The sequence below is a fragment of the Sporocytophaga sp. genome (assembly GCF_017745095.1).
GTDB lineage: Bacteria > Bacteroidota > Bacteroidia > Cytophagales > Cytophagaceae > Sporocytophaga.
In genome coordinates, this window is the sequence record NZ_JAGHZZ010000027.1 from 1 (window position 1) to 57,671 (window position 57,671).

Here is a 57,671-nt window from a genome sequence, read left to right on the forward strand (position 1 = left end):
GCTATGAATTTGATACTAAAAATAAAAGTGCCATCTGGTCTGATCAATTATTCAGGATCTATGGTTATGAACCCAATGAATTTGAACCTAAGGAGGACAATCTTTTTATGGTAGTTCATCCTGAGGATAAAGAGTATATTAAAAAATTATTTACCGAGGCTGCTTTTCATGGAGACGAAATTGAATATCAGTTTAAATTCATTAGGAAAGATTCTTCGCCAGGAATAAGTTATGGAAAAGCAAAGATAATTAGGAATGAAAATAATCAAATAATAAAAATCACAGGATTTGTTCAGGACATTACAGAAAGAGTTAAGATTCTTGAGCAATTAAGAACTCTTAATGCAGAACTTGAAAGTCGTGTGAAGGAGAGAACGAAAGCATTATCAATTAGCATTGATAATTTGAAACAGTTGAATGACTCTCTGGATAAATATGCATATATTATTTCTCATGATCTTAAAGCTCCTCTTACAGTGATAGAAGGATTAGTGCCTTTTATTAAGGAAGATTGCCAAGCCAAACCTATGGATGAGGAAGGAATAAAAATGCTGGACATGGTCGTCGATAAGGTTGAAGATATGAAAAATATCATTGAAGATGTGTTGAAGGCGGCAAAAAATCAAAAGCAGTTCAAAGAACCTATCAACCTGTTACATCTCTGTCAAGATGTTTTAACTACATTAAATCCTCCTTCTCACTTTCATATTCATATTTCATATTCTTTGCCTATCGTTAATTATAACAGAACATCACTTAAACAAATTCTCCAGAATCTTATTGGCAATTCCATCAAATATATGGACAATGAAAATCCGGATATTAAGATAGGATCAATTGAATGGGATAAATACTATCAGATATGTGTCCGTGACAATGGTTCGGGTATTGCGGAAGGTGATTTGACAAAAATATTTGAAGCGTTTGAGGTAGCACATAGTAAGGATGATATAGATAGTCATGGTATTGGACTTTCTATTGTAAAGCAAATAGTAGAATCTAACGGTGGAAGGGTATGGGTTGAAAGCGAATTAGGTAAGGGAAGTAATTTTTATTTTACGATACCAAAATAGGTATTAGATTTTATTAAGCTATTTGTTTCAAGTCATATAGATATTTGGCAAATGTTAGTAAGAACAATTAATCTGTACGCAGAATATTTGTGTTGCAATCTATAATAATCTTATTCTCATTTCAGTCCTCTGACAAGACACTTTGTCAATTAAATGAAGCACGAAATTCCAAAGGAGTTTTACTAGTTTTGCTTTTGAATAGCTTGTTAAAACTTTGAGAATGCTCAAAACCTAATTCATAAGCAATTTGACTGACAGATAGACTTGTAGTTGAAAGTTTTTCTTTTGCTAATTCTATAATTTTGTTGTGGATGTGTTGCTGTGTATTTTGTCCGGTAATTGATTTCAATAAGCTACTTAAATAACTGGGCGATACATTTAAAGATTGCGCAACATATTGAACAGTTGGAATTCCTTTTTCAGGTAAACTTTTTTTAAAATAATCATTCAATAATTTTTCTAATCTCTCTAAAACCTGATGATTGCTTATCCTGCGAGTGATAAACTGTCTTTGATAAAAACGTTCAGAATAATTCAATAAAGTTTCAAGCTGAGAAATGATAATGCTTTGACTGAATTTGTCCAGGTTGGAGTAATACTCCTGTTTTATATTCTGTATAATATTATTTAATATCGTTTCTTCTTTATCCGAAAGAAAAAGCGCCTCGTTAATTGCATAATCAAAGTACTCGTACTTCCCAATAGAACTTGCCAAAGAAGTATTCCAGAGAAAGTCCGGATGAATCAGTAAAAGCCATCCTGTATGCAGGATCTCCGACTGGTTGTTGGGTATAATGCTTAAAACCTGATTGGGTGCCAGAAAAAACAACACACCAGAATCAAAATCATATTGTTGTTGGCCGTATTTTATTTTCGCATTTGTAGTGCGCTTTAGTGAGATAGAATAAAAATCCTGAATGAAATTATTCATGTCAGGATTATATTTAATAAGGCTGTAATCTATAACACTAATAAGAGGATGTTCTGGTTTGGGCAGTCCTCTAAATTCGTGAAATTCGCTGATAGATTTAATGCGTAACGGAGCGTTGTTCTTCATTTTCTAAATTTAATTATTTGCTATTATATATCCGGGCAAATTCCACAGCATAATCTTCCAATTTCACATTCCCCAATGCATGTGTATGCAAATCATAATCTTCCCTAAGTTTTCCTGTATGGATAGCTTTTCCCAATTCTATTAATTTATTAGCCGATTCTTCTGTCATTCCATGGCTTTTCAGTGCACTTAAAACATCTTCCTCAGGTAATATTAACCATTTCAAATCAGGAATGCCGATTGCTTTTCCTATAACAGATGCGACTTCACTGCAAGTTCTCTCATCACTGGATACATAACGTATCTTTTCAATATTTTTAGTTTTTACTAATTCCTCTGCCAATGCCATAGCAATATCTTGCGGGGAAACCATTGTCAATCTGGCTTCTCCACCATAAACCGAACCGATGAATCCAGCTGATTTGATCATGTCCACAAAGGCAAGTAAGTTGTAGTAAAAAAATGTGGGGCGAAGATGTGTCAAAATAATATTCGGAACGGCATTCAAAATTTGTTCCACATGATATGCACCTTCAATAAATCCAGTACCTGAAGGAAGATGAGCTCCATAACTACTGAGCACTACAACTCTTTTAACGCCAGACTTAAGGATTGCCTGTTGGTATGCTTTACCAATGCTTTTATAATATCCAATTTGATTTGGATGGGTATAATTAGGCGGAATCATGCAATATACAGCATCTACACCTGTAAATGAATGAATTAAAAAGTTAATATCGGTTAATGAACCTATTGCCGCTTTTGCTCCAATATCCTGAATAAGCTTTTGCTTCAGCGGATCACTGCTAATAACTGTTACAGAGTGGCCCTTATTAATTAATTCCTCGGTCAAAGGTTTGCTTATATTTCCTAAAGAGCCTGTGATTACTATATTCATATTTATGTCTTTTGTTTATGCAAATAACATAAACATCACCAAAAGATGTGTAGCCAAATCAGTGTTTGTTGTAGCCAAAATACTAAAAGTGGAAGGTTAGCCTATTTCCGTGTGTTCCTTCCGTGGTCTCGATGAATCGTAAGCTTTGTTTTCTGACAGAAGTCAAAAGTCTTCAGCCAAGGATATTGGAGGGGAACGGATAAATGCATTATATCCGATGTTAAAAAAAGACCAGTTGGAGTATATCAAAAAGAAAAAGATTATTTTTTTTACGGAAAACTAAACAATTTTTATCCTAATTAGTTATGCTTGCCGGTCGGAATAATTAGTGGTTATGACACTTATTTTCAATGGTTGAGGTGGCAAATCTTTTTAAGTGTCCAATCTTTTAATCTGCTTAAGATTAAAATTCTGGCAGTGAATTTTTTCTGAAAAGGGACTAATTAATCAATATTTCAAACTTTTAACCTATAACACTATGAAAAAAAGAAGATGGTGGTGTCAATTGTTATTGACTGGCCTTATTTCATTTGTCTCCGTTTCAACTAAAGCCGATTCAAACGTACCGTGTGGAAGTGGAACCTCTCAGACAACAATCTCCGGAACAAATTGCCAAAATTGTTCAGTATTACAACCGTTACTTGCGGTGGATGATGATACCAACTCATTCTCGACCATTAAGCTGGCTCCGGAAATACATTATGGCTATGTTGCCCAAAGAATCAAGTTCTCGTCGGAAGGGACTAAAAATGATCAGATAAAAATCAAATTGTCATTTTCAGATCCGGTTTACGATCGTAAAATAATTTCAAATATATTCATCTCAACAGTGTTTGGCAATAATATCAACACGGAGAGGGTAAATTTCAGTGACAATGATGTGAAGCTGTTGTGGTCTTCTCTCAAAGATGTCATAGTTATATTTAATCCTGATGAAAATTTTCAAGGTGTTGAAATTTACCTTAAAGCGGAGAATAACAATAAGGTCAGAACAGTAAACCTACATTATGCAACAGTACTCCTTGCTCCACCTGTAGTGCAGAAAGAGCAAGTGACTACATGCAAAGGTCAGCCAGCAGTATTACATGCTATAAAGCCTTTGGGAGCTATTTTTAAATGGTATAGTCAACAAAGCGGAGGTGTGCCTGTCTATATAGGAGCAGACTTTACAACTCCTGCGATCACTTCAGAAACCACTTATTATGTTGAAGCTATACTGAATGGTTGCACAACTGCCCAAAGGACTCCTGTTATTATTAAAATAGCTCCTTTACCTGAAAAACCGATCGTTAGTAATAGTTTAATTTGTAGTGGACAATCTGCAACGCTCGTTGCTTCTGTTTATCAATCTGGTGTTACCCTTAACTGGTTTGATCAGGCTACAGGCGGAAATGTAATTGCAACCGGTTCCTCATTTTCAACTCCTCCTCTTGACACCTCTACAACTTATTATGTAGAAGCTTCATTAAAAAATTGTAATTCCGAAAGAGTACCTGTACAAGTGAACATTCAAAAACGAGTATCGACTGTCTGGTTCAGGGGCGCTCCTCAGACCATCCTTAATATTGCACGTACTCAGGATAACAAATATGCTCTTGCCGAATATTTCTATAGTAGTGATGATGGAAACTCTTATTTCATAAAAAGATTAACAGACCTTGACGGATATGCTTTATCTGATGACCAAACTTTACTTAAAAATGGAATAATTACAAACTATATAGCCCAGAACATTTCGGATAATGGCTACATTTTTGCCGGAACTGGTTATGGTTCACTCAATCTCCTTGTATATAAAATAGATGCATCAGGTAATATATCCTGGTCACTGGATATACCTGCTGATGGCAATCAGAACGGTATTTCCTCTATAATAGAAAACAATGATGGTACATTTCTGCTGGCAGGGTATACATCCAACACTAATGGAATGCAGTTTGATTTCTGGATTCTGAAAGTAGACAACAACGGAAATATTCTTTGGACTAAAACATATGGTGAAGCCAATGAAGAGATATTATTGTCTGCAATTGCTGTTCCGGATGGTGGTTATGCATTGGGTGGTTATGCTTATGGTGACACTTCTCAGCGCGCATGGCTGGTAAGAATAAATGATTCAGGAGATATACTATGGGATAAAAAATTTGGTGTATCATACACTGGCGAGATCCAAAGCCTCACCTTAACACCGGAAGGAGGATTCCTTCTTAGTGCACTCCTGGATGAAGATAATGACAATCGGATTATCAAAACGGATGCTTTGGGAAATGTATTATGGGATAAAAACTATGGGGGAAGTGATTATGATTACTCGCCTTTTATCATTCCTGCATATGGTGGCGGCTATATAGCCGGAGGAGCAACGAGATCTAACGACAGGGATATTACAGATGGCAATAATGGAGATTTTGATCTATGGATTTATAAAATAGACGAAGCTGGTAATAAAATTTGGGATATTACTCTTGGAGGAAGCAACTATGAACGTTTAAATTCATTATTTAATAATAATGATGGAAGCTATCTTCTGGGGGCATACACATATTCTTCTACCTCTGGAGATATATTGGGTGGGTATGGTTCATACCTTATAAAAATAGATGAATCCAATAGTAATTGTTCAGCAAGAGAAGCAATGGAAGCCGTAGCAGAAGGAAATACAATAGCATATAAAACAACTGCATTTCCAAATCCATTTAACTCTTATATTAATCTGGATATTAGTGCTAATGAAGCTGGAAATTTACACGTGCAACTCTATTCTATTGAAGGAACACTGTTAAAGGATATTCAACAATATGTAAGTTCGGGACAAGAAACTGTTTCTTTAAAAACAGATGGAATACCTGCCGGAACATACATAGTAAAGATGATGCTCAATAACCAGGTTGTTACTGAAAAACTAATCAAAAATAATTAACCTGATAGCTTACTACCAGTCTGTATATATTAGACTGGTAGTTTTTTTTATTCCAAGGGATTTCCCAGCCGATAACAGCATCGGACGGAATTTTTCAATCACTACTTAACCAAAATATTCTCTGTAATCTGTGATAAAAGAATATCTTTTATCACCTTCCAAATAAAATAAATGAAATTAAAGAAAATGACTCGGTATTATTTAATGCAGCGCTTTGGGAAAGATTCCGTCCGGTACCGACACCATAGCCGTCAACTTAGTGATGAGACAAGTAAAAAAATAGTTTTCCCTGCTATATAAAAGAGAAGTAATAATGGAAAAATAGAGCAACAGTTTGAGCAACAGCAACAAAATATTTCAGAAATAGTCTTGCTGTTGCTCAAACTGTTGCTAATTTACTTTAATTAAGAATTATGTAATTCTAAACTTGCTTAAGTTGACGGCTATCCCTAAACTTAACAACAGGCTGTTCTTTATGCAAGAACAGCCTGTATGTAGTAAAGCTAATCTGAAGTAAAAGTATTATCTCACTATAAATACTTTTCTTGTGACTGATGCTTCTCCTATATTCATTTTCACCAGATAGCCTCCGGCAGGAAAACCAGAAAGGTTAAGCATGATTTCATTTTGTCCTGAAGACAGAGAATAAGTATTTTTTTCTATCGAATAGGCTTTACCTGCAAAATCAACTACTTCAAGAGCAATAGATGCGGCATTCGAAACATTGTCAATAGATAGGTTAAAGAGTCCATCTGCTGAATGAGATGGGATTGTTTTGATAACTTCTGATGAATAGATGTCTTCAATGTCACCGCTTCTTACTTCAAGAGCTTCCTCTTCTTCCACAGCGGCAACTCTTTCGGTTACACCGATTCCAATTACATCATTACATACATCGTTAGGATTACCAGATATGGAAACCTCATCTAATCTCCATCCGGAAGCATATCCTGAACTGTTGTAATAAGGAGTATTTATAAAGTCACTATATGCATAATTGGCAACAATAACTTCAGTCGCAGCTCCTGGTCTGAATATGACAGAATACTTTAATTGACCATTAATAAAATAGGTGTCAAATGAATGAACATGCCATCCATTATTATGCATCTGATTAAATTTGGTTACAAAATCAGCTTGGGTATAGTTGACAATAAAAGACTCAGCAGAAGTACTTTGTTCAAAAACAGCTGTGTATCTTAATTGATTGTTTACTAAAAAGGAATTAAGCGTTTTTAATCTCCATCCGCTTCCTTTTACTTCATTGTATTTATTGATAAGATCTGTCTGAGACCATCCATAAATAGCAAACTCCTGTGCATATGTTTGTCTGAATGAAACAGTATAACGGAGTGTGTTATTGTTATCAGCATAAGAAGCGATAGTATTAATTCTCCATCCTTGAGCAAATTTAGGGTTATAATAATTGATGAAAGTATTCCAGTCAGCACCGTAAATCTGATACTCACCTACATTAGCTTTGCGCCATACAGCTGAATATACAGTGGATCTGGCAATCTGACTTACATTCAGATCGTGCAAGCGCCATCCATCAGCCCACAGCGCATCATATTTTGCGCGATAGGTCGAATAGGAGACATTTAAAAGTCTTACCTCTGCAACGTTTGGTTTAGTAAAAAGTCCTGACGTCTGATAAGGGAAAATACATTGTGCATACATGTTTTGTACTGCTAATACTCCCATTAGCAAGCACAAGAAGATGATTTTCTTCATTGGTTTTTTAGTTGGTAAAAATGTTGAAAGATTGTAAAATATATTCATACACTTTGATTTGATACGGTTGAAAATTAAAAAGATGTATGAATGACTTAAAAGTAATAAATGGTTTATATATATTAAATAATCTGCTTTTTGTTGCGGGTTAAAATAAGGGGTAAAGGGGCTGTATTAGCTTGAAATTCAAGGGATGTTTAAACATTCAATTTCATTAAGTAACAACTATCAGTTCTTGGCTACCTTGAGGAAGATGAGATTTGATTGTGCTTTCAATATGCAAGGTCCTTTGAAGAGCTTATGAATATTGGGTGTTTCATGTGTTAGTCATTTAGAGAACATGTGAGCTGTGTTTTTCAGAATATGCAAATATTAATGTCATGAACTTCAAAAAGAGGGTTTACAATTCATCCTGTTTTTTTAACACTTCAGTCAGATTGTGCTAATTATAAAATGTCTGCACTAGGATTTAGGGGATTATAGGTAGGTCAGGATAAATTGTTTGAACTGTGATGTATGAGATTATAGGATAGACAGGATTATCTTCGATGTTAAAAAAGCTAACTCTATTGAAATTTCTTTAGGTTAAACATTTTTACTTAACTTTACGTCCATTTATATGTAGCAGATCCACTATCATTATGATAAAATTTTTAATTATTCAGGCCGTTGTATTTTCTTTAATTAGCTGCAGTACTGATTATTCCGCAAAGCTCCCTGAAACTAACATCAATATTATAAATCTACAAAGTACTCAAAAGACTAGCATCATTCAGGATACTGTGTATATAAAAAAATGGCTTACAAAAGTTATTACTGATTATGTTAACAGTGATGACTTAAATATTGCTTATGAGAATATGCGGACAGCATTGACTGAGGATTACTATAATTATAAGCATGACGCAATTATTTTAGAATATAGTGAAATGACTGAAAAAGAATTTCATCAGAAATGGAAAGCAAAGTACGATACCAGGTATGTTGGCAATGGCGGTTTTTTTACATCAGTTCAGGACAATGGAACTGTAGAAATCCCCATTTGTACACATTTAAAGTCTTTGGGAGATTCTGCTCAAGTTTTCCAAACAGTGATTCGAGACCTTCGTTGGAAAACTGATTATGTGATGGATATTACGGTGGTCATTAAGAACAATACCCTTCTTATTGATGATGTAAAAGAGTATAAATAAATACGGCACCTGCTCGGTGGCCGGTCCCCTGACTGGCCACAATTTTTCCTCAACTAAAACCTTTCTTTCTGATTTCTTATTAATGAAAAGATGATGAAAAGCTGAAAGGTTATGATGCATGTTTCTATTATGCTGGAGTAAGCGCTGTAGTGATGAAAAAAAAAGATTACAAACGGATTACTTAAGACACTATACTACACTTTGCTAAGCCTTGCAACCAAATCCAATAATGTCTTTTATTTATATTAGTGGTGGGGTACTGACAGTACTGAAAAAGATAGTATGATGTGGGCAATAGTAAAAGGTAAAACTGAAAATGATTTAGCTAAACATCCTTTTAAACAAACATTCGGATTTCGCATTAGCTTTGTAAAATCAGAACCAGGACAATAACACGTACTTCCTTATTATAAATATGTCTCATGGATATTTCCTATTGTAAGAGTTTTACTTCCAAATATCTACAATACAATGAAGCAGGTTGCACAAGCAATGATTTACTATTCAAAGAATGGATATATGCGAAATGTGATTTATGTAAAGGATATTGGTGAGGTTAGTGGGCAATTGTCTTAACTGTAATTTTTGTGATTAAAATGATAGAATGGGATTAAGTAGGTTGTCTGAAAAATTGTCAGTACGGATTCAAAATGGATTTTATGATGTCTGAACTGTGGTTTTTGTGATATAAATTTAGGACTGCATAGGTTCCGAGCGGATTTGAACCGCTGTAGTTTTTTGCTGATTAATGACTGTGACTAAAAAAATGCCTTTTGGGACAAGTATTTATTAATTGCAAAACTTAAAACTAATAAAATATTTGATACAGTAAAAAGCAAAACAACTTCATAAGGTCTGCATTGAAAATGCAGAAAGATCCATGTATCGAAAACTAAGACTAATATGATTAAAAGTATAAAGGTTGTTTTTCGAATGCCTGAGAAGGTCAGCAACATGTTCATGACTGCAACCAGGATGCCGTAAAATATGAAAGTGTAATGTAATGTTAAACCCCAACTCAAATCATTATGTGGAGTATATTGATAGATTTTTTTATGTAAAAGAACAGCAAAATTGTAAAGTAATCCAAATAAAAATATCTGAAATACAGATGTTAAAATTACTAAGAGTATAAATCTTTGTAGCATATTTAGTTACTCATAAACTTAATTTATCCTAGTGGTGTAATAGTTGATTTTGATTTGTAAATGGATACTTCATCGCTATGAGGGGTTCTGTGGAAGTATAAAAACCAATCATATCTTTTGTCAACAAGATAAAAATCATTAGTTGAAATTGATAGCAGGTCTAGGATTGGATTTACTTTGCTATCATAAATATAATGTTTGTCTGATGGATTTTCTCCAAGCACTATGACAATCCAATAATTTCTATCCTTATCTAATTTTTCCAACTGAATAAAGATGGTTAATCTGAATGCTCTTTATTAAGGTTTGGGATTTAATATTACCTGTCCAATAATTTAATTGCTGATCTGAAGCACTTTTAACAATAAACATATCTTCGATTTTCTTTAAGATGGAAGATGCTATCGTAAAAGGGACTTTAAAATCATCCTGTTTGTACCTTTTGCTGAGTCTATCTATTTTTTCTTCCCAGAACATGTACAAATATAGGGATAAATAAGGGCAGGAGAGGGGAGTCGGTAAAGTTAAGTTTTCAAGAAGGTTCTGAAATTGGGTAAATAAAAAGTTAGGTAAATTTTTTAAGCTCCTCTCCTCTTAAAAATCATATTTTTCTCTCCAATTAAGCTTGTCAACTTGTCTGAACTGTGATTTTTGTGATTATAATGATGGACTATGATTAATCTGGTTGGTCGTCCGGAGAATTGGCTGTATGGATTCGAAATGGATTTTGTCGGCGTATACGAGGACGGAAATCTTTCCTTGGAGTCCAGGTTGGGAATTTGGAAAATGGTCATATTTTGCTAAAACTAAGTTGTATAATGGGGGCGTTATGTTAATATAGCTTAGGTTTGGGCGGGAGAAATTTAGTTTTTTTGAGGGTGGATATTTTTTATAGGTTGGGGCGGATGCACTCTTTACGTGCCTTTGGATTGCAGGGCATGGAATGTGTGCAGATGCAATGTGGTTTTTGAATTGATTTATAGTGGTTTATGGCTAGATTTTGTTATCATTGTATTAAAAAGTATATATTAATTCAATATACACAGCAATAATATGGTAGTTACAATTAGGAAATCTTCCAAGAAAGAAGAGATAGAAAAAATCCTGAGTACAATAAACGTCGCAAAACAGTTAGACGTGTCCAAATACTGCGGTAAAATAAAGTTATCAGAAGATCCTTTATTCATTCAAAAGAAATTAAGAGATGAATGGGAATAGTATTTCTCTTGATACAAACATTGTTGCTTATAAAAACAGAGCCTTATATTATCTAAAAAAGAAAGATATAGTGAATGCATGTAATGACCTAAAAGTCGCAAAAGAACTTGGAGGATATCATATAACTAAAGATCTAATAGATAAATATTGTAAGGAAGGAGAATAGGTTTCGAGCGGATTAGATCCGTAATAATTTTGCTAATGAAGAGCTTACATTAAGTGCAAAATATTTAGCAAAGGGCGGGAGAGAGGTAGAGAAATTTAAACTCCTATTTAAGATAAAATCTTATTCTTCTAATAGGAGTTTTAGGTTTTAAATTTTTTAAGCTCCTCTCCTGTTAAAAATCATATTTTTCTTCTTAATACAATTAGCCCCTGTCACTTTTGTCTTGAAACAAAAGTAACCAAAAATTCAAGAAGGATTTTAATACGCACACCTACCCGCTTCATCAATCGCTCAAAGCCTCCCTGGGCCGACACGTTCCTTCGACACCCACCAAATCCTTCATGCAAACGCTTCCAATACGGACTTAAAATTGGTTACGATCCTGAAAATTCTGTCCTGAAGTCTGGTTAGGAAATCCTGAAAACTGCATTACGGAGAATCGTCTGTACAGATTCAAAATGGATTTTGCGGGCATATACGAGGACGGAAATTCCGTCCTGGAGTCCAGGTGGGGAATTTTGAAAATTGTTCGTTCTGAGAATCGCCTGTATGATTTTGAAAAGATTTTTTTCGGCTACACGAGGCTCCAAAATCAGAAATCCGTCTGGATGGGTAAATGATGAAATTTTGATCGGACAGAAAATCCTCTGTACAGATTCAAAATGGATTTTGCAGGCGTATTCGAGGACGGAATTTCTGTCCTGGAGTCCAGGTCGGGAATTTGAGAAGTTGATCGGCTCTGCAGAATCGCCTGTATGATTTTGAAAAAATTTTTTTCGGCTGTACGAGGCTCCAAAATCAGAAATCCGTCTGGATGGGTAAATGATGAAATTTTGATCGGACAGAAAATCCTCTGGACGGATTCAAAATGGATTTTGCTGGCGTATTCGAGGACGGAATTTCTGTCCTGGAGTCCAGGTCGGGAATTTGAGAAGTTGATCGGCTCTGCAGAATTGCCTGTACGGTTTTGAAATGAAATTTTCTGGCTGTACGAGATTCCGAAATCCCGCCGACGAAACTCAGCCTGAGAATCGACTGTGCGGTTTCGAAAAGAATTTTATTTGTAGTAAAAAAACTGATTGAATTTCCAGAAATTAGGTACTAAAAATTTATTTCAGTAATAGAAAGTAAAGGATAAGGCTAATTAATTGGTAGTTCAAGTGTTAGTTTTGTGTGAAATGTATTTATTTAATAGTCAAATATTTAAGTGTATTTAAGTTGTATAATTTATATTATGTTAAATAGATTCTAGAGCAAATAATCCTCATGGATGTTCACCATTAACCTTTTTACATAGATGAATTAATAACTCAATTTTCGGTTTATCCATTTTGCTCCCCTAACTTTTAGCATAACAGTATTAAAAGGTAAAGCAAATCGAACCATTATTAAGCAGCTTACTTAACGGGATAAATTATTGTATCAGTATTTTGAAGAAAAAATTATTGATCTGGATGAATGTATTATAAGTGTCAACTATAAAGTATTGAGGATTCACTGTATCACATTATAATGTGGCTTTATTCTGGTTCTTATAATCCTAATCATAAAGATTTTAAAAAGCCCACTTCCAAGCATTTATATGGTCTCTACTTAAGTGTAATAAAAAAAACTGTTCATTGGTCAGCACTACGCTATCGATTTCCTTTACAAAAAAAGATTTGCAAGCGTGATTTGTACCCTGATTTATGCGGCTTTGGGTATGATAATCCCTCCACCATTCTTTGGCAATTGTTCTCACTTCGGGTAATAGTCTTTTCTGCATACATCTTTTTTAGCTTGGCATTCTCCTCCTCAGTAGCATCACTAATGCCGTTTTCTCTAGCTATTTCGGATACTTTCATTCCATTTTCCTGTTTTTTGAGATGAGTTTGTTGAAACCTTATTTTTAATGGCCTCATTTTGGGGAAGCTTACAATAGCTTTATTTGCCCCCATTTATTTCCATCATTATCTCAGCAAACAACCGGACAGATTTTATTCGGTCATTTAGATCGTACATTGTGGATACAGTTATTAATTCATTCACTCCTGTTTGTTCAAGAAAAGCTTTCACCTGTTTTTTTACGGTTTGTTTACTGCCTACAAATGAGTACTTCAGCATTTGATATACTGTGGGATGTTGAAACAACTCTTTTAAATCGTCGGTCAGTTCTGTTGGTGGCTGTAAAGGATCCTTGGAGCCCGTTAATACACCTACAAACATTCTTATTACGCTGGTGAACAGCTTTTCTGCTTCCTCATCGGTATCTGCTACATAAACATTTACCCCCGCCATAGTATAGGGTTGTTGCAGGGCCCCGGAAGGTTGAAATTCCTGGTTGTAAATCTTTAACGCCTGCAACAAGTGGGTAGACGCAAAATGGCTGGCAAAAGCATAAGGCAATCCCTTTTTTGCCGCTAAATGCGCGCTGTCAGTGCTGGAACCTAATATATATAGTGGCACATCAGCACCCTCGGCAATTGCCGCCCGTACATTTGATGTTCTGTTCTCCAACGAAAAGTAACGCTGAATTTTAGCCACCTCTTCTGGAAATGCTCGTGATGCTTGAAAAAAATCTGCCCTTATGGCTTGTGCAGTTTGCTGATCTGTGCCTGGAGCTCTGCCTAAACCTAAATCGATACGATGCGGATATAAATGCGCCAAGGTTCCAAACTGTTCTGCTATGATCAAGGGAGAATGATTGGGAAGCATGATACCACCCGAACCGACTCTTATAGTAGAAGTGTTTTCGGCTACATAACCTATTAACAAAGAGGTTGCGCTGCTGCCAATATTGTCAGAATTATGATGTTCGGCAAACCATATACGTTTGTAGTTATGTGCTTCCGCTTCTTTGGCTAAGGCCATTGAATTATGTAGAGTTTGTTGTATGGTCTCCCCTTGCGATACAATGGCAAGTTCTAAAATGGAATAGGCTATATTTTGTTTATTCACTATTTTTCTGATTTGAATGTTATTTTCTTAACTTAACTAAGATGCTTAATGCACCAAAGTCTTTCTTGATTTTCCAACCCCTCATTCGAGTTCACGTCTTTGTTTAAGTCAATTTTTATTTTAGATAATCTTTTTTGATAATTACTCTGATCTGTTGGCTTCTACAACCTCCTCTCTGGATTCTTTATTTCCATCCACCGCCTAAAGACCTATACAGATCCATTTTTGCACTTAATTGTTCACGTGATATTGCTGCTAGTTCCAGTTCACTTTGTAATGCATTTCTTTGTGCAGTGATGACTTCCAGATAATTTGCCATACCAGAAGAAAATAATATATTCGCATTGGTTATCGCTTTTTGCAGAGTTTGTACCCGATTCAGTGCAATGCTTTGCTCAGCTTTTGATTTCTCTACTCTTACCAGTGCATTAGACACTTCTCCTACTGCAGATATTACAGATTGACGGAACTGGATAACTGTTTTTTCTCTCTCCACTTTCGCCATTTCGTAAGCTGTTTTAAGTTGCTTTTTTTGAAATACTGGTTGTACAATTCCACCTGCTACTACACCGAATAATGAAGCTGGAATGTTAAACCAATTTGATGCTTTAAAGGAGTTAAGACCTCCGGTAGCAGTAATGCTTAATGAAGGGTACATATTAGCTTTTGAAATCCCTACCTTTGCATTAGCTCTTGTTAACTCATATTCGTAGTTTTTAACATCCGGTCTTCTACTTAGCAATTCAGAAGGAACTCCGGAAGATAAACTGTCTGCAGTGATAATCTTGTTCATATCACTACTTCTTTCAATTCTATCAGGGAGTTCTCCTGCTAAAATACTTAAAGCATTTTCCTGTAGAGTAATATCCCTTTCAATTTGAGGTAGCAATAAAGTACTCGCTAATTGTTGTGCTTCTACCTGCTGTACCGCTAAGGCAGTTACTTGTCCCGCCTCAAACTGAAGGCGAATTATATCTAATGTACTGTCATTTAAAGCAATATTCCTTTTCGCAATAGCTAGTTGAGCATCCAGCATTAGTAAATTAATATATGCTTCCGCAACGTTTGCAACGAGGTTGGTCTGCATCCATTTTCTTGCTTCTTCTGATTGAAGGTAGGTAGCTAATGCTCCTGTTTTTTGTTTTTTAATTTTACCCCATATGTCTGCTTCCCAGGAAAGAGCTGCATTGGCTGAAAAATCTTCGATATGAGTTGTGCCTAAAAAGGCGTTAGCAGAGATACCACTAAGGCTATTTGCAGAAGGGCGATTAGAGTTGCCTGTTATTTGCAAGGCAGCATTGGGAAAATAAGCCCATTTTGTTTGGTTCAGTTGTAACCGTGCACCTTCAATATTTTGCAGTGCTATCTGCATATCGTAATTATTGGCAATAGCATCATTTATCAATTTTTGAAGAGTAGTATCTACAAAAAATGTTTTCCAATTTACATCTGCAATAGTTGCCGTATCTGTTGATGTTGTGTTTCTATAGGTTTCTTGTAGAGAAACTTCCGGAGTTTTAAAATCCTTTGATAATTTACAAGCAGCCAGTACTAAAATCATCACGATAAAAAACAAATTGTTTATATTCTTAGTCATTTTAATCTTTTTAATCAATTTTAGAATTGCTTGATGAATAAATGTTAGTTGGTTGCAAACTCAGCATGATGAAGCTCTGCATCAACATTTACTTTTGGTTTACCCGTAATTTTTTCCTGGAAATTTTGAAATATGACAAAGAGAACAGGGATAATAAAAATACCAAATACAACCCCGGTTAACATGCCACCTATTGCACCTATGCTAATAGAATGATTACCTTGAGCTGAGGGCCCTGTGGCAACAGTCATTGGCATCAATCCAAATATAAATGCCAGGGAAGTCATAATTATAGGACGTAATCGTAGTTTGGCAGCCTTTATTGCGGATTGGATAAGACCCATCCCTTCCTTGCGCAGCCGAACAGCAAATTCGACAATCAGGATTGCGTTTTTCGCCAGTAATCCGATAAGCATTATCAAGGCAACTTGCACATAAATGTTGTTCTCTATACCTGACAAGCCTAATGCTGCAAATACACCGAAAATCCCCGTTGGAATAGAGAATATAATTGCAAAAGGCAACAAATAACTTTCATATTGTGCAGCCAGCAGTAAGTATACAAAGACGAGGGAAAGTATAAAGATGATTGTTGCTTGTCCGCCTGAGGAAATTTCTTCACGAGTCTGTCCCGAGAATTGGTAAGCATAACCAGAAGGTAATTCTTTCTTTGCTGTTTCCTGAATAGCCTTGATTGCATCTCCTGTACTAAAGCCCGACTTTGGAATTGCATTTACCTGGATAGAGTTAAACAGATTGTATCGAGAAACTGTTTCTGAACCATATACCCTGTTTAAGGTGACCAGGGTATTAACAGGCACCATCTCTCCGAATTTGTTTTTTACATAGACACGATCAATTGACGCCGGATCATTTCTATCATTAATGTCTGCTTGTACTACTACCCTGTAATATTTACCAAAGCGATTAAAATCCGATGCTTGTGCGCTACCGAAATAGGCCTGCATAGTTTGTAGAATGTCTCTAACGTTTACACCAAGTTGGGTGGCTTTTTCATCATTAATTTCAAGTTGCCATTGTGGATAATCTGCTTTGAATGATGTAAAGACAAAGTCTAGTTCTTCTCTTTCTCTTAACTTATTAATAAAATTGTTTGCAACACCGCTGAATTTATCCAGCTTTCCGCCAGTCTTATCCTGCAATACCAAGTCTAAGGCCTCAACATTGCTAAATCCAGGAACAGTGGGAAAACTGAATACAAAGAATGAACCTCCTTTAATTTCCACCAATTGCTTATTTATAATATTCTGGATCGAATTTATGTCCTTATCCTTGCCTCTTTCTTCATTAGGTTTCAGGAGCACAAAAATGACAGCAGCGGAAGGACTAGTGGAATTGGTCATAATGTTGAGTCCGGAAACTGAATTAACAAAGCTTGTTGATGGAAGCGCACTAACTTTAGCTTCTGCCTGATTCAAAATTTTAGTTGTTTCTGCAAGTGAAGTTCCGGAAGGAGTTGAAACTGCAATAGCAATAAATCCCTGGTCTTCTGTTGGTATAAATCCAGACCTGGTGTTATTTACCAGGATAATGGTAACCAGAGTAATAACAGCCAGTCCGCCCATACTAATCCATTTATTTCGTATGAGAAACTTTAAACTACCTACATACCGGTTTGTTAAAGTATTAAAACTGCTGTTGAAACCGTCGAAGAACTTTTGTTTGAAACTTCTTTTCTGAACAATCTTTCCAGTTGAAGACTCTGCATGATTATCTTTTAACAATAGCGCAGCCAGTGCCGGACTTAATGTTAAAGCATTAACTGCTGATATTAAAATTGCTATTGATAAAGTAAATGCAAATTGTCTGTAAAAAATACCTGTAGAGCCATTCATAAAGCCTACCGGAAGAAAAACTGCAGCCATTATCAGTGTAATAGAAATAATAGCCCCTGTTATTTCACTCATAGCTTTGGTTGTAGCTGATTTCGCACTCATATGATTAGATTGCATTTTGGAGTGTACAGCCTCTACCACCACTATAGCATCATCTACAACTATACCTATAGCCAGTACTAATGCAAACATGGTAAGAAGGTTAATAGAGAAGCCAAATAAGCTCATAAAGAAAAAGGTACCAATAATTGCAACCGGAACAGCTATTGCAGGAATAAGCGTTGACCTGAAATCCTGAAGAAAAATAAACACAACAATAAATACCAGGATAAAGGCTTCTATCAGGGTATTAACGACTTGACTTATAGATTGGTCAAGAGCGGTTTTTGTCCGGTAAAATTGATTGTATTTGATACCTTCTGGAAATTCTTTAGATGCTTTTTCCATCAGTTCGTCAACAGCTATTTGAACCTCGTTTGCGTTAGAACCCGCCAGTTGAATAAGACCTATGGCAATGCCGTCTTTACCGTTATTGTGGGTTACACTTGTATAGGAATAAGCACCAAGTTCCACACGTGCAACATCCTTCAGGCGTAAAACAGAACCATCTGCATTTGCACGAATTGCAATCTTTTCATATTCCTCTGGCTTTGTCAGTTTGCCTTTATATTTTATTACATATTCAAATACTTCCTCGCTCCGCTCGCCTAATTTACCTGGTGCTGCTTCCAGATTTTTATCTTGTATCGCAGCCATCACTTCGGCAGGTGTAATTTTATAGATTGCCATTTGACTTGTGTTGAGCCAAACCCGCATGGAATAATCTTTCACCCCGCCGAAAATGCTTGCAGAACCTACACCAGGTATACGTTTTAACTCAGGTATAATATTGATTTGTGCATAATTGGCAACAAATGTCTGGTCATATTTTTTCGGATCTTCAGTATACAATCCAATGGCACCGATAAAACTATTTTGTTGTTTAACCGCTGTAATGCCCTGTTGCACCACTTCTGCCGGTAGCTGGCTGGTGGCCTGCGTTACCCGGTTTTGCACATTCACTGCAGCTTGATCTGGGTTGGTTCCTTGCTTAAAAAAAACTGTAATTGCAAGTGAACCATCATTGCTGGCCGTTGAACTCATGTAACTCATGTTTTCCACACCATTTATACTTTCTTCAAGTGATGGTGCTACAGATCTCAGGACTGTTTCAGCATTAGCACCAGGGTAAATTGCTGTTACCAATACAGCAGGAGGTGCAATATCCGGAAATTGTTGTAAGGGTAATCTTAACAGACTTATTACCCCCAGTATTACAAGCAAGATTGAAATGACTGTTGCTAAAACAGGTCTTTCGATAAATTTTTTAAACATTGTGATTTAGTTAGGATACTTTGAATCGGAATGAAAGATGTTATGGCATAGGGTGAAACACACCTTTACTGACTCTCTGACAAGAGAGCATTGTTAATTAAATATCATTTAGAACTCTCCCCTCTTCCTTGCCTACTCAGTTGAATGACCGATTGAAATTTGATCAATGTCCTTTACTGCTACCGGTTTTATTATAATACCTTCTGCCAGGTGATCTAAACCTGTGAATACAATTTTATCCCCTGGTTTTACACCGTCTTTAACTATGTAATTAGAGCCACTTTTACCAATTACACTTATAGGTTGTTTGGTTACTTTATTACTGTCTCCAACTGAAAAGACAAATATTTTATCCTGTACATCAAGGGTGGCTGATTGTGGTACCAGGATAGCGTCTTTATGGTGTCGTGGCATTCTTACTTTACCAGTATTTCCGGAACGTAAAAGACCTTGCGAATTGGGAAAGGTAGCACGTACTGTGATCGACCCAGTATTTTTATCAAATTGACCGTCGACCATTGTAATTCTTCCTTGGTAAGTGTAAACTGTATTGTCTGCCAAGACCAAAGAGACTGGGGGGATATTTCTCAATTTATCTGTAAGTGTATTTCCTTGATATTGAGAATTAAAATTGATGAAATCTTTTTCTCCAAGTGAGAAGTAGGCATAGATCTCATGTACGTCTGAAACTTCAGTAAGAGGTTGTAGATCTGATGGTGAAACAAGGCTACCTTTCTTTTTTGGAATTCTCCCTATATATCCACTTACCGGTGCTTTAATGGTTGTATATTCAAGCCTGATTTTGGCAGAAGCAAGATTTGCACGGGCTTGTGTTGCGTTTGCTTCCGCAATTTGATATGCTCCTTTTGCGGCTTTCAATTGGTATTCAGCAACAACTTTATTTTGTACTAAAGGAGTTAACTTGTCTATTTCAAGTTGAGCATTTGTAATGGCTGCTAATGCTGCCTGTAGTTGAGCTGAAGCGCTATTCAATTGTTCACGGAAAGGCTCGTCATTTATTTTAAATAAAGTTTGTCCTGCTTGTACTGATGAACCTTCATCTACATAAACCTTTTCAAGGAACCCCTCGACTTGCGGCCTGATTTCAACATCTGATTTTCCTTGGATGGAGGCAGTGTAATCATTCTCTATTGTAGCTGAAGCGCCATTTATAGTAATTACTTCTACTGGTTGTGGAGCATCTACAGAGTCCGTCTGCTTTTCTGAACAACTGCTCAATAAAAGAATGATAATATTGAGGGCAATGATACTTTTCATAACTATATTAAATTTTCTAACAATGTTAAGTTGATGGTTTAAAAAAAACGGTATTTGACCGCTAATAATGGATATAAAAGAATACTAACCAGTAATTGTCTAATTACTTCTTCTGATTGTGAAAGAAGTGGTCTGCTTTTCAGAACAACCACGAAATAAAAGAATCATATTAAGCGAAATTATATTTTTCATAACTATATTAAATTTTCTAACAGTGTTAAGTAAGTGGTCTAAAAAAAACGGTTTTTGACCGTCATAATGTAAATGCAATGATGAAACAATACTACCCAGTGATAGATTTTGTAATACCTTGAATTGCATCCTTTAACACAAGCTTGTTGATCTCATCAGATTTTCCTTTATTAACCAGATTAATGGAAATTAATCCGTGAACAACTGACCAATAGGTATAATACCTTCTGCATACCTCCGTTTCAATCACATTTTCTCTGCCCATTAAGTCCCTGATGACCTCCCCTACCAGATTCGCTGGTGCTTCTGATTCCGGTGTTTTTGCAGAACAACAATTCATTGATACACCAAACATTAATTGGTATAGTTCCTTTTCTTTGAAAGCGAAATTCCAGTACCCCATCCACATGGACTCCAGTTGGTCACCCGGATTTTTAAATTCGTCTTTCGCTTGCTCCATCTGCTTCAATAAATTTTGAAAACCCTTCTTTTGAAGCTCTGCTAATATTGCTTCTTTATTAGAAAAATATTCATAAATAACCGGTGCTGTGTATTCAATTGCATCGGCTATTTTACGCATATTAAGTGCTTGCCATCCCTCTTCTGTAACAATCTTGTAAGCTGCATCCAAAATCTTTGTTCTGGTTTCTTCTTTTAATCGGTGTATTCTTTCTTTACTTCCCATAATAAGAGCTTACGTTGTTAAAGTATCTAACACTGTTAAGTAAAATTAGTTCATTTGAATTAATAAAAAAAGGAAAAGATGAAATATTGGTTAAAACTATGGAAATCATTACTTAAAAAAGGGTAACTTGTACTTTGTCAGTTAAGTAGATTTAAGAATGCAGTATGAATGGCCTAATTTGATGTATATATAGCTTTACAGCCCTTATCCACTTGCTTTCTACCTGCCGACCAGTTTTACAGTTCTAAATCATGTCAAACCTTTCTTTTGTTAAAGGTGAAATTATTAGGGAGGCAATTGCTTATGAAGTGGATGAAATCATTGATTTACTAATTCATTTTAACTCATTTGAAATTTAAGTTTCCGGAAGATTATCAGACATTTAAGAGTTGAAATATCTTACTTCTCAGCAAATTTTGCTTCTTTGATCAAATAAAACCTGATGCAAAAAATGAATCAATGGTCAATACTTCTGGATCGAAGAATGGAGTTTACATTTGTAAACTATTTAAAGATAGTAAAGATATACAAGAGCTTAAGGTAATAAAACAATAAAAAGCTTGAGTTTAATATTGTAAATAACTGAAAAAAAGAAAGGGTTTTCACATTTGTGAAAATCCTTTCTAAAATGGATGTCGATTTGATATCAAAAGGAGTTTATCTCCGTTTTAATTTTTTAAAACTTATAATTTTTGAATTATTTTAAATCTGTTTTTATCGTATACTTCTGGTAAGAGGCAAATACCCCTAGTCCTCCTTTTATATTGGTATAGATATTCTGAGGTTCAGAGAATGGATCATCTTGATAATTTGAATCGTAGCTTCTATAAAATTCATAGTAATTTCTGTCAGTATTCAGAAGACTGAGGCGAATATCATTGAATCGTTTAGATTGCAATGGTGTATCCGCTTTGAAAGGTCCGAATTTGCCATTTGCATAACCGATATCTTTAATCACAATATTTTTAGTATCAAAATTCAGATCATAGTGGTAATTATACATTGGATAATTGTAATAGGTTGAGTCATATAAAACCACTATCTCCCCATAGATTCTATAGTAATTGTTATGTTGTTGTATATCATCCCACCATACCGAAACCTGGATGCTTTTACCTGAATATCCATAATTGTTGGATGTTACCTCTACAGTATCTATTTTGTATGTAAGGCTTGAATTGATGTTTTCCGGAACAGTTGTTTCTGCTTCAGCATAAAGGCCTGCTGGAGTTGAAACTGTGAGATGGTAAGTTGTTCCGGGAACTATGGTAAATTGAGAAGCGGGAACTGTATAGGAAGATGATCTTTCGTCATAAAGCAGGGAAACAGAAACACCATTGCCGGATAACAACACTGATGCATCTTTCACAGGCGGATTTAAATTATACCACTGATCGTTCTTCTTATAAATCGGAACTGATTTACCCACAATTATTTTAATTAAAGTGTCTTGAGGTGAAATGTATCCACCAATAACAAGTTTAGGTTCTATTTTGGGCATATCTTTTTCGTCTAAAGTCCTGATACAGCCGGACAGAAAGGAAGAAGCAAATAGAATAAAAATGATATGAAGAAATATACGTGACATATTCAGGTATTAAAATTTAAAGTTATAGGTTATTGAAGGAATGATTGGAAAAAGAGATACTTGTTTAATGACATTCATTCCATTTTCAGTACTCATAAAATAGAAATATGGATTTCTTCTTGAATAAGCATTATATATGCTCAAATCCCAGGTTCTCTCACGACCTGAAGGAAACTTCTTGATAAATTTAATGCCTACATCAAGCCGGTGGTATGCTCTCATTCTGTATTCATTTTTCGCTCCATAATCTATGAGGCTCCTTCCGCTAGTACTACCATTGCTTCCTGGATTATGCTCTATACCTCCATATTCAGCATTGGGAATAGTGATGGCATTACCCGTTCCGTAAACCCAAGTTGCTGAAAGATGCACCTTGTCAGAAAGTTTGTACATTCCAACCAAAGAAATATCATGCCTTCTGTCGTAACGAGCATAGAATTTCTTTCCATAATTCACGGAATCAAATTGTAATTGTGTCCATGATAATGTATATCCAATCCAACCTGAAAATTTTCCTGCTCTTTTATGAAGCAAAAATTCTAATCCATACGACCATCCCTGACCCTGGGTAAGATTTTTCTTCCAGCTGCTTTCATTCTTCTCTACCACATCTTCAGATAATAAGAATGTAGCGCCTTCTTTAAATCCTACACTTCTGTTGGTTTTCTTATAATACCCTTCAATACTGGCCACCATATTTTTTCCGGGAATATCCTTTGCTAATCCCAAAGCTATTTGCCTTGACTGTGCAGGTTTTATATTATCAGTTGTCGGCACCCACAGATCTAAAGGTAAACCAACGCCTCCGCTTGTCACTTGATGGATATACTGGTTCATTATTGCAAATCCCCCTTTAATTGCAAGGTTGTCTGTTACCTTATATCCAGCACTTATTCTGGGTTCCGGAAATACATAACTTTTGTTTGCTGTAAAATAGCTGGACAACCGAACTCCGGCATTGATTGTAAGCCTTGGTACAGGCTTGAAGATATCCTGAAGGTAAACTGATGTTTCTACAGCATGTATCTTATTGTCAACTTTCACATCATTAAAACCTGTTTCGCGGTATGTTACAGCTTCCGGTTTAAAAGTATGAAGTGTAGAGATTACTCCAATTTTCAGGGAATGACTGGAAGATGCGGAAATATTGAATTCATGTTTTACGGAGATGTCTTTTACATTAGATATATAGCGCAGCTTATAGTTATCTGTTTGGTATTTCTCATCTATATTAATATCAAAAACATAATTACTATAAATAAGTGATGTCTGGGAATTTATCTTTTCATTATAAATATGTTCCCATGCAAGGGTACTTGCAGCATTACCCCATCTTAACCATGCTCGGGAATCGCTTTCTCCATCCTTAAACCTTGCCCAGAATTTATCCCTGCCAAAATACCCACTAAGATATATTCTGTTTTTAGGATTAATGTCAAAATTGAATTTCCAGTTGAGGTCATAAAAGAAATAACCACCTTTGTTATCAGATGGAAGTAATGGATACATCAGAGCATCCAGGTAAGTTCGACGGCCAGAAACTATAAAAGAAGATTTCCCTTTTTTAATCGGACCTTCAACTGTAAGACGAGAGGCGATCAGGCCGACGCCTCCTTCTGCATGTATTTTTTCACTGTTGCCATTTCTTATTTCCATATCAACCACTGAAGAAAGTCTTCCTCCATATTTTGCTGGAAATCCGCCTTTGGTAAGTTCTATACTTTTGAGCGCATCGCCATTAAACGAAGAGAAAAATCCGAAGAGATGATATGGATTGTATACTGTAGCATTGTCGAGCAGGAAGAGATTTTCGCCCGGACCTCCTCCTCTTACATACAAACCAGCAGTACCCTCACTCCCTTTTTGAACCCCTGGCATTAACTGGATGGTTTTCAAAACATCCTTCTCTCCCATTAGAGTTGGCACATCCTTAATCTGATCTATCGGTATTTCGATGTTACTTATGTCTGCCCCATCACTTACTGATTTAAACCTCTTCCCTTCTACAATTACTTCCTTTATTTCTGTAGCTTCTTCGGAGAGCGGTATATCAAGATGCAGGTCTGCTTTTAAGGCTATCACTTTTTTAACAGTATTGTAACCGACAAATGAAAAGGTAATTTCCGCAGAATCAGAAGGTGGAACAGAAAGATTGTAATAGCCTTTACTATCAGTGATTGTACCTTTCTCACCTGGTGATATCTGTATTATAACACCCGGAAGGCCTGCTTTGGTCTTTGTATCCTTCACATAGCCACTTATATTATATTGTATATCTTGTGCTGCGACGTTCGAATACATTAATGAAATGAATAAAAAGAGAAACAGATAATTTAAAAGTTTCATTATAAAAGTTGTTAAAAATTATTTTTTCGAAATTATTTAAAAACAGCATTTCAACGAGCTATAATTTGAATTATTTCTTTTTATCTGAAAAAATAAATTGAATTATATTATATAAATTAAATTATGCTCCGTCAATCAATTTTCATTAATCCATTTCTTGATCGATTAAACCTTTGAAATTTGAATGATATCAGAATAGAAATATGATGTCCCTTTTGACAAGTTAAAGAGGCATCTCCAATGATAATGTAACTTTTGATACCAAGAATAAATTTTCATTAATAAATCCAGAGCCTAAACTACCCTATGCGGGCAAAATAACATTCTCTTCGGGGCTTTGCGAAAATTTTCAATGTAGAGGCACCAGCCCTTGATGGGCGGATTTGTTTCAACGTAGGTATAACCCTACCTTGAGAGATATGCAAAGAATATGCAGATTCAGAAGCTGAGGTGTTTCACAATTTCTACATGACGAAAGTAAAGATTACTTAAGCTGTACAATTCCACAAAGGATAAAGAAAGATTCGATTTAAAAGAACATATATGATCTTCAAAATTTAAATCTTATAACTTCCTAAGTAATCCTAAAAACTCTTCCTTTCTTTTTGCTTCCTGAAAAGCTCCTGAATAGTTTACAGTTATTGTGCTGCTTGAGGTATCCTGAACTCCTCTTGAGGAGACACAAAGATGTACTGCATCGACAATTACTGCGACGTCTTCGGATTGTAAAGCCTCTTTTAAGCCTTCTGCTATTTGATTGGTGAGACGCTCCTGGACCTGTGGGCGTTTTGCATAATGTTGTACCAACCGATTTATTTTAGAAAGACCAATTACCTTTCCATGAGAAATATATGCAACATGGACTTTACCAATTATAGGAACGAAATGATGTTCACAATAGGAATAAAGTGTTATATCCTTTTCAATCAGCATTTCATTATACTTATACTTATTGTCAAACAGTTTAATGCTCGGCTTATTGACAGGGTTTAATCCGCTGAAAACTTCTTTAACATACATTTTAGCTACTCTGTGCGGGGTTCCTTTTAAACTGTCATCTTCCAAGTCTAATCCTAATAGAAACATAATTTCTCTAAAGTGTTTCTCAATTAGTTTTATCTTGACCTCATCATCCATCTCAAAGGCGTCATCGCGCAATGGAGTGTCAATGGAAGTACCAATGTGTTCTTCTCCAATCATATCCGATATTTCAGTGGCCGTATTCATTCTTTTATAGTTTTATTTCCGTCGTTACTCTTTTGACCATGGCGTCGCAATAAACCAGGTTAAATTCAAAAATTTCGGATGGTGTGTACGATTTTTCAATTTCCTTTTTCAACATGCCCTTAGCTCTGTTGAGTCGGACTTTAACGTTTGATTCACTTATGCCTAATATGTCTGATGTTTCCGCTACATTCATTCCGTTTATTTCTCTTAAAGAGAAAACCATTCGATAATCAAGTGGTAACTGCTGCAAAGCATTTTCAATAACCAACCCCAACTCTTTGGTAAGGATGGTTTTATTCATATCTGCAGACTGTTCATCAGAAAACATAGGGGTATATTCTGTTTTTATTTCATCAGGGATTTCGTTTTTAAAACCTGATTTTTGTTTTTTCCTAAAGCAATTGTTAAGCATTATTTTGGTTATCCAGGTCTTGAAGGTTGCCCGGCTTTCAAACTTGGATAAATTGACATATGCATTTACAAATGTATCCTGCATGAGATCCTGAGTGTCCTCATGACTGTAGTTATATGCTCTGCCTGTTTTATACAGGTGAGCATTGTTTCTCCGGATAAGTATTTCAAATAATGCTACCTCTCCTGCCAGAATTTTTAGGATTATTTCTTCGTCAGAATATTGATCAAATTTCATTTTGTTACTACTATATTGAGTTTGAGCAATTGATTCATGTGCTGCTAAAATTGACATCTCTTATTACTGTTTAATGATAGAGGCGATTCTTGCCATGGAGAATGCTGCTATGGCCATTACCAGATCGCGCACAGCTACGTCAAAATATTGTCCGTCAGTGATCAGGGAAATAGCAATCAGTGTCAGCCAAGCTGCAACTATTAATCCTCCTAATTGTGGCTTTATCAGTACGATGACTCCTGCTATTATCTCAATTACTCCTACTATCATCATAAATACTTGAGGAGAAAATGGCATCGCGGGTTCGAGACTAGGGTTAAGATAATGTTCCCAATTGGTGAGAATATTTGTGAACTTGTCCAGGCCTGCGAGAATTGGCACAATGACAAAAGTGTATTTTAATAAATTAAATACAAATCTAAGTGAGTTTGGATTAGACGTTACCATTTTATTTATATTTTGAGTTATACTTCATTAGAGTAACTCAACAAGGAAATGGTTACAAAAAAGTTTTAGATAAGCTGAAAGCTAAAAGCTTAAAGCAGAAAGTTAAAGCAAATGAGGGTTTTCCATTATTGAAAGCCCTCATTTAAGAAATATTACTTCTTTTTTTCTGGAACTTTAGCTCCTTCTTTTCTTGCTTCAGAAAGACCGATTGCAATTGCTTGTTTTCTACTCTTTACAGGCTTTCTTGAACGTCCTGATTTGAGCTTCCCTTCTTTCATCTCTTCGATGCTCTCTTTGACTTTCTCCTGAGCTTTTTTGCTATATTTTGCCATACGTTTCTTATCGATTTTTCCTTATTAAATAACAAGGGAAATAGATTTATAGTTGGCTTTATGCTATTTTTAAGTGTTAAAAGGAGTTTAATTTATTACTTTAGATTTGGTGTTTAAATATATTGATAATCAACCTTTATTGATAAATAAAAAGTCCATTCGGGTGGGAATGGACTTTTAAAGAGTTTTAATTGGTAAGTCATAAGTGGTAATTAATTCATTAGCCCTGACTATTTAATTTTAAGTAATTTACCTGAACTTACAGAGCCATTTTCATCTTCAAGCAAGTAGAAGTAGTAACCATTGTTAAAATTCTCTGTAGGAAGTATTTTTTCTGACCCATCCAGGGTTGCACTCAATACTAGTTTTCCATAGATGTCTGAAACCTTTAAGTTATACCTTCCTGATGTATTTGAATTTGTATTTATTATCAGGTAATCTGAAAACGGATTAGGTGAAATAAAAAAGTTAGCTTTAAAAGTTTCTACTGTATTGGTGACATCCGGATTATAGTCTATCTCAATATCTTTTCCCAGAGTCAAATCTTCTCCACAGTTTTCTACTATCGTTTGTTCCAATTCATTTGTTATTACCGGACTATTGTAGTCAAAATATATGAGTGATTTATTTTTAATTACAGTGCCAGGAAGTATAGTTGCTTTGGGCTTTATTTTAAATGATATAAATCCATGGCTATTTTTTTCATCGCTGGTGCTATCTGGTAAATAAATATTATTAAAGAATAACTTCAATACAGCATTTCCCTTTCCCTGCAAATTCCATGTGTAGTTATGAGAACCTCCTGTCAGTGATAAGGTCTCTATATCCAGGCTTTTATCAAGTGTATCTTCAACTATTACATTATATGCAACGTCATTTCCTGTATTCTGAAACCTGATGGTATAGTTGATCCAATCAGTCGAAAAGATACCATGCCCCTGACCGCATCCTCTTGGCAAGACTGATTTGTCATTAGGGTCAAAGCTATCTCTCACTTCAAAGCATTTGGTACTTTGTTGAAATCCGCCTTCTTCAACCGATAGATCATTAACAAAATTTTTAGCTATACTACCATCTGTTAACTTTCCGCATCCTTCAAATGTACTTATCGCTTTTTCTTTTTCAGGATGAAATGGATTCTGATCAGCTTCTATTCTGATTGTTTTTCCGGAAGCAGGAATCTTTAGTGTTATTAATTTACCTGCTGAAATTTTCATTTGCTTTTTAAAAGCAAGCACTGAATTATAGAATATCCTGAGTTGCGTACTATCAGACATATCTCCCGTTCCCTGATTTAAAATCACTACTTGCAGAATTCCATTAGATAAACAGCTTGTTTTAATAATCAGATCTGATTTATCCCATTTCTGATAATTAATACAAGAATTTGAAGGGGAAATTTTTGCCTCCATACAATACGTTCTACCCCTTATAGTTTCATCACTACACATAATAGAATCATTGATAATGATAGCCCCTCCACCTCCTTGCGCAATAAGGCCTGTATGGAAGATTAAGGTTGTATCATTAACCCTGGTAAAAGGCATTGAAGAATTTTGTATTCTTAAAACAGAAGGGGTTGTTAATTTAATTGTAGCATCTTCAACATAGTCACTTCCTTCATTTGAATAGTGAATAAATGTTTGTCCTGGAAAACATCGCCTCATCCGGTCCTTTACCAGAGAGACATTTAGCAATGGACAAAAAATGCCTTTATTACCAAAATTATATCCCGAATACACTTTACCAGAACCTGTTAAGGAAACTGAAATACTTTGATTATTGGCTGGACAGCTTTGTTCTGCAACATAATCCAAATTAGCTTTAATTACTTGTCTTATCTTTAGATCACGACTGCCTTCATCAACAACTATTCTGAAGTTACCATTGATGTCTGTCATATCATAATAATCTCCAGGCTCTGCAACTATTATCCTACCAGATAAACCTCTTTCATTTTCGTCTTTATTGCAATTACCATTTTCATCTATAAAAACTTTTCCCTGGATATAATTATAGTTTATAGAAGTAGTGAAGTCATCTTTGATCAATAATAATGTTGCATCGCTTTCAAGGTTATTAAATGTTTTATTCCCAATTTTATAAACATCATCTCTCCTATTGCAGATTGCGATCAATCCTTTTTTATCTATATCAATCCCCCCTTTTCGTTCTGCAGTGAAATAATTCTCTGCCCATATAAAGTTACCTGACGGAGCAATTTTAGATACGAAGGCATTGGTAGCTCCTTGTGGTTCAGCAAAAAGTGTCTTATCCCCATAATTAAACAGATTGCCAAAACATCCAAAGATGAAGGCATTACTTAAATTATCCAGCTGAACACCATATGCCTGATCATCTCTTCCTACTTGTCCCCATGACTTTTGCCATATAGCAATCCCTTCTGCATCAAATCGGCTTGCAAAGATCTGGCTACTATTTTGTCCCAAAGAAGTTTGTCCTACCACCACAGTATTTCCAACGTTATCAGCACTTATATCCCAGGGGTAATAAAAGTCAGCCCTAAGTTCTTTAGCCCACAATGGTTTTCCATTAGAGTTGAGCTTTGTTAAGTAACTTCCTTCATCATCTTCCGGTTTGGATAATTCAATAGTTTCCAACTTCACATCTCTATAATACCTGCCAGTTATAAATACATTACCAAGTGAATCAAGGCAAATTCCTGAAGCATTTACATAACCACCATATGTATCTCCAGCCCCCACGGTTCCCCAAACTCCTGTTCTATCGGGAGTTAATTTGATGACGTAAAGACTTGCTGATGACGATTTTTGATTTCCGATTAATTCAATTCCATAATAGAAACTCCTCTGTTCAAAAGTGCCTGTCACATAAATATTGTTATTACTGTCATTGGTGATGGCAGTAATATTATTAGACTGAAGATTTCCCCAAATCATATTACCATTCTTATCAAGCTTGATAAAAGCATAGGGGCCAGATCCCGGGATGGGTACGTTTTCAATTTTAACATCACTACCTTGTATTTTTCCCACCATAATGATATTATCGTCAGAATCAACAGTCATACAGACAGGCTCATCATAATATATACTTTCATTTCCTCCTATATTTTTTGCCCAAAGGCAAATTCCCCTTTTATCAAATTTAGCTATATAGATATCTCCACTTCCATTGGCAGTCAATTTGATATCTCCAAACGTTGTAGATTCAAAAAAGTATCCTATCATTATAATATTTCCCTGACTGTCAAATGCAGGTTTATCAGCATATTCATATGATGGCCCTGTTGACGTTGTGCCCCATACGATACTTTGGGCATTACATTCCAGGCCTAATATTGTGCAGAAGATTAATAAGATAGTTAGAAAAAAATTACACATGTTTATTATCTTCATTCTATTATTAGAAACTTACCTGATTTTACAATCTCTCCATTTTCTTTCAGAAAATAATAATGAATACCTTTTTTGAATAATGATTTAGAAATTTCAGTCTTATTGGCATTTACTCTTTCATGGAAAATCAAATGTCCAGTTACGTCTAATATCTCAAGGTCAAGATCTTTATGTTGGTCTGTTTCAAAATAGACATTTTCAGTTGACGGATTAGGATAAACCATCAGAGCTTTCATTTCTTTTTTAGATGAGATATCAGTTGATACATCTTCAAATGTAATAAGATCGACTTGTGAAAAATCAGTTATGTATTCACTTTTTATAGTATGGAAAACTGTATTAGTTAATATGGGACTATTATAGTCAAAATAAATACCCGCCTGGTTTTGAATGACTGTTCCTTCCTGTACAGAGGGTTTAGCTTTTATTGAGAAATCAACAAATCCATTGCTCATTAGAGCATTGGTTGTGCTATCGGGCATATTGATTTCGTTGAATACAAATGTGAGAACCGGTTTTTTCTCACTTCTTATACTCCATTGAAATGGATGAGAAGCAGCTCCAACAGACAATGTAGAAAGGTCAAATGATTCATCTAGGGTATCCTTTAAAACTACAGTAAAAACAGTATCGGTACCTGTATTTTGAAAGTAAATTTTATAATTAAAAGTCTCACCTGGTTTAATTGCATTTTCACTTCCAACGCCTGTTGGTATTGCTTCTTTTAAATTAGGATCAAAACTACCTACTATCTCTGCACATGAAATAGATATTTCAGGACTTCATCATCTTGTGGCAGTGCATTCACAAGACCTTTGGTCACTTCACCTTCTGTACTTTTACATTTTTCCACTGTAAGAAATACATATTTAAGTTCAGGATGATTTTTCGTTTGATTTGCCTCTACTCTAAGTGTTCTACCTGTACCTGATACCAGAAAGCTTAAAATATCGGATGACTTGAGCTGAAGTTTAGAAGTATATATTACTTTATTATTGCTAAGGATCCTGTATTCTGTTGGTTCCTGCATATTTCCTGATCCTGTATTTCTTATAACAAATCTGACTAATCCGTTATCCAGGCATTGACTGGTTATTTCAAGATTAGATCTATCCCAGTCTGGGCTGGCGATTCTACAGGAAGATGATTTTGGAGTGATCACTGCTTTGATACATTCAGTTAATCCAAGTAGTTTCTCATTCCCACATACAACAGAATCAACTATATTAATTGATAATCTTTCTCCTGATTTAAGGACCGGAATTTTATACGTCACTAAACTATCATTTGCTGAGTTCCAGGAAATTGATGAAGAAACAGGTTTTACATTTTGAGGAAATAATACTTTTAATGTTAAATCGGAAGCATCTATACTCCCTGAATTTTCACATAAAACTGACAAATTGTTTGTAAAGCATCGTCTTAATCTTGCCTGGATTATACTGACAAAAACATCGGTGCATGGATTGGTCTTTATTCCAAAATTTCTATTGGCATAAACTTCTCCCATAGTAGTAGCTGATATTTTTAATTGCTTGTCAAAAGGGCAAAACGAATTGATAGTTGAGGAACCGAAATTATCTTTTAGTAATGCAAGCGTATAATCTCCAGGGGGAAGTACAAAATCATAATTACCCTGTGGATCTGTCAAAGCATAAAATGGGCCAGGCGTAGCCATTAACATTGCATTTCTGACACTTTTTTCATTATTGTCTTTCTTACAATCTGAGTTAAAATCATAAAATACATTTCCATTAATGATTGCGGAGCTACTCATATTTGGTGTATTGAGAAAAGGAACAGTCCTTCCAATTGCATTGTTTGGATTGCTGATAGTATCATAAGACATATAATATCCCCCGCATAAAAGTTTGTTATCTTTATCTACAGCAATACTTTTAATTACAAATGTTGAAGAAAATACCGGAATACGACCGGGATCTGCTATGGTCTTAGAAGATAAAAGTTCGTTGGTTTCAGCATCATGTGTTTCTATATATACCTGCCAACCTACAGTATAGTTGACAACCGGATTTCCGGCAGTATCCAGACATAAATTATCTCCTCCATTGTCATGATTTAATGTATTGGAATTTAATATGATGTCCCATGCCTTGTTTCCATCAGCGTTAAACTTCCCCAAAACTCTAGGAAATGGATCTGTACTGTTGCCATAAACGCCTCGATAACCCGTATAAAAAATATCACCATTTTTATTTACAGCAATATCAGTAATTCCTTCATCATTAGAAGTGCTGTAACTCATAAAAGACAAACAATATCCGTTTGGGTTGAACTTAATAATATATCCATCTGAACCGGTACCATAGTTACCCAAACTCCCACAATCGGATACATATCCGCAGTGTACTGATCCTGCTAAATAAAAATTATCGTATTGATCCACCGTAACAGCTCCGGCGTACTCTCCTGTACAAATAGATGATGGATTTGCTATATTTTTTGCCCAGAAAAAATTTCCTGATTGGTTTAATTTTGCAACAAAGGCACGTCCTGCCTCCTTACCTATATTCACACCATTGATAATTGTATTGTTAGCTATAGATCCACAGATAATAACATTTCCTTTACTATCTACGGCAATATCTCTGCCGCAATCAACAGACCATCCAAAACTACTTACAAGGAGAAAAGCATTTTGAGTGGGTGCTGCTCCTCCACCACCATTTACCCAAACTGTTTTCCCCTGAGAGGTAATTTTACATACAAATAAATCATTGCCTCCCCTTGATGGCCAGTTAATCTGACCTAATTTAAGCATAGAAGGTACCGGTGGCATAGATATCTCCTTTCTTATCAATGGCTAAACTTAATACTGCGCTTGGCCCTTCATCAGATGAAGAAGTTTTTAGCCAGACAATTTCTCCTGAGCTGGTTAATTTTGCTATGAATAGTCCTGTATAATTCTTGGAACCTACTAATTGATGGTTTTGCCATTTAACAGTATCTCTGAATACACCGACGACAAAAATATTACCATATTCATCCTGAATGATTTTATTAATGTTTAACGCGCCTGGGCCATCTGTTTTAGCATACCAATTGGTCTGCTGTGAAAAAAGATTACTCAAATTGAATACAAAGAAAAAAATGAAAATGAGAAAAGTTTTCATATATAAAATGACATAATTTATGACATTAAATTTAGTCATTTTAAATTTTATTAGGAAAATTTTAAGAGAGCATAGATTTAATTGAGTATAAAAAAATGAGAATTTAATAATACTAGAGCTCACTATTAGCCTTTCTTTTCAGAGACATAACTACAACTATGTAAATCTTTATTTTGGTCATGCTGAACTTGTGAAGCATCTGAGTTTGGAAAAAGAAGGAAACTGAAGCTATTCGGCAGGCGTTATTGAAATTGAAATTTCTTTATCTATCAGATCCTTCGAAGGCTCGGGATGACAGCAATTCTAATGATAGTGTAATAAAAAGGGGTAAGCTAACGGTCATATCCTTTTGGAGATGATTTTGAGAAGGGCAATGAGAACTAAATAATCTATTTAAACAAACTCAACAGTTCTTTTTTGGAAAGGGATTTTAAAATAGAGCTATCTGTCTTGACAAGGTCATTGACCAGTTCCTTCTTAGTCTGTTGCAATTTCATGATCTTCTCTTCAATGGTATTAGGGCAAATCAATCTAACAGCTACAACATTTTTTTTCTGACCTATTCTATAGCTTCTGTCAATGGCTTGATTTTCTACTGCAGGGTTCCACCATGGATCGACCAGATAAACATAATCAGCTTCTGTCAGATTTAAACCAGTACCTCCTGCTTTCAGACTTATCAGGAAAACTCTTACCTTATCATTTTCCTGAAATTCGTTGATTACAGAAGCTCGCTCTTTTGTTTGTCCTGTAAGATATGCATGAGGAATGCCTTTATCATCAAGTTTCTTTTTTATAAGATCAAGCATCGACACAAACTGAGAAAATAAGAGGATCTTATGCCCTTGATGCTTGTTCTCTATCTCCTCCATCAATACTTCTATTTTGGAAGAGTCTTCTCCATAGGCTTTGTTTTCGCTGATCAGTGCTGTGGAGTTACAAAGCTGTCTCAATCTGGTAAGTCCTTTCAGGAAGTGCATATTTTCCTTATTGAGTTCATCCTCGTTTCTGGAAGCTATAAAGTCACGCATATCCTGTTCATATGCATCGTATATACTTCTCTGGTTCTCTCCCATTTCGCAATAGAGTACCATTTCAGTCTTTTCAGGGAGTTCTTTTGCTACTTGCTTTTTCGTCCTTCTCAACAAAAATGGATTGATCTTTTGGCGAAGTTCCTTTGCCCTTCCACTATCTTCGAATTTGTCTATCGGCATAGAATAGTGCCCTTTAAACTGTTGCTTGTTGCCAAGTAATCCGGGACAGATAAAGGAAAATTGTCCAAATAGATCAAAAGTATTGTTCTCAACAGGTGTGCCTGTAAGAACCAGCTTATTTCTGGACTTGAGCAGACAGGCTGCTCGGTACCTTTGCGATTCAGGATTTTTAATAGCCTGAGATTCGTCGAGAATAATATAGTTGAAATTGTATTTCTTTAGAGTAGAAATATCTGATAATAATGTTCCATAAGTAGTGATAATAACTTCATAATTGTCAAAATCAGAAACTTCTTTTATTCTTCCTGCACCATGAAAAGTATATACATTTATTGAAGGAGCAAATTTTTCGATCTCCTGCTGCCAGTTAAATATCAGGGAGGCAGGAACTACAATGAGATTGGTATTACGAAGTTGTTTCTTCCTCTGCAGAAGTATAAACGTGATGATCTGAATAGTTTTTCCCAAACCCATGTCATCAGCAAGACAACCTCCGAATCCAAAGTCATCAAGAAAGTTGAGCCAGTTAAGGCCTTGTTTCTGGTATTCACGAAGACTGGCATTTAGCTCCTTTGGAATTTCTATATCTTTAATAGATTCAAAATGCTCAAATGCATTTCTGAATTTTTTTATTTGTTGCTGCGTCTCGTTTGTCAGAAGATGTTCTTCATACAGTTCTGCGATCTCATTAAAATTAGTTTTGGGCGTTTTCAGCATTCCTGCAACAAGATCTATATCGGCAGCATTGAAGTAAGCTGAAAATTTCTTGAGCCATTCAGCAGGTAGAATTCCAAGAGTACCGTTATCCAATTGAATGTAGCGGCTTTTATCTTTAACGGATTTCTGTAATTGCTTTAAAGAAACCTTCTGATCTCCGAACTTAATATCTATAATTGTCTCAAACCATTTGATACCACTGTTCACCTTTATGTTAATGGTAGCCTTGTTAGGGTTGTATTGAATGCTCTTTAATTCATTAAAACCTAATATAGTAATGCCATAGTTTTTCCATTCTTGAAACGCATCCAGAAACCAGTCGTTTTCTAGGAGCCTTTGTTTATGCAGGTAATAGCAATCGCCATTCACCTGTTCCTGGAAGAATGGATGTTGTCGTATTAAAAAAGAAATGAAACGGATTTCAGCTTCCTGATCTCTTTCCACCAGAAAGGTATTGCCATTCTGGTCCTTTGTATAGATCTGTCTTTGAGAAAGTATTGGTATTTCAACATTACCGTACTTCATCACTGGTGTTATGAGCACAAAATTTTCCGAATCGGAAAGGTAAATGATTTTTTCTGAAGGCGCTGTAAATCCTTGTTCTTCCAGTAAAGTGGGCGTTGCTTTCTTTATATGTGAATAGGTAATCCTGAATTTATTTTCCAATCCGGCTAACAGCGTTTGTTGAAAGGCATCAAACTTGGATGTATGGATCAGCACTTTGTGGTTTTGTTGTCTGAAGAAAGTGATAACTCGAGCAAGGTCTTCATCATGTATAAGATGCATGGTATCTCCTATCCTGATGAAATATCCGAATTTCATCTGAAGGCTCTTAAGATCATAGAGTTGGTCTTCAATGACAAGTTCTGCAGAAACTTCATGAAAGCGTTCTTTCAGATCAACAGAAAGCGCAAGCTCCATCCGTGAGCTTTTAAGCTTTACAGGAATAATAGATTGTGCAGATATTTTTTCAGAGATATTATTATCATGGAAAAAAGCCGGAAGCCCCAATGGATTTTGAACAACAGCTTTTAATCCTTCTATATCTGATTGAGATTTTGTTTCGGAATAATTATTCTGAAATCCTGCGATAGCAGCATAAAATTTCAGTACATCAACCTCTTGTGTTTTCCAGACAGAATCTGTAGAGTTGACGGAGATTAAAGGGTTTCGGACATTTCCATCTTTAGTAGATTCTGCTTCAAACAGTTCTATAACAAAGTGATCGTAATAACGATGTTTTCCAAAAACAAGAATTGTCTGCTTGTAGGAGGCAAAGTCTTTTTCAATTGGAATATCCTTCTTAGGCAGTACGTGTTCTTTAAAATATGCATCTGTTATTGCATTAACAGCAAACAATCCTTTCAACTTTGGTTTGACAGAAACAGATCTCCGGTCATATTCTATCTGAAAGAGTTCATAAGGATCCGGCTCATTTTCAAGTCCGTATTCACGGGCTGCTTCTTTTATTTTCTCATGTCTGAGTTTTTCATCAAAGAAGATCCGCAGGTTGGGGCGATCCATGATGTTGTATAAAATCTGAATCTGATGGCTGCAAAGTTTATCTCCCGGATACCCGCAGGTACAAGTAAACTTTAAAGAACTCCCCTCTTTTTTGACCGAAACTGTTGGTGAATCCCTGAGATTGGAAAGTGTTGTAAATGAGGTAAAATTGATATCTATTATCTCGGGCTGAATATCAAAGAAACCTCTGGAATCGGTAGCGACAAGCGTTGAGCTATGGGAAAAAAGCAGTCCTTTGTTTAGTGAAGCAAAGTTTATGTCCTCTATAATGTACTCATGTAACGGCTTGCTCATTTAAAGTCCTTTTCTATTCAAAATTAAGGGATTTTGATGGGAAGAGAAAGGAATTAGAGTTTTTGAAAAGAATAATTTCTACATAGAAAAAATTAATTTCTAAATAAGAAATCAAAACTCTTTCATAGGAAAATAAAATTCTTGCAAAGAAAGCCAATATTTCCAGTTAGATAATTGAAACACAAAAAAGAAAATAATTCCATTTTTGTAAAATAAAAATCTCAACATTCTAATAACACCCTCACAACATTAAAATAATATTTGACATATACTTTTGGTCCAAATTAAATAAAGTACAGTCAAATAAAAATGAAAAAAATTATCAGACACTCTCTTCTGCTATTTGTTATCTTATCAGGATTGGCTTCCTGCAAAAAGAATAACGATGATGTCCAACCAACTAACACTTCAACTGTCCCTTCAGAAAGACACATTGCACTTGCAGGTGAAGATAATATGCGTGATCTGGGAGGATATCCTAGTAATGATGGAAAGAAGGTTAGATTCAAAATGCTTTACCGTTCCGGTGAGTTATCTGGACTTACAAGCGAGGATCTGACAAAGTTAAATTCATTCGGTATAAGAAGAGTAATTGATTTAAGAACTTCTTCAGAGCGTAACAGTCAGCCAGATAAGAATATTGACAGAACAATAAAATACTATCTATCTCTGATTGCTGATACTTCTGATGTTTCAGGCGGTACTTCTCAAATCATGGGACAGATTATCTCAGGTAAAATTACGGCAGAGCAAATTATGATTCCAGCTTATGCTGTTGACTCTCTTAAAATAGCTAATTGGAAAATTGTATTTGATCTGTTGAGAACCGGAGATCCAACACTGTTTCACTGCACAGCCGGAAAAGACCGTGCAGGCATGACTTCAGCATTGATACTTTCTGCTCTAGATGTACCAAGAGATACTGTTATAGCAGACTTTATGAAATCAAATGTTTATTTATCTGCATCCATTGAAACGACAGTATCTCAAATCAACAATGCTTATGGAGCCGGATCAGGAGATAAGTTAAGACCTTTGCTTGGTGTTGAGCAGTCTTTTATCACAACTTTTTTCCAGAATATTGAGCGTCAATATGGAACAGTAGATAACTTCCTGACTAACATATTGGAAGTTGATAAAGCAGAGATGAAGAAACTATACCTTGAATAGACATTTATTATGTTTAAAATCTTCCAATGAATTTTTCATTCATTGGGCATTAATATAGTCAAGGTTAGATTTTATTGGCAAGGGAACTAGAAAGATTAAATATATAGAAAATGCCATGTAAAGTCTTACATGGCATTTTCTATATAGGCACGATTTTAAAAATTAGGAATTCCTGGCAAATGTAACTGCCATGTATACCTTCTTATCTTTGTTATTTTTGAGGAATGGAAATACAGTAGAGTCCTTATTAACTGAAAGCGTCCAGTTTTTAGATGAATCGAGCGTTAAAGGGACGATCTGGGTTCCGATGTTCAATTTATTCTTTGTCCAATCTATACAACAGAAGGTAAGATTAATAACATCGTCCATACCAAGTTTATTTACCCAATATGGAAACATGTCCTTGTTCAATGAAATATTAAGCAACCTGTCATCGTCCTTTGTAGCTGATTCAAATCGGTACCAAGCAGTACTGAAATCGTAATTAAGGCAGAATAACTGGACTAAATTAGATGCTTCTAAAACATTTTCTTTGATGTATTCAACGGCTTTCGCTTTGAGCAATCCTGCTTCTCTTGCGGTATAACGGATATGCAAGACAACATCTGAAATAGATTCAAAATCGAACTGAGGTATGTCGTTGGGCAGTTCCAATCTCCATGTACTTTCCACACCTGCTCCTTCAAAAGGTAAAAACCGTTCATCTTTAAGATTCGTTTCGAACATACCAGTGTCATTTTGTCCGGTACTTGTAACGATGGATTGAATAGTTCCTGTAAAGTCTCGGAATCTGTCATCGTCTTCGCTTAATTTTCGAGCATATTCATCGTCTTTCAATAGATTAGATGTCCTGATAGAGCTTTTAACCAATGATAATTTACAATGTACACCAGTATAAGGGCCTGTGATACAAGGAATAGACAATGCAACAGTCTTGATTCTTCTCATATATTGTCCGGGACTATCCATGTCAAATACCCATTCCGGAATTTTAATTTCACAACTACCAGTTGCTTTTAGTTTCAGAAGTCCGATTGGATCAAGCTTACGCAGAGACACATGTTTTACCATTTCATAGTCGCGAGCATTTTGCTTCAGATAAGCCATTTCCAGCCTTTTCAAATCCAGGTAGAGTGTTTCACCAGCCAACAGACCTTTCCTTGTGCTATCCCAGTAACCAAATTGAATGATGTTTAAATTATCAAATTCTTTTCTCATTAATTCGTATTTCATGGTTTCCTCTGCAGCTTTTGCGGTATCATATGCGAATTTATAAGTATCAAAATAAGTCTTGGATATTGTACTTTTCATCCACGAATACAAGTCTTCCTGGGTAAATTTATTTGTCATGAAATCATATACCTCCTGGGACTGTTCAATTTGTTTCAGATGATTCTCATATTCCTTTTTGGCCATTTGTTCTCTTATCAATGAACATACCATTTGACGTCCGTATTGAACAAGTTCACTTGCTGCTAGGTTAGATTGCAACACATACTCCTCTGCCCTACGATAATACCCAGCCATTTTGGATGCCCTTTCAGCACTGCCAGCAAATGCATTTGCCACAGCTTTAACTGCATTTGTAGCTTCTTTTACACTATCCCCAAATTGATCTCCACCAATTTCTAATTTTCCACCAACTCCCAGTGGCGTGCCATGAAGTGCAGTCTTTGGAATTAATTTCAAACCTGCTGCCGCTACTTGAATTCCCATAGCAATTTTATTAAATGTATCCGACGTAGGTAGAAAGATATTTAACTCAGCATTTTCATTTTTATTCAATGGAAGTGTTTTACCAAGTTGTCCGCCGAAAATATCAGTTACTACATTGCCTGCAAATTCCATTAAACCTCCAACTGAATCTTCCACTCTATAGGGCTCATTAGTAATATCTGCAGCATATTTGCCTACCCATTCTGTATAAATTCCATCAAATGATTCTTCATTCAGGTTATTTCTATCCAGATCAAGTTTCTTCAGCGGGTCTATATCACTATCCTGACTGCCAAGTATTTTCTTATAATGCTTATATCTTTCAAAGGCTGTATTTCTGCTTTTTACCAATGCTTCGGTTGAAGATTCAGACTCCTTCCATTGTAAGAACCGCACATCCCTTACAAGGTTCTGAAGGTTTAGCTCATGTTTTTGTCTGAGAACAGCAAGATGTTCCGCTTCTCCTTTTTCTATAGAAGAAAGTAATGAGTTACCTAAAGATTTAAGTTCATTACATATCTCCATTGCCTTCTGCAGAAGCAACGGACCTCTTACTACAGACAATGGTTGATTGATATTATTCACAATACTTGCTATATCAAGACCTGCTGCCGCTGCTTTGACCAACATTCCAGGATCAATCGGAGGATCAAAAAGAGCTAGCTTCTGAACAATACCTTCAATGTTCATACAATGCCTGATCTTGTAAAGACGATCTTCCACTGTATCCCAATATCCCAGGAGCTTATCGTTTTGTGGAATACAGAAATACAGGCTTCTGGTTATTCCGAATACAGAATTACTTCCTTGATTTGCATTTATAGAACTTGTGGAGACAGTATTAAAAGGAAAATCATTTTCCATTTCAGCAAATGTATTACCGAATGCATCAATGCCCATGGCTTTAAGCTCCGCATAACTTTTCGGTTTTACCTTTCCCCTCGGTGGTATTTTTTCTGGCCTAAGTCCGAGTATATTCGATGCGAGCACATATATCTGAGTAGCTTCGTTAATGGATTCAATGGTATTTTGCCTGAACAAACTATCTCCCCAGGCAATTAGATTATCGAGATATTTCATTAATACATTTAACTGGTACGCAAGATATCTGCCTCTGGCGATTACATGAGGTTGAAATGGCTTGTCTCTCCAGGCCTGTATGCTTTTCTCTATCCTTGTCTTAAGTTCTGAATCCTCAGGGGCACTTAATTTCTTCATCATTTCCTGGATAAACTCAGGAGATGTTTCTTGTCTGAATCGAAGAAACTTCCAAAAGCGCTGAGGGGAATCTACTGTATAATCATTGCTTGTAGGATCGAATATATAGTGAAACCATCGCTGCGCTTCCTCAAACTTCTGATTAGAGCTTAGGTGACATGCTATTGCGAGGGGAGCATGAAAGAAAAGTTCCCAATTATAAATAGAATATGCGCCGTCATCACTAACATCAATATTCTCCTGGGCAAAAGTTTTTTTAACGGTGCCATTTGTATAGTCTATAGGTTTGAGTACGTTTTTTTGAGCAACATAGTGGTCAGAAAGATTTGCTTTTAGTGAAGCCAGTTTATTGACATCAAACAATGAATTCAGCCCTTTTTTATTAAGCAATTGAATAAGTTCATCTACATAAGGATGGTAATGTACCGATAACTTATAGTTTATTACTCTTTTATTTTTCTTAGTCTGAACCCATGAGCCTAATTGTGATTGAAGCTCTTGGTTGATTGTATATTCATGGAAGTTTCCTATGTTTTTCATCTTTATAATTTTAGAAAATCAATGAGTAAAATGAATATTTAATTAAAAATTTCTACTGCTGATTGCAGGCTATTCTGCAGCTTTCCATCTACTCCGAAACTAACTTTGCCAAAGGAGAATATGTCAGTAGAAGGAAGAATAACAGTATAATTAGGATTGGATGTAATTGCCAGTCCGTCCCAAGGATTAACAACTGGTCCTTTAGGGTCTTTGAATTTCGGCTTTTCCGCCAGTGGAGGAATTTCTTTAATTGGAGGTACTGTCAATATTCCAAAATCATAATAACCAGTAAAATCTCTAATTGGCACTAGTTCCTCATCAGGTTGGCCATAAAAAATACTTTTTTCATCACGATAAAAGAAGGGAGCTTCCCATTGATTTCCGCTAAGCTTATACCTCATAGGAAATAACTGAAAACTTCCTATACTACCTGATTTTCTAGTAAGCAATGATTCAGTAATGCTTGCTTTATTATTAGGCTGATCAACATTGACTTTAAATTCAGAAGAATTGGTATCGATGAATATTCCGGCGTTAGACTGGGCTCCGGAAGACTCGTAAGGTTTTCTAAATAGAGAAGCATTGAATTGACCTGCTGATTTTAATTCCGAATCTTCTTCCTGTGTTATTACTGGAGGACTATTTTTACTTGTGTAAGTAATTTTATATATATAATTTATATCACCATAATAATAGAGACTAAATACCAATCTTTCAGATATATTATTCTTAGGCGCTTCTATTCTGCCGTATAGAATTATATTTTTTATATCAAATGAAGATAATTGACTTAGTACAATTGGCTTATCCAGATCGGATGATTTAGGAGAACTCCATTTACCATCGTAGTATTCTAACCAATGCATAGTGAGCTCCACTCTAATCTTTACATTGTTTTTCCAATCACCAGTGCTCAAATCTTCCATTGAAAAATTAGCACCTCCACTTTGAGCTCCCTGGGCTTTTTGAAAAGATTTTAACCAGAAGACAAATAACCTGTTCTTCCACATTACAGGATATATATAATCTCCATCAATATTCACTGATATCTTTTCCCATGGTGTCCAGTACCCATACTCGAAGCGTCGATAATAATGTTCCCTGTGCTGACCATTCGTTCTTCCGAAAACATGGACAATATCATCATTCTGATTTCCTTTTTCATTTTCTTCCAGATACATCCCTACTATTTCAAGCCTTGCTACTTCATCCAGCTTTTTTAGGTAAGTGAGATATGCCTTTTCCGCAAGATCCTGATTGAGATCAGATTGAAAAAGTTCTCCTTCCAGTTCTTTATAAAATGATGATTTATTGTCACGCAATTCCGGCTCCAACCAGTTTTCCGGATAAAGGAATACTTTCCTGTTTGCTTCCCATATTCTGTATCTTCTCATCCACTCCCATTGTTCTGTCTTTATGGATGAGGGCGCTACCTTTGGCTCCAGATTTATAAGGCACCTGTTAATAAACAACTGAACACTTGAAAGGGCCTGTCTGACCCTGGATGTCTGCATGCAAGCATCCATTTCAACATCTATAAGGAAATATTCAAATAGTTTATTTGCAGTATTGACTTCATCAGAGGGTTTGTAATAAGTCAGTATGAAGCTAACCAAGGCATCGCGCTGTTTATTCCGCAAAGGGTCACTGATGCTTTGCATTGTTTCAAGCCAGACGGCACCATCAATCTTTGCCTTTATCTTGGCTTTAATATCACGAATCGTTTCCGCATCCGGAGTGTTCTTTACCCAGCTCAAAACCTGCAAAGCAGGATACCCTGTAGCAGTAACAAAGGCCATTGCATTTATTACCTTTGTAAGATTACTGATGGAGGACAGATTACTTTTATTTAAAGAGAATTTTTCTAAAACCTTATCAAGGTCTATTTCATTCCAATAGTTTATGGAAAGCAACAGATTTTTTCCTTGACCATTTTTTACTTCAGGATCTTTCAGAATGTTAATCCAGTTGTCCTCTTCCGAATCATAATCTTTTTTAATTTTAACAAATTCCAATAACAATAAAACCTTATTCCACAGCCCATGCAATGCAGAATCTGAAATGTTATGCTCCGTATCAAGCTCGTTCAGGATATTTTTGGTCTCTGCATTATTTCCCGTCAACCATGAAAGTTCCATGGGAGTAAGCTGAAGAATATTATGTAGATAGACTGCTTTCTGAAGTCTGATCAGAGAAGATTTTGCATTGAAAATACTTTCCTTATCAAAAATATTGTTGTCTGGCACAATGCTCTTGGCCATTGCCTTTGTACGCCATAATAGGTTTGCTGTTCCATCTGTTGGTAAATTTCCGATCTGCAAACTGGCTGCATAAATAACCCCAGTCTTTAGTGGAACAGGAATGGTTGTTGCAGCTTCTTTAGACGTTCCTATTGAAACATTATCCAAGACTTTTATTCCGTCAAAAGTTAATGTAATTAAAGTATTTTCAGGTGCCTGGATATATAAAAGATATTCATCAGTGGCAATAGGATCTACATAGAATTCATAAATCTGATTCGTATTAAAGACAACCTTCTTCTGAAGATTAATAAAATCATTTACTACAGATTTACTATTATCTGACAAGGCCTGAACAACTTCAGGTCTTTCCATTAGGATGTCGGTTATTTCTAAGTCCGATTTTAAAATAGAGGATAAAGTATTCTTCAATCCGAAAACTTTAAGTCTTAGTTTCAGGTCTGGTAATATTTCATTCAATAATGCCTGGGTTTGTTCTGCAGGATCCTCTATAAGTTTTACTGTATCAAAGACTGATTTAAGTTCAGGATATGAAACTCCGAAGCTGTTCAAATCGGCATTACTTAAATTAAATAATGAAGTGACTGCATTCTTAAAATCATTCTTAAAGGTATCGAGATCTGCAGGAGAATTTATATTGCTTAAGTCGCCATCTACAAGTAAATCAGCTTTGCTTTTCAGATTATTTTGAGCATCGTTAGTCAACACTCCATTATATGTAAGAAGCTTGCTAAATGCATCATAATTCACTTTTGAATCTGTCTGAATTAGTTTATCTGGGAGACTTTCTTCCTTTAAAATAAGAGATGTGGAATAAGTTTTTGAATCTGTTATAAAAGCAAAAAAATCATTTACCACAGTCGGATCATAGACTTGAGACATTCTGTCTTTTGCAAAAGCAAAATCAGCATTGGCCGGAGCGCTTCCGTTTTCTACATCCACAGTATTTAATACCTGATTGATAACTTTGAGATTATTAAGAATTTCTGATTCTGAAGATTCAAGTTTCCCACTTAAATCTTTACTCCAAAGAATATAATTCAGATCTTTAACCTTTACAGAAAGATCTTTGAGCAAGGCAACTATTTTTAATATTTTTATTAAAGAAGGTTCGTCAGTATCAAAATCATCTGCAAGAGGATCTATATTGGTTAAACTGCTCAAATCATTCAGGTCAGGAACAGTAGACTTTATAAGCTTTGCAAGTTGTTCAATTCTTACATCTCTGCTAAAGCTTTTATCCCATAGAGTCTGCCAATCTTTTTGTTTTTTACCGGATACAGATTGCATATCCATAACACGAAGGAAATTGGCAATACGTGCAAGCAATTTTACAAATGCATTATCCAGATTTCCTTCATTCAAGTCCCTAGATGGCAGAGGCAAAAAAGTATCTATTAAACTGTCTGTTTGCGAAATGCTCCAACCCTCTTTCTTCATAAGACGAATGAAACGATGTAGCTTATGATACTCGATGGCAGTTAGTTTTTCTGCATTTACATCAGGATTCAGATAGCGCAATTGAACTTTTGCAAAATTACAATCACAGGATTCATCAGGATTAATATCTTTAAGTACGATGAGTTTCAGAATCAAATCCTGATTTTTTCTTATCCATTGTGGTACATCATTATTATAGTCGTCAGTTAGATTCAGGTCTTTAGGAAGTTTGCCTTTAAACTCATCATCACCTATAGAACCATTGATCACCTTTACTATTTCATCCATGCCTATTTTAAGCCTGGAAAGTGCTGGAACCAATACTGATCCGGGATTGATAAATTTGGTTTTTAAAATTTCGATAAGATCTTCATACGAAATTTCTACTCTACGACAGAAGTCTTTTCCACCTGAAATTGCCGTGTTTAAATCATCTATTGAAATCCCTTCTGGTTCTCCAAAATATTCCGGAAGCGTTCTATATGTAATGTTGGTAAATAGCTGATATTCTTCTTTAGTCAGACCAAGAGTTTCAATCCTTGTTTGTGCCTTTCCCTCAAAGACTTCCAATCCTTTTTCTAGCGTAAGGTCCCATATTTTAAATATAAGTCTTAAGGCTTCAAGAGGCTGGTCAAAAGGCAGATTATAAGGAAATACCTTTTCTTTAATGGTGTTATAAACAGTATCAATGACAAACTGAGGGTCAGCCAGCAGGTCTTCAGTCTTTACACCTTCTATAATATCGTGCCCTTTGAAGTTGATCAATGATCCTTTATTAGCAATATAGTATTCCAGTATTTCATTGACCAGGTCTATATAGGGTAATACAGTATTGGTATTCTCACAAGTAAGCTGAAGGTGTTGTATATCAGGTCTTCTTTCGTTAAGAATTTCAATCGGATTTTGCTTTTCGGGATATTTTACATCTGTGAACTGTAACAATTCAACGAGATAGGCTGCTGGACTAAGCACAGATTTACAATGGTCGCAGGCACAGTAATCCATGTTTCCGAATAACTCTTCCAGTGTTGGATAAGCGATAATTTCCTGTTGTCCTTTTTTGAGCTTTCCTGAAATCCCATAAACATTAGGCATGCCTCTGTAAGTCAGATAAGTAGTTGCCACATTAAGGACAGAAGAATAAATTTCATTGGCTTTAGTGTATACCATATCAATTTCTTCTTCATTCTTAAAGGCTTCTGAAACTGATTTTTTAAATTCATTTCTGGTAAAACTCATTATGTGAAATGCTGAATCAAAATTCGCGAAGGACAAAGCTTTCATGGCTTCATTGGAAGGTGTGAGCTGGTAAAGACGTTCAATTTTCTTCACAGCACTCTGCATTTCAGGTTTAAGGTCATGAAATCCATCCCAGCTTTTTACCGGTTGTTGACCAATTGTATATTTAAGTGACGTCTTTTTAAAAAAATCTGAAAGCTCTTCTTTGGGAACATTTGTTCCTGTACTGAACTCATTTCGTTGTATCATCTCTGAAACTACCAATGAAGGATAGCTTTTTTGAACCATATTAGCCATTCCTTTGGCATAATCCTTAAGATTGATATCTGCAGGAAGATCTTGCCCAATAATCCTTTCCCATTCTTCCTCTTTGTAAAGCCCTGCCTCTACGAGCTGTGATGCATCAGAGATTCTGAAATTCTCATATAAGCGCTTCATTAGAGGAGCATTCTGTAAAGTCAGATAACCTAATTTGCCGTCTGTCTGCAAGCTCGAAACAGTGTGGTCATCGAATCCCTTTTCTTTTAGGGACTGCCAGAACTTGTTCACATCTTCTCCTGATTGCCTGTAACTCTCTACAAATGATTTTTTCTGATCATTATTTAATCTGAGTTCCAGTAAAGAATTAAGAGAAGATACTCCTGAAACGGGAGGCTGATGCAATATATAATCAGCGCTTATGGACTCCTGAATTTTAATTGTTTCCTGAATATTAGTCCCAGGCTGAATCACTTTATTTTCCACTGCTTTGTTTAACAGATTTCCAAGTGATTCGGACGAAAGCTTACTCACGGCCTCACTATTCCCGGCAACACCTGATCTGAAGATTGCATAATAGTGTTCTGCAGGAATTTTGGTTTCGGAACTTAATTGGTCTGCCTGAGATGCCATAGCAATTATCCTGGCATCCCATCCTGTTTTGTTGGCTATTAAAGTGATATCACTATGAGTTTCATCTTCTTTCAGATCCTTTAATGTTTTAGCTCCCAGTATTGGTCTAATATCATTCATAAGCCTTTCAAACTCTACCGGCCTCAATACCTGACTAGCAGCGATAACAACGTCGATTGTTTCTTCTTCGGAGGCATTATATTTTATTTCAGATCGAATTATTTCCTTCTGATTATTATCCGCTTCAAAGATTCTTAGTTGAATATCAGGACTAGTTTTTCCTTCTAATTTGTCCTTTGGGTAAAGGATATTATAATTTCCGAAAGGATCTGTATAGCCCTCGCCCAACACAACTTCTCCACCAAGCCTTTTATCATAAGCAATGATATGACCATTTGTAACAGGCAGGCCATTGTCTGAAGCAATTCTTCCGCTTATTTTGTTAAATCCGGGAACTGCACCTCCCGGCGCATTGCCTTCCAGAGGAATTGAAATGATAATATCCGATGATTTTCTTTCTGCATTCCACCTTACATTGTTTGAGGTATTGACTAGCAGATAATCACCTTTATAAACTTTAAAATAAATATCCGGACGACGATCAAAAAGTAGTTCCGAATAATATTTTTCATTGAATTGAATAGAAAAAAATCCTTTATCATTACTGGTTGCAGAGCCTAAAAGATCATCTATGATGTAATCTTTGTCCCAGGCTTCTATTCTGAGATTTGCAACTGGCCTTGCAGTCTTTTCAGTCAATACAAAGCCGCTAATTTCAATATTTTCCATGGTCTAAAAATTTTGTTAATGTTTAGTGTTAATGTTTAAAAATATCTACGCTGAGTATATCTGTTTGTATCATTTAATATCCCTGGCTTATCCTCAAAACCATACCTACTTCTTAAAGAACCAGATTCTTGACTGGCTGTATCATTTCTAGCGTTATCTTTAGCTACCCCCCATCCTAAGCCGAATATGTTACCACCTATAGCAACTCCTATTGCTTGTCCAGAAACCTCACCTGTTTTACCCCAAAATCTACCAATCCCTTCCCCTATAGCTTCCCCAATATATCCGCCAATCTTTGCGAATAGATCTGGAGCTGCTCCATATAAAAGGAGTAAACATCCCAAAACAGCCAACCCTGTATTTTTGAAAGCCATTGAAGTTATAGCAATTGAAATTCCACTAACAATAAAACCTATTGACATTCCTTTTCTAATATTATACCAAGCATCTTTGACGTCATTCTTTTCTTCTATTGCTTTCAGATTGTTATAAATATCTTTCCATTCTTCTTTTGTCAGTCTGGCAATAGCAGGCTTCTCATCTTTTCCAAAGGCACCTTTTTCTTTCATCAATTCTATGCCTTTTTCAGTATCAAGAACTACTTTATAAAATTCTTCAAAAGATTTTTTACCCACAGCCAGGTCAATTTCAGCTTCAAGGCTATGTCCTCCTCCTACACCAAATGTATGATCAGGCAAATGATAATGGGCATCCTGAATTGGGTGGAGAAGATTAACACCTCCATCCTTTATGGGGTCGGCTTCTTTGCCAACCACATTCCCTGTTCTATAATTATTAAGTGAATCTGATACCTTCTCTTCTGTACTTCTCTTGTCCAGTACATGGATATTTTTATTTATGCCCTTTGGATCTCCAGCTATACTGTTTTTAGTAGAATCGTATTCTTTTTTTGTATCAGGAAGATTTGCCGCTTCTCCTACCTTAATTGCAGTTTCTTTGCTAACATACTGCATTGCTATAATGGTAGTGAGATCTCTATGAATCGGTGCATTTGCTCTTCCATTCGTATCAACGCTATGAACTGGTTTATTCAAAACATACGCATAAATATTCAGCCCATCGCCGGTGCCTGTGGGATCTGGGCTTAACCACCTGCCAAGCCAAGGTACATAATATCTTGAAGTATGGTATTCAAATCCCGTTTCTTCATCACGTTCCATACCTGTATATCGGTAACGCTTGGCGACTGCATTAATAGTGGCATTTTTAGCCTGGTAAGCTGTAGTTCCAAAAGGGTGATATTCTTCGTAACTGATAATCTGAGCTTTTTCGTCCAGCTCCAACCCCACAGAACCAAGATGATTATCGAGTTGGTATCGTGTCAATATGGTATCGCTTTCTGTTTCACGATCAATCATGACGAAGCGCTGGTTATCATTCATTAAACTCAGAGTTGTCCTTTCTAAGCCTGCCTTTGTTCCGCTATGGATCTTATATAATTCGTAGTTAACTATATAAATTCTCTCATCTTTGACTACAGCTTCCACATTAGCCGGAGCCTGCACTTCGGTGATTTTCCGAATACGTTTACCTTTTCCGTCGTATTGATAATACGTAGCTTCAGGGGTTCCGTCATTTTTACGTTGCTTGATTGTCTTGACAAGTTCTTCTTTAAAATTCCATTTCATGACATCCAGATGTGGCATGGATTCAATATAACCATGTTGGGGATGATGGAGATATTTATAATCGACACTCCCAATACTCGTTTTCTTAAGACGGTTGCATTTATCTTCATATTCATATTGCCTTGTCCAGTTGGAACCTGCTGTATGAATCATTTTTGAAATATTTCCAGCCCAATCATATCGGTACGATTGATTATAATTTCTTAATGCCATAGGCCCCCCAGGATTTAACTGATTCATGTAGGATGCATCATTCCAGTTATCACCGGTATCAAATATCATTTGAGAATCGTTCTCCCTCCCCGTTGCTTCAACCAGGCGGTACAGACTGTCATAGGTATATTCGGATAAACTCTCAACTATCTGATTATTGAAGAAAGTTACAGGAGCTTTTTTATCTTCTATATGTGTAATATTACCAACCGCATCATAGGTATATCTCCAGTCCTGAATAGGTTCACTGTTCTTCGGCCTGCATTCCAATTGCTTTAATCTGAATGTCTCTTTATCATAGAAAAATTTGGTAAAGACATCGTTACCATATATAACCTTACTTTTCTGACCTTTTTCATTATAATCGATGTCTTTTATATAAGGCTTTGACTCTGCTTCTTCCGGAAGTTTCACGAATTGACTGTTTAGCAAGCCGCCTTCATTATAAAAAAATGTAACAACGCTCAGATCAGGAACTGTCTCGCTTGTAATACGACCAAGCGCATCCCTCTTTATTGTAAATGTAAAATTTTTATCCTCCAGATCATCTTCCAGATTCTCTCCCTTCCAGTCTGGTACTTCTTTATATTTTTTAAAGAGTTTCCTTGCAGTATCTTTGGGCTGTCCATTAAAATCGAATGCAGAAACAGAAAGCAAACCTCCTGTATCAAAATGCAAAACTGCTCTTCCCAGACAATTTTTATTTTTTAAATCTGTCTCATTGCTTCTGCCAGGTAACAATTGGTCTTCACCATAGATAATGTAATCATAAATATTGTTTAAAGGAATAAGTCCATCACCCCCTGAAATGATGCTTTTAACAGGGCGTTTCAATTTGTCATAGAAGTATTGAAATTCATGATTACGTTCGTCCCAGGTTCTCAAGGGATGATTCAGAACATTAGAAAGCAACCACCTTTTTCCAGCATCCATGCTTTCCTGATATACTTTATGACCCAGCATATCATATTTATATTGTATAACAGTATTTTCTCTGGGATCCGTAACCTTTATCTGATTGCCTTCAATATCTAAAGTCATTTTTGAAGGAAGATATTCGTCTTTATTGGTATCAACATTTTTTAAATGTTGTATAAATAAAATACCTCTTCCAAATGCATCAGTATAAATTAAAGAAGGAGTATTAGCATGCTTTGCAGCATTCTGAGCCGCCTCTTTTTCCTTGGCAGGATCTTTCCCTTCTTTAAGTAATTCTGCATCCAGACTGCCGTCTATTCTCTTTTTGTACCAAAGAGAGTCCAGTATGTTGTCATTCGCATCGTATGCAACTTGTTTCCATGTATTAAATTCAATTTTAGAAAATGTATTATCAGGCATGGTTGTTTTAATCAATCTTCCCGGAGCATCGTAGTACATCAGAGAGGTCATGCCTGTTTCAACCAGCTCCTTCAGATCTTCATAATGATGGCTGACGGCGAAATAAGGCTCATACTGTTTAACAACATTTCCCTTATTGTTCCGAATTGTTCTTCCATTACCAATCCAGCGCAATTGGTTTTTATCAGCAGTATTTATTTCATCGACCACATAAGTATTATTATTATTAATAGTAATCCGCTTTGCAATGCCTGGCTCAGCCTGAACTTTTTTCATAATGACCTCACTGATGCCGTTTGAATATTCAAAACTCAATTGTACCGGACTATCAGGATCGGAATAGACTTCTCGCATGATTCCTGCAACTACAACAGGTTTGTTGCCAATCCTAAATGAATCAAGATCGTATACAAAACTCATTGTTGCATTTTTTAATAAGGCTTTTGCTTTTATCGTGAGTTGAGTGGAATCATTTTCAAGCAGGAAATTTTGGATATCAACTATTTCAGATTTATCTGTTATATCTAAAAATCCCGAAAGTTCATTTGCTTCATTGCCCTTTCCTTTTACAGCAATCGCCTTGACCATTCCAAGTTCGTCAGTAATAACTTCTGTTAAATTATCATTGATATCTTTAACCAGACTTGGAGCCAGCGTTCTGAAGTTGAATTTTTCAATATTGGTTTTATTTCCTAATGCATCTTCTGTTTCGATTATATGAAGGAAGTAGTTGTCATATTTAACTTTTGTTATAGCTTCAAATGAATCTTTATAAGATACCGGTACATAAAATCTGTTTTGTGCATCTGCTTGAGTTTCTGAATCTGAAATGAAATTGACGGAACCTGAACCTACCCACCAACTCGATTCATCTTCAAATTGGATGAATTTTCCTTCAGTCATATGTGAATCCACCACTCTCCCTTGGTAAATATCCTGAAGAAGTTCTGGAGTATATGCCAATTGATAATTCGCAAATGAAATCCCTTTGGAATCCATCTTATATAATGGTAATTCTTTATCTATAGCATCACGATAATAAGTGGAACGCACATGTTCAATAAGTCTTTTCTGCGCTTTATCAGGTAGTGCAGGTTTATCGTGTTCATGATAATGGACAGTTTCTGAATTCTGAGGCAGGAGAATATCTGAAAAATCTTCTACTGTATAATATTGTCCGGTTTTCTTTACATTTTTCAGTTCATATGTCTGGTTCTCTGCCGGCATTCTCAATCGATAGGTCTCTTGAGTAATAATATCATTGGTGAACTCCTTTTTAAGGTAAACAATATGTGTTTTGCCTTGCTCATCACGAGTTTCTTTAGGGAGAGTATTGTCCGCTATTTTTCTGGGATAAACTATCGATGCAGATTCTAGCACATTACCATATATATCGAACAGAATATTGAGTGTATGACTTATTCTTGGATCTTCAGGATTTCGTTCATAACTATAAGTAATAGCCTCACTTTCTTTGACAATAAAAACTGCATGTTTATTTTGCCCTTTAGGCTGCAGCATCTCAATAAAGCAGTTATGTGTTGCAACTGAAAAGGGAATCAATGCTCTTTGCTTTGCTTCGTCAGTATTACCATATTTTGCTGCATCGTTAGCAAATACTTCTGACCTGAGTCCCATGCTTTTACATGCACGCAGAGCCTCTCTCCATTCCTGTCCAGATAGCGACTCCTGAGTCAGTTGATCCGTTCCTGATATTGCAATAATTCTCGCATCATTTAAATCCGATTCATGGTGGGTAATATCTTTAATTTCGGCATACCAATAGTCCTCTTTAAACTGATTAAGTATGCCCTTCTCGTTAACAGAGGCTCCTGTATGGAACCATGACTTTGAAATGACTGGTTCCTGGTGAAGAGGTTCTTCTACAATATTTGATGCGTTTCCTTTTATCCAGTGATCAAAAGTTTCAGTATCTACTTGTTCTACCATTCCGAATCCTCTGAACTCTTTTTCTTCGCGATCATAATATCCATGATGGTATCTGTATTGACTCACAAACGCAGCATCAGAAATCTTGTCTTTGGTAATAGTCTTAGAGATGCAGTGAATAGGAAAAGGTAATTTGGTAGCCCAGATTTTCCCCTCTGATTTGTCTTTTAGATAATACTGTGTGGAAGGCAAATATTCCAAATATACCTCTTTGCCAAGATTATTTTTAAAGGAAGTAATAATGTGGGGTTTCTTGCTGCTCATAAGATCAATATATCTGAGGGGAGCCTGCAGACCTTCTTCCAGAGCTGATGACCATACTATGCAGGAAAGGCCATTTCCCAAAAGGTCCATTACCGACACTTTAGTCTGAGGATTTACCTGCGGGAAAGAGGTGATCTCAAATGGAGTTTCAGAAAAAATATTTCCGGAAAGGTTTTTCCAACAAGTAAATTTGTTTTTACCTAGATAGATGATATCCGTTGTGCCCGATCCGTCTATATCTGCTAATCTTATAAATGAAGGATTAAAAGATTCTTCCCGATCAAAGACAGGAGATTTATCCATGATAATTTTTGCACTGAAGTTCCCATAACCTAGATTGGCCCAATAACAAACTTCACCATTCCTTATTCGAACAATATCTGTCATGCCATCTCCGGACATATCTGCAAGAAAAATGGTCTGTGCTTTGTCAGCAAAGATGACCGCAGGTCCCTCTTCTTCATTTTTTGTCTTGAGGATTCTCAGAGCATCAGAATACCCATCACGTCCTTCAGAAGGATACCATGTAAAAATATCTTCTTCTGAAACTAACAGGTCAGGTTTACCATCCCCATTCAGATCGAGTATACGGACATCAGATGCATTGATATCAATGTTAGGAAAACCTTTAAAATATTTAAATGGTTTCCAGGTTGCGTCATCGTTTATTTCAAAATAACCTTTTGCGTCAGCCTCAAAGCTGACTAATTGCTTATTACCGTCTGCATCAAGATCAGCCAGTTGAAGTTTATTACCTAATTCTTGAAAAGATGGTTTAGGACTTATCAATTCAGCTTTTGAAAATCGGCCATCTCCCAGATTTGATTTGTAATACCAGGCGGATGCTTGTTCTGTAAGAATTCCCGGTAAGCCCTCTCCATACAGATCAGTAAATTGATAATTTTGGTCATCTACTCCTGCCGGAGCGTTCATCAAATTTTCCCGGGAAATTGTATTTACCTTATCATTCCATTGATGTTTTTCATATTGAAATTCCATAGGTGGCAGACTCTTTTCCGAATAGTTTCCGTCTGGCTTTCTAATGTGGCCAGTATTGGTGATAGATTTAAGAAATGTAAAACCTTCAGGTGCATCTTTGTCATATTCAAAGTTGAGAGACCTTACAAGTCCATCGTATTCTCCAGCGCCTTTAAAAAGGTGAAATAAAAGTACTCTTTTACATAGTCTTGTGGTACGTATTTCAAAACCCGCTTTATAATTAGAAAATGGGTCCTTGCGAAAGGTCCATTCATTCAAAGGCTCATAGGTATTATCATTATATTCACCATAATCCAATACCGTGGAAAAGAGATAATCAGAATTTAGAGGATATGTATCTCCGAAACTTTTATATGGTGTTTTGTTTCCATATAATATTTTTGACAGATAGAGATTCGTATAAGTGATATTTCCTTTTTCTTGTCTGTGTTTATTATGAACATAAGACATGTCAATCCCTTTAGCATTCTCTCGTTGATAAATATAGTGGGCACAATTTCCCTTGTCATCAAAGACAAACTCAGGCAACCATTCAAATATTTTAAGCGGATCTTTAGGGTCAAAAATTATGGAATTGGAACTCCAGCCAAAAAGCGTTGTCACGTTTTCCTTTGTTGTAACCCTCCATTTAATATTACGTGTATGCTTTTCACACCAGCGTTCTATTCGTGCAAAATTACCCTCAATTCTAGGAAAATAAGTCCGTATAGTATATGAATGATCTTCAGAATCTTTGTCATCAATTTCATAACTGCCATCAGACTTCTTTATAAATTTTCCGTCAATCCCTTTTTTAAATGCAGGAACGAGATCTTCTGCCTCTGAAAATAAAAAGGTGTCTGAATCCTTTTCATCAAGATATTGTGGCAGGTACTTGTCTGTCTTTCGTTTGATAGATGGAAGTCCAAAGCTCCATCCAAGTCCGAATATTCCATTGCCACTTCCTGAATTATAAGACAATTGAAGCTGAGGTGAAACTCCTCTCGCCTCGGCAAAGGGAAGTGGGATAGACAAAGACATGGTTCCATTCACAGCATTTACTGAAAACTTTTCGTCTATCCCCTTTATAGCTCCTCCTCCTTTGGGCATTGAAATAACAGGAACATTGACCTGCATATTATCCTTGCCTTCCTTAGACTGACCTTCATTTGTCAAATCTATTGGCAAATTTGCAGTAATTCCTGCACCATTGTTAAAAAATGAGTTTTTCATTTGTTCAATTTTAAGGGCTTATTTACTGAACTAAATATTGAATTATTAGAACTGATCGATTTACTTAAATGGGAGACTATACTGATGATGTATAATCTTTGACTATATAATTTCCATAAGTTCTGTCTTCAGGAAATTTCAGATTGTAAAAACTCTTATATTCTCAAGAATAGAATATTTGTATAATCAATTGCAAAAACTAAACTGGTAATAAAATATCTCCGCTTGCAGTATGTGGAGAATTAAAATAATTAATGAAAATCTATTCACTTGCAATATGAACTCTTGTGTGGTGATAAGAGCAACACTGAACAAGCTTTGCTTTAAGCGTGACTAATGTATTAAATGCATAAATCTTACGCAAATGGTAAGATGATCTTATTTGTTAATTTATATTTGTTTAATATAAATCAACAAATAAATAATAAGATTATCTATGTCAATAAGTACCCTTATTTGATCATATAATTATTAACATTCATAGGGAAAATACCTTCTATGGCGATTTGCTGTGACTGGATATTCTCCAATTGAAATTTAATGTAATGTTCTATAAAATATCACATTTTAACTATACCGTAAAAAGGTAATTTTACTCCATTGT

General features: G+C 35.8%; 32 protein-coding genes and 1 pseudogene. 8 read left to right on the forward strand and 25 right to left on the reverse strand.

Annotated elements, in window-relative coordinates; genetic code table 11:
- Positions 1-1,073, forward strand: a 1,073-nt coding sequence (locus tag J7604_RS23750) for an ATP-binding protein (protein ID WP_293901965.1), incomplete at its 5' end; no start/stop codon positions are given.
- Positions 1,074-1,218: 145 nt separating this feature from the next.
- On the opposite strand, the gene J7604_RS23755 is transcribed toward J7604_RS23750, so the two are convergent.
- Positions 1,219-2,130 (reverse strand): AraC family transcriptional regulator, encoded by a 912-nt coding sequence (locus J7604_RS23755; protein WP_293901968.1) that lies wholly within the window; start codon positions 2,128-2,130, stop codon positions 1,219-1,221.
- Positions 2,131-2,143: 13 nt separating this feature from the next.
- Positions 2,144-3,028, reverse strand: coding sequence for an NmrA family NAD(P)-binding protein (locus tag J7604_RS23760; protein WP_293901971.1), 885 nt, complete (start codon positions 3,026-3,028; stop codon positions 2,144-2,146).
- A 478-nt stretch (positions 3,029-3,506) separates the two neighbouring features.
- Between J7604_RS23760 and J7604_RS23765 the strand changes: the two genes are divergently transcribed.
- Positions 3,507-5,948 carry a T9SS type A sorting domain-containing protein gene (locus J7604_RS23765; RefSeq protein ID WP_293901973.1) on the forward strand — a complete coding sequence of 814 codons (2,442 nt, stop codon included), beginning with the start codon at positions 3,507-3,509 and terminating at the stop codon, positions 5,946-5,948.
- Positions 5,949-6,470: 522 nt separating this feature from the next.
- Here J7604_RS23765 and J7604_RS23770 read toward each other — a convergent pair.
- Positions 6,471-7,682: a T9SS type A sorting domain-containing protein gene (locus tag J7604_RS23770; protein WP_293901976.1), complete on the reverse strand. Its 1,212-nt coding sequence runs from the start codon at positions 7,680-7,682 to the stop codon at positions 6,471-6,473.
- A 641-nt stretch (positions 7,683-8,323) separates the two neighbouring features.
- Here J7604_RS23770 and J7604_RS23775 point away from each other — a divergent pair.
- Positions 8,324-8,875 carry a hypothetical protein gene (locus J7604_RS23775; RefSeq protein WP_293901978.1) on the forward strand — a complete coding sequence of 184 codons (552 nt, stop codon included), beginning with the start codon at positions 8,324-8,326 and terminating at the stop codon, positions 8,873-8,875.
- Positions 8,876-10,046: 1,171 nt separating this feature from the next.
- Here J7604_RS23775 and J7604_RS23780 read toward each other — a convergent pair.
- Entirely contained in the window at positions 10,047-10,289 is a 243-nt protein-coding gene (locus J7604_RS23780; RefSeq protein ID WP_293901981.1) for a DUF6756 family protein, read from the reverse strand.
- Positions 10,290-11,076: 787 nt separating this feature from the next.
- Between J7604_RS23780 and J7604_RS23785 the strand changes: the two genes are divergently transcribed.
- The 4 genes from J7604_RS23785 to J7604_RS23800 all read left to right on the forward strand — a co-directional run bounded on the left by J7604_RS23785 (position 11,077) and on the right by J7604_RS23800 (position 12,378).
- A complete protein-coding gene (locus tag J7604_RS23785; RefSeq protein ID WP_293901984.1) occupies positions 11,077-11,241 on the forward strand; it encodes a hypothetical protein in 165 nt (54 codons plus the stop codon).
- The gene (locus J7604_RS23790; RefSeq protein ID WP_293901987.1) at positions 11,228-11,407 is read left to right on the forward strand and encodes a hypothetical protein; all 180 of its coding nucleotides are present in this window, start codon (positions 11,228-11,230) and stop codon (positions 11,405-11,407) included. The genes J7604_RS23785 and J7604_RS23790 overlap by 14 nt, the downstream gene beginning before the upstream one ends.
- 555 nt (positions 11,408-11,962) lie before the next feature.
- Positions 11,963-12,166, forward strand: coding sequence for a hypothetical protein (locus J7604_RS23795; RefSeq protein ID WP_293901990.1), 204 nt, complete (start codon positions 11,963-11,965; stop codon positions 12,164-12,166).
- A 2-nt stretch (positions 12,167-12,168) separates the two neighbouring features.
- The gene (locus tag J7604_RS23800; protein ID WP_293901993.1) at positions 12,169-12,378 is read left to right on the forward strand and encodes a hypothetical protein; all 210 of its coding nucleotides are present in this window, start codon (positions 12,169-12,171) and stop codon (positions 12,376-12,378) included.
- 663 nt (positions 12,379-13,041) lie between these two features.
- On the opposite strand, the gene J7604_RS23805 is transcribed toward J7604_RS23800, so the two are convergent.
- From J7604_RS23805 to J7604_RS23885, 18 genes and pseudogenes are all read right to left on the reverse strand, one after another.
- Entirely contained in the window at positions 13,042-13,251 is a 210-nt protein-coding gene (locus J7604_RS23805; RefSeq protein ID WP_293901996.1) for a hypothetical protein, read from the reverse strand.
- A 79-nt stretch (positions 13,252-13,330) separates the two neighbouring features.
- A complete protein-coding gene (locus J7604_RS23810) occupies positions 13,331-14,344 on the reverse strand; it encodes an LLM class flavin-dependent oxidoreductase (protein ID WP_293901999.1) in 1,014 nt (337 codons plus the stop codon).
- A 184-nt stretch (positions 14,345-14,528) separates the two neighbouring features.
- Positions 14,529-15,941 (reverse strand): efflux transporter outer membrane subunit, encoded by a 1,413-nt coding sequence (locus J7604_RS23815; protein WP_293902002.1) that lies wholly within the window; start codon positions 15,939-15,941, stop codon positions 14,529-14,531.
- Positions 15,942-15,985: 44 nt separating this feature from the next.
- On the reverse strand, positions 15,986-19,171 hold the full coding sequence (locus J7604_RS23820; protein ID WP_293902004.1) for an efflux RND transporter permease subunit: 3,186 nt from the start codon (positions 19,169-19,171) through the stop codon (positions 15,986-15,988).
- Positions 19,172-19,303: 132 nt separating this feature from the next.
- Entirely contained in the window at positions 19,304-20,449 is a 1,146-nt protein-coding gene (locus tag J7604_RS23825; RefSeq protein ID WP_293902006.1) for an efflux RND transporter periplasmic adaptor subunit, read from the reverse strand.
- Between the two features lie 283 nt (positions 20,450-20,732).
- Positions 20,733-21,326 (reverse strand): TetR/AcrR family transcriptional regulator, encoded by a 594-nt coding sequence (locus J7604_RS23830; protein WP_293902009.1) that lies wholly within the window; start codon positions 21,324-21,326, stop codon positions 20,733-20,735.
- A gap of 697 nt (positions 21,327-22,023) precedes the next feature.
- Positions 22,024-22,914, reverse strand: a complete 891-nt coding sequence (locus J7604_RS23835) for a DUF4249 domain-containing protein (RefSeq protein ID WP_293902012.1) — start codon at positions 22,912-22,914, stop codon at positions 22,024-22,026.
- Between the two features lie 9 nt (positions 22,915-22,923).
- A complete protein-coding gene (locus J7604_RS23840; RefSeq protein ID WP_293902015.1) occupies positions 22,924-25,260 on the reverse strand; it encodes a TonB-dependent receptor in 2,337 nt (778 codons plus the stop codon).
- 564 nt (positions 25,261-25,824) lie between these two features.
- Positions 25,825-26,487 carry a GTP cyclohydrolase I FolE gene (gene folE, locus J7604_RS23845; protein ID WP_293902018.1) on the reverse strand — a complete coding sequence of 221 codons (663 nt, stop codon included), beginning with the start codon at positions 26,485-26,487 and terminating at the stop codon, positions 25,825-25,827.
- A gap of 4 nt (positions 26,488-26,491) precedes the next feature.
- Complete coding sequence (locus tag J7604_RS23850; RefSeq protein ID WP_293902020.1) at positions 26,492-27,193, reverse strand: sigma-70 family RNA polymerase sigma factor; 702 nt, start codon at positions 27,191-27,193, stop codon at positions 26,492-26,494.
- 6 nt (positions 27,194-27,199) lie between these two features.
- Complete coding sequence (locus J7604_RS23855) at positions 27,200-27,583, reverse strand: hypothetical protein (RefSeq protein WP_293902023.1); 384 nt, start codon at positions 27,581-27,583, stop codon at positions 27,200-27,202.
- A gap of 152 nt (positions 27,584-27,735) precedes the next feature.
- Entirely contained in the window at positions 27,736-27,915 is a 180-nt protein-coding gene (locus J7604_RS23860) for a DUF6496 domain-containing protein (RefSeq protein ID WP_293902026.1), read from the reverse strand.
- A gap of 230 nt (positions 27,916-28,145) precedes the next feature.
- Positions 28,146-31,295 carry a T9SS type A sorting domain-containing protein gene (locus tag J7604_RS23865; protein ID WP_293902029.1) on the reverse strand — a complete coding sequence of 1,050 codons (3,150 nt, stop codon included), beginning with the start codon at positions 31,293-31,295 and terminating at the stop codon, positions 28,146-28,148.
- The gene (locus J7604_RS23870; RefSeq protein WP_293902032.1) at positions 31,292-31,867 is read right to left on the reverse strand and encodes a T9SS type A sorting domain-containing protein; all 576 of its coding nucleotides are present in this window, start codon (positions 31,865-31,867) and stop codon (positions 31,292-31,294) included. Before J7604_RS23870 ends, J7604_RS23865 begins: the two co-directional genes overlap by 4 nt.
- Before the next feature lie 30 nt (positions 31,868-31,897).
- Positions 31,898-32,068 (reverse strand): annotated as a pseudogene (locus J7604_RS27110) (hypothetical protein); the annotation flags it as partial.
- Entirely contained in the window at positions 32,044-34,095 is a 2,052-nt protein-coding gene (locus J7604_RS23875; protein WP_293902035.1) for a hypothetical protein, read from the reverse strand. The gene J7604_RS23875 and the pseudogene J7604_RS27110, both read right to left, overlap by 25 nt.
- Positions 34,070-34,387, reverse strand: coding sequence for a hypothetical protein (locus J7604_RS23880; protein WP_293902038.1), 318 nt, complete (start codon positions 34,385-34,387; stop codon positions 34,070-34,072). Before J7604_RS23880 ends, J7604_RS23875 begins: the two co-directional genes overlap by 26 nt.
- A 431-nt stretch (positions 34,388-34,818) precedes the next feature.
- Positions 34,819-38,178, reverse strand: a complete 3,360-nt coding sequence (locus tag J7604_RS23885; RefSeq protein ID WP_293902040.1) for a DEAD/DEAH box helicase — start codon at positions 38,176-38,178, stop codon at positions 34,819-34,821.
- Between the two features lie 309 nt (positions 38,179-38,487).
- On the opposite strand from J7604_RS23885, the gene J7604_RS23890 reads away from it, so the two are divergent.
- Positions 38,488-39,348 (forward strand): tyrosine-protein phosphatase, encoded by an 861-nt coding sequence (locus J7604_RS23890; protein ID WP_293902043.1) that lies wholly within the window; start codon positions 38,488-38,490, stop codon positions 39,346-39,348.
- Between the two features lie 162 nt (positions 39,349-39,510).
- Here J7604_RS23890 and J7604_RS23895 read toward each other — a convergent pair whose 3' ends face one another.
- From J7604_RS23895 to J7604_RS23905, 3 genes are read right to left on the reverse strand one after another with little or no spacing between them, the layout of a single operon-like run.
- The gene (locus tag J7604_RS23895; RefSeq protein WP_293902046.1) at positions 39,511-42,822 is read right to left on the reverse strand and encodes a hypothetical protein; all 3,312 of its coding nucleotides are present in this window, start codon (positions 42,820-42,822) and stop codon (positions 39,511-39,513) included.
- Positions 42,823-42,860: 38 nt separating this feature from the next.
- On the reverse strand, positions 42,861-49,442 hold the full coding sequence (locus J7604_RS23900) for a neuraminidase-like domain-containing protein (protein WP_293902049.1): 6,582 nt from the start codon (positions 49,440-49,442) through the stop codon (positions 42,861-42,863).
- Between the two features lie 35 nt (positions 49,443-49,477).
- Positions 49,478-57,067, reverse strand: coding sequence for a SpvB/TcaC N-terminal domain-containing protein (locus tag J7604_RS23905; RefSeq protein WP_293902052.1), 7,590 nt, complete (start codon positions 57,065-57,067; stop codon positions 49,478-49,480).
- Positions 57,068-57,671 lie beyond the last annotated feature (604 nt).

What these genes read in the sequence shown, in the direction of transcription:
- J7604_RS23770 (WP_293901976.1), bottom strand. Translation starts at nt 7,682, where the DNA reads ATGAAGAAAATCATCTTCTTGTGCTTGCTAATGGGAGTATTAGCAGTA.
- J7604_RS23885 (WP_293902040.1), bottom strand. Translation starts at nt 38,178, where the DNA reads ATGAGCAAGCCGTTACATGAGTACATTATAGAGGACATAAACTTTGCT.
- J7604_RS23875 (WP_293902035.1), bottom strand. Translation starts at nt 34,095, where the DNA reads ATGCCACCGGTACCTTCTATGCTTAAATTAGGTCAGATTAACTGGCCA.
- J7604_RS23815 (WP_293902002.1), bottom strand. Translation starts at nt 15,941, where the DNA reads ATGACTAAGAATATAAACAATTTGTTTTTTATCGTGATGATTTTAGTA.
- J7604_RS23790 (WP_293901987.1), top strand. Translation starts at nt 11,228, where the DNA reads ATGAATGGGAATAGTATTTCTCTTGATACAAACATTGTTGCTTATAAA.
- J7604_RS23855 (WP_293902023.1), bottom strand. Translation starts at nt 27,583, where the DNA reads ATGGTAACGTCTAATCCAAACTCACTTAGATTTGTATTTAATTTATTA.
- J7604_RS23760 (WP_293901971.1), bottom strand. Translation starts at nt 3,028, where the DNA reads ATGAATATAGTAATCACAGGCTCTTTAGGAAATATAAGCAAACCTTTG.
- folE (WP_293902018.1), bottom strand. Translation starts at nt 26,487, where the DNA reads ATGAATACGGCCACTGAAATATCGGATATGATTGGAGAAGAACACATT.
- J7604_RS23850 (WP_293902020.1), bottom strand. Translation starts at nt 27,193, where the DNA reads ATGTCAATTTTAGCAGCACATGAATCAATTGCTCAAACTCAATATAGT.
- J7604_RS23825 (WP_293902006.1), bottom strand. Translation starts at nt 20,449, where the DNA reads ATGAAAAGTATCATTGCCCTCAATATTATCATTCTTTTATTGAGCAGT.
- J7604_RS23835 (WP_293902012.1), bottom strand. Translation starts at nt 22,914, where the DNA reads ATGTCACGTATATTTCTTCATATCATTTTTATTCTATTTGCTTCTTCC.
- J7604_RS23840 (WP_293902015.1), bottom strand. Translation starts at nt 25,260, where the DNA reads ATGAAACTTTTAAATTATCTGTTTCTCTTTTTATTCATTTCATTAATG.
- J7604_RS23900 (WP_293902049.1), bottom strand. Translation starts at nt 49,442, where the DNA reads ATGGAAAATATTGAAATTAGCGGCTTTGTATTGACTGAAAAGACTGCA.
- J7604_RS23765 (WP_293901973.1), top strand. Translation starts at nt 3,507, where the DNA reads ATGAAAAAAAGAAGATGGTGGTGTCAATTGTTATTGACTGGCCTTATT.
- J7604_RS23755 (WP_293901968.1), bottom strand. Translation starts at nt 2,130, where the DNA reads ATGAAGAACAACGCTCCGTTACGCATTAAATCTATCAGCGAATTTCAC.
- J7604_RS23860 (WP_293902026.1), bottom strand. Translation starts at nt 27,915, where the DNA reads ATGGCAAAATATAGCAAAAAAGCTCAGGAGAAAGTCAAAGAGAGCATC.
- J7604_RS23830 (WP_293902009.1), bottom strand. Translation starts at nt 21,326, where the DNA reads ATGGGAAGTAAAGAAAGAATACACCGATTAAAAGAAGAAACCAGAACA.
- J7604_RS23775 (WP_293901978.1), top strand. Translation starts at nt 8,324, where the DNA reads ATGATAAAATTTTTAATTATTCAGGCCGTTGTATTTTCTTTAATTAGC.
- J7604_RS23895 (WP_293902046.1), bottom strand. Translation starts at nt 42,822, where the DNA reads ATGAAAAACATAGGAAACTTCCATGAATATACAATCAACCAAGAGCTT.
- J7604_RS23905 (WP_293902052.1), bottom strand. Translation starts at nt 57,067, where the DNA reads ATGAAAAACTCATTTTTTAACAATGGTGCAGGAATTACTGCAAATTTG.
- J7604_RS23805 (WP_293901996.1), bottom strand. Translation starts at nt 13,251, where the DNA reads ATGAAAGTATCCGAAATAGCTAGAGAAAACGGCATTAGTGATGCTACT.
- J7604_RS23865 (WP_293902029.1), bottom strand. Translation starts at nt 31,295, where the DNA reads ATGAAGATAATAAACATGTGTAATTTTTTTCTAACTATCTTATTAATC.
- J7604_RS23820 (WP_293902004.1), bottom strand. Translation starts at nt 19,171, where the DNA reads ATGTTTAAAAAATTTATCGAAAGACCTGTTTTAGCAACAGTCATTTCA.
- J7604_RS23890 (WP_293902043.1), top strand. Translation starts at nt 38,488, where the DNA reads ATGAAAAAAATTATCAGACACTCTCTTCTGCTATTTGTTATCTTATCA.
- J7604_RS23785 (WP_293901984.1), top strand. Translation starts at nt 11,077, where the DNA reads ATGGTAGTTACAATTAGGAAATCTTCCAAGAAAGAAGAGATAGAAAAA.